General features: G+C 67.9%; 57 protein-coding genes, 6 tRNA genes and 2 pseudogenes (2 of these 65 cut by a window edge). 42 read left to right on the top strand and 23 right to left on the bottom strand.

Features of this window, described 5'->3' with window-relative positions; genetic code table 11:
- The 8 genes and pseudogenes from DI276_RS10415 to DI276_RS10385 all read left to right on the top strand — a co-directional run.
- On the top strand, window positions 1-540 hold the 3' portion of the coding sequence (locus DI276_RS10415; RefSeq protein WP_112263053.1) for a glutamate decarboxylase. The gene continues 492 nt to the left of window position 1, outside the view; the window shows 540 of its 1,032 coding nt (coding positions 493-1,032); its start codon lies beyond the left edge, outside the window; it ends in the stop codon at window positions 538-540.
- A gap of 4 nt (window positions 541-544) precedes the next feature.
- Window positions 545-1,366, top strand: coding sequence for a cytochrome P450 family protein (locus DI276_RS49840; protein ID WP_157984621.1), 822 nt, complete (start codon window positions 545-547; stop codon window positions 1,364-1,366).
- Complete coding sequence (locus DI276_RS10410; RefSeq protein ID WP_232836565.1) at window positions 1,363-1,767, top strand: cytochrome P450; 405 nt, start codon at window positions 1,363-1,365, stop codon at window positions 1,765-1,767. Before DI276_RS49840 ends, DI276_RS10410 begins: the two co-directional genes overlap by 4 nt.
- A complete protein-coding gene (locus tag DI276_RS10405; RefSeq protein ID WP_112263051.1) occupies window positions 1,692-2,849 on the top strand; it encodes a cytochrome P450 in 1,158 nt (385 codons plus the stop codon). The genes DI276_RS10410 and DI276_RS10405 overlap by 76 nt, the downstream gene beginning before the upstream one ends.
- Before the next feature lie 27 nt (window positions 2,850-2,876).
- Window positions 2,877-3,101 (top strand): tyrosine-type recombinase/integrase, encoded by a 225-nt coding sequence (locus tag DI276_RS10400; RefSeq protein WP_112263050.1) that lies wholly within the window; start codon window positions 2,877-2,879, stop codon window positions 3,099-3,101.
- 228 nt (window positions 3,102-3,329) lie between these two features.
- Window positions 3,330-4,455 (top strand): annotated as a pseudogene (locus DI276_RS10395) (IS30 family transposase).
- Between the two features lie 260 nt (window positions 4,456-4,715).
- Window positions 4,716-4,862, top strand: a complete 147-nt coding sequence (locus DI276_RS10390; protein WP_157984619.1) for a hypothetical protein — start codon at window positions 4,716-4,718, stop codon at window positions 4,860-4,862.
- 133 nt (window positions 4,863-4,995) lie between these two features.
- Window positions 4,996-5,244, top strand: coding sequence for a hypothetical protein (locus tag DI276_RS10385; RefSeq protein WP_157984618.1), 249 nt, complete (start codon window positions 4,996-4,998; stop codon window positions 5,242-5,244).
- A gap of 476 nt (window positions 5,245-5,720) precedes the next feature.
- Here the strand turns inward: DI276_RS10385 and DI276_RS10380 are convergent.
- From DI276_RS10380 to DI276_RS10365, 4 genes are all read right to left on the bottom strand, one after another.
- Window positions 5,721-5,792 (bottom strand) — tRNA-Val (locus DI276_RS10380).
- A gap of 56 nt (window positions 5,793-5,848) precedes the next feature.
- Entirely contained in the window at window positions 5,849-6,271 is a 423-nt protein-coding gene (locus tag DI276_RS10375; protein WP_112263047.1) for a TIGR02611 family protein, read from the bottom strand.
- A 22-nt stretch (window positions 6,272-6,293) separates the two neighbouring features.
- Window positions 6,294-7,076, bottom strand: coding sequence for an anti-sigma factor (locus DI276_RS10370; RefSeq protein WP_112263046.1), 783 nt, complete (start codon window positions 7,074-7,076; stop codon window positions 6,294-6,296).
- Window positions 7,073-7,720 (bottom strand): RNA polymerase sigma factor, encoded by a 648-nt coding sequence (locus DI276_RS10365; RefSeq protein WP_112263045.1) that lies wholly within the window; start codon window positions 7,718-7,720, stop codon window positions 7,073-7,075. The genes DI276_RS10370 and DI276_RS10365 overlap by 4 nt, the downstream gene beginning before the upstream one ends.
- A 231-nt stretch (window positions 7,721-7,951) precedes the next feature.
- Between DI276_RS10365 and DI276_RS10360 the strand changes: the two genes are divergently transcribed.
- From DI276_RS10360 to DI276_RS10345, 4 genes are all read left to right on the top strand, one after another.
- Window positions 7,952-8,377 (top strand): SsgA family sporulation/cell division regulator, encoded by a 426-nt coding sequence (locus tag DI276_RS10360; protein ID WP_030466274.1) that lies wholly within the window; start codon window positions 7,952-7,954, stop codon window positions 8,375-8,377.
- Window positions 8,378-8,484: 107 nt separating this feature from the next.
- A tRNA-Gly gene (locus DI276_RS10355) sits at window positions 8,485-8,557 on the top strand.
- 55 nt (window positions 8,558-8,612) lie between these two features.
- Window positions 8,613-8,684 (top strand) — tRNA-Cys (locus tag DI276_RS10350).
- Between the two features lies 1 nt (window position 8,685).
- Window positions 8,686-8,757 (top strand) — tRNA-Val (locus DI276_RS10345).
- A gap of 21 nt (window positions 8,758-8,778) precedes the next feature.
- Here the strand turns inward: DI276_RS10345 and DI276_RS10340 are convergent.
- Complete coding sequence (locus DI276_RS10340) at window positions 8,779-10,938, bottom strand: ATP-binding protein (RefSeq protein ID WP_232836564.1); 2,160 nt, start codon at window positions 10,936-10,938, stop codon at window positions 8,779-8,781.
- A 132-nt stretch (window positions 10,939-11,070) separates the two neighbouring features.
- Here DI276_RS10340 and DI276_RS10335 point away from each other — a divergent pair.
- From DI276_RS10335 to DI276_RS10310, 6 genes are all read left to right on the top strand, one after another.
- A tRNA-Gly gene (locus DI276_RS10335) sits at window positions 11,071-11,143 on the top strand.
- Between the two features lies 1 nt (window position 11,144).
- Window positions 11,145-11,216: transfer RNA gene (locus tag DI276_RS10330), tRNA-Val, on the top strand.
- 164 nt (window positions 11,217-11,380) lie between these two features.
- Window positions 11,381-11,989: a TIR domain-containing protein gene (locus DI276_RS10325; RefSeq protein WP_112263044.1), complete on the top strand. Its 609-nt coding sequence runs from the start codon at window positions 11,381-11,383 to the stop codon at window positions 11,987-11,989.
- Window positions 11,974-13,614 (top strand): KGGVGR-motif variant AAA ATPase, encoded by a 1,641-nt coding sequence (locus DI276_RS10320; RefSeq protein WP_112263043.1) that lies wholly within the window; start codon window positions 11,974-11,976, stop codon window positions 13,612-13,614. Before DI276_RS10325 ends, DI276_RS10320 begins: the two co-directional genes overlap by 16 nt.
- Before the next feature lie 11 nt (window positions 13,615-13,625).
- Entirely contained in the window at window positions 13,626-14,234 is a 609-nt protein-coding gene (locus tag DI276_RS10315; protein WP_112263042.1) for a hypothetical protein, read from the top strand.
- Window positions 14,231-17,329, top strand: a complete 3,099-nt coding sequence (locus DI276_RS10310; protein WP_112263041.1) for an ATP-binding protein — start codon at window positions 14,231-14,233, stop codon at window positions 17,327-17,329. The genes DI276_RS10315 and DI276_RS10310 overlap by 4 nt, the downstream gene beginning before the upstream one ends.
- Before the next feature lie 42 nt (window positions 17,330-17,371).
- Here DI276_RS10310 and DI276_RS10305 read toward each other — a convergent pair whose 3' ends face one another.
- A complete protein-coding gene (locus DI276_RS10305) occupies window positions 17,372-17,992 on the bottom strand; it encodes a hypothetical protein (RefSeq protein ID WP_112263040.1) in 621 nt (206 codons plus the stop codon).
- Between the two features lie 216 nt (window positions 17,993-18,208).
- On the opposite strand from DI276_RS10305, the gene DI276_RS49835 reads away from it, so the two are divergent.
- Complete coding sequence (locus DI276_RS49835; RefSeq protein ID WP_157984617.1) at window positions 18,209-18,382, top strand: hypothetical protein; 174 nt, start codon at window positions 18,209-18,211, stop codon at window positions 18,380-18,382.
- A gap of 103 nt (window positions 18,383-18,485) precedes the next feature.
- Window positions 18,486-19,670 carry a helix-turn-helix domain-containing protein gene (locus DI276_RS10300; protein ID WP_112263039.1) on the top strand — a complete coding sequence of 395 codons (1,185 nt, stop codon included), beginning with the start codon at window positions 18,486-18,488 and terminating at the stop codon, window positions 19,668-19,670.
- On the opposite strand, the gene DI276_RS10295 is transcribed toward DI276_RS10300, so the two are convergent.
- A complete protein-coding gene (locus DI276_RS10295; RefSeq protein WP_232836563.1) occupies window positions 19,634-22,564 on the bottom strand; it encodes an AfsR/SARP family transcriptional regulator in 2,931 nt (976 codons plus the stop codon). The genes DI276_RS10300 and DI276_RS10295 overlap by 37 nt on opposite strands.
- 151 nt (window positions 22,565-22,715) lie before the next feature.
- On the opposite strand from DI276_RS10295, the gene DI276_RS10290 reads away from it, so the two are divergent.
- Together DI276_RS10290 and DI276_RS10285 are read left to right on the top strand one after the other, a co-directional pair.
- On the top strand, window positions 22,716-23,288 hold the full coding sequence (locus DI276_RS10290; protein WP_112263037.1) for a vWA domain-containing protein: 573 nt from the start codon (window positions 22,716-22,718) through the stop codon (window positions 23,286-23,288).
- A gap of 88 nt (window positions 23,289-23,376) precedes the next feature.
- On the top strand, window positions 23,377-24,312 hold the full coding sequence (locus tag DI276_RS10285; RefSeq protein ID WP_112263036.1) for a hypothetical protein: 936 nt from the start codon (window positions 23,377-23,379) through the stop codon (window positions 24,310-24,312).
- On the opposite strand, the gene DI276_RS10280 is transcribed toward DI276_RS10285, so the two are convergent.
- The 3 genes from DI276_RS10280 to DI276_RS10270 all read right to left on the bottom strand — a co-directional run bounded on the left by DI276_RS10280 (window position 24,233) and on the right by DI276_RS10270 (window position 26,203).
- A complete protein-coding gene (locus DI276_RS10280) occupies window positions 24,233-24,709 on the bottom strand; it encodes a PPOX class F420-dependent oxidoreductase (RefSeq protein ID WP_112263035.1) in 477 nt (158 codons plus the stop codon). The genes DI276_RS10285 and DI276_RS10280 overlap by 80 nt on opposite strands.
- Before the next feature lie 33 nt (window positions 24,710-24,742).
- Window positions 24,743-25,579: a hypothetical protein gene (locus DI276_RS10275; RefSeq protein ID WP_157984616.1), complete on the bottom strand. Its 837-nt coding sequence runs from the start codon at window positions 25,577-25,579 to the stop codon at window positions 24,743-24,745.
- Between the two features lie 105 nt (window positions 25,580-25,684).
- The gene (locus DI276_RS10270) at window positions 25,685-26,203 is read right to left on the bottom strand and encodes a hypothetical protein (protein ID WP_112263033.1); all 519 of its coding nucleotides are present in this window, start codon (window positions 26,201-26,203) and stop codon (window positions 25,685-25,687) included.
- Between the two features lie 50 nt (window positions 26,204-26,253).
- Between DI276_RS10270 and DI276_RS10265 the strand changes: the two genes are divergently transcribed.
- The 8 genes from DI276_RS10265 to DI276_RS10230 all read left to right on the top strand — a co-directional run bounded on the left by DI276_RS10265 (window position 26,254) and on the right by DI276_RS10230 (window position 33,338).
- Complete coding sequence (locus DI276_RS10265) at window positions 26,254-26,742, top strand: HAD domain-containing protein (protein ID WP_112263032.1); 489 nt, start codon at window positions 26,254-26,256, stop codon at window positions 26,740-26,742.
- A gap of 89 nt (window positions 26,743-26,831) precedes the next feature.
- Window positions 26,832-27,953 carry an ABC transporter substrate-binding protein gene (locus DI276_RS10260; protein ID WP_232836562.1) on the top strand — a complete coding sequence of 374 codons (1,122 nt, stop codon included), beginning with the start codon at window positions 26,832-26,834 and terminating at the stop codon, window positions 27,951-27,953.
- A complete protein-coding gene (locus DI276_RS10255) occupies window positions 27,950-28,867 on the top strand; it encodes an ABC transporter permease (protein WP_232836561.1) in 918 nt (305 codons plus the stop codon). The genes DI276_RS10260 and DI276_RS10255 overlap by 4 nt, the downstream gene beginning before the upstream one ends.
- On the top strand, window positions 28,855-29,637 hold the full coding sequence (locus DI276_RS10250; protein WP_232836560.1) for an ABC transporter permease: 783 nt from the start codon (window positions 28,855-28,857) through the stop codon (window positions 29,635-29,637). Before DI276_RS10255 ends, DI276_RS10250 begins: the two co-directional genes overlap by 13 nt.
- Window positions 29,638-29,643: 6 nt before the next feature.
- Window positions 29,644-30,672, top strand: coding sequence for an ABC transporter ATP-binding protein (locus tag DI276_RS10245; RefSeq protein WP_112263030.1), 1,029 nt, complete (start codon window positions 29,644-29,646; stop codon window positions 30,670-30,672).
- Complete coding sequence (locus tag DI276_RS10240; protein WP_112263029.1) at window positions 30,669-31,778, top strand: low temperature requirement protein A; 1,110 nt, start codon at window positions 30,669-30,671, stop codon at window positions 31,776-31,778. The genes DI276_RS10245 and DI276_RS10240 overlap by 4 nt, the downstream gene beginning before the upstream one ends.
- Window positions 31,779-31,785: 7 nt before the next feature.
- Entirely contained in the window at window positions 31,786-32,181 is a 396-nt protein-coding gene (locus tag DI276_RS10235; protein ID WP_112263028.1) for a VOC family protein, read from the top strand.
- Window positions 32,178-33,338, top strand: coding sequence for an MFS transporter (locus DI276_RS10230; protein ID WP_198680546.1), 1,161 nt, complete (start codon window positions 32,178-32,180; stop codon window positions 33,336-33,338). Before DI276_RS10235 ends, DI276_RS10230 begins: the two co-directional genes overlap by 4 nt.
- Before the next feature lie 12 nt (window positions 33,339-33,350).
- Here the strand turns inward: DI276_RS10230 and DI276_RS10225 are convergent, their stop codons facing one another.
- Window positions 33,351-34,832: an LVIVD repeat-containing protein gene (locus DI276_RS10225; protein ID WP_408610518.1), complete on the bottom strand. Its 1,482-nt coding sequence runs from the start codon at window positions 34,830-34,832 to the stop codon at window positions 33,351-33,353.
- 93 nt (window positions 34,833-34,925) lie between these two features.
- Between DI276_RS10225 and DI276_RS10220 the strand changes: the two genes are divergently transcribed.
- The gene (locus DI276_RS10220; RefSeq protein ID WP_112263027.1) at window positions 34,926-35,525 is read left to right on the top strand and encodes a DUF305 domain-containing protein; all 600 of its coding nucleotides are present in this window, start codon (window positions 34,926-34,928) and stop codon (window positions 35,523-35,525) included.
- A 2-nt stretch (window positions 35,526-35,527) separates the two neighbouring features.
- On the opposite strand, the gene DI276_RS10215 is transcribed toward DI276_RS10220, so the two are convergent.
- Window positions 35,528-35,860 carry an antibiotic biosynthesis monooxygenase family protein gene (locus DI276_RS10215; RefSeq protein ID WP_112263026.1) on the bottom strand — a complete coding sequence of 111 codons (333 nt, stop codon included), beginning with the start codon at window positions 35,858-35,860 and terminating at the stop codon, window positions 35,528-35,530.
- Between the two features lie 80 nt (window positions 35,861-35,940).
- Here DI276_RS10215 and DI276_RS10210 point away from each other — a divergent pair, with 80 nt between their 5' ends.
- Window positions 35,941-36,528, top strand: a complete 588-nt coding sequence (locus DI276_RS10210; protein ID WP_112263025.1) for a TetR/AcrR family transcriptional regulator — start codon at window positions 35,941-35,943, stop codon at window positions 36,526-36,528.
- On the opposite strand, the gene DI276_RS10205 is transcribed toward DI276_RS10210, so the two are convergent.
- Window positions 36,476-37,333, bottom strand: coding sequence for an SDR family NAD(P)-dependent oxidoreductase (locus DI276_RS10205; protein ID WP_112263346.1), 858 nt, complete (start codon window positions 37,331-37,333; stop codon window positions 36,476-36,478). The two genes, DI276_RS10210 and DI276_RS10205, sit on opposite strands and share 53 nt — an antisense overlap.
- A gap of 71 nt (window positions 37,334-37,404) precedes the next feature.
- Between DI276_RS10205 and DI276_RS10200 the strand changes: the two genes are divergently transcribed.
- From DI276_RS10200 to DI276_RS10175, 6 genes are all read left to right on the top strand, one after another.
- Complete coding sequence (locus DI276_RS10200) at window positions 37,405-38,319, top strand: LysR family transcriptional regulator (protein ID WP_112263024.1); 915 nt, start codon at window positions 37,405-37,407, stop codon at window positions 38,317-38,319.
- 57 nt (window positions 38,320-38,376) lie between these two features.
- On the top strand, window positions 38,377-39,270 hold the full coding sequence (locus DI276_RS10195; RefSeq protein WP_112263023.1) for an ABC transporter ATP-binding protein: 894 nt from the start codon (window positions 38,377-38,379) through the stop codon (window positions 39,268-39,270).
- Window positions 39,254-39,979: an ABC transporter permease gene (locus tag DI276_RS10190; protein WP_112263022.1), complete on the top strand. Its 726-nt coding sequence runs from the start codon at window positions 39,254-39,256 to the stop codon at window positions 39,977-39,979. Before DI276_RS10195 ends, DI276_RS10190 begins: the two co-directional genes overlap by 17 nt.
- Before the next feature lie 9 nt (window positions 39,980-39,988).
- The gene (locus DI276_RS10185) at window positions 39,989-41,143 is read left to right on the top strand and encodes a sensor histidine kinase (RefSeq protein ID WP_112263345.1); all 1,155 of its coding nucleotides are present in this window, start codon (window positions 39,989-39,991) and stop codon (window positions 41,141-41,143) included.
- Window positions 41,144-41,368: 225 nt separating this feature from the next.
- On the top strand, window positions 41,369-41,992 hold the full coding sequence (locus DI276_RS10180) for a response regulator (RefSeq protein WP_112263021.1): 624 nt from the start codon (window positions 41,369-41,371) through the stop codon (window positions 41,990-41,992).
- Complete coding sequence (locus DI276_RS10175) at window positions 41,989-42,642, top strand: hypothetical protein (protein WP_112263020.1); 654 nt, start codon at window positions 41,989-41,991, stop codon at window positions 42,640-42,642. Before DI276_RS10180 ends, DI276_RS10175 begins: the two co-directional genes overlap by 4 nt.
- A 69-nt stretch (window positions 42,643-42,711) precedes the next feature.
- Here the strand turns inward: DI276_RS10175 and DI276_RS10170 are convergent, their stop codons facing one another.
- The 9 genes and pseudogenes from DI276_RS10170 to uraH form a co-directional block, all read right to left on the bottom strand.
- The gene (locus DI276_RS10170; RefSeq protein WP_408610517.1) at window positions 42,712-43,068 is read right to left on the bottom strand and encodes an allophanate hydrolase-related protein; all 357 of its coding nucleotides are present in this window, start codon (window positions 43,066-43,068) and stop codon (window positions 42,712-42,714) included.
- Between the two features lie 160 nt (window positions 43,069-43,228).
- Window positions 43,229-44,002: pseudogene (locus tag DI276_RS10165) on the bottom strand (XdhC family protein); the annotation flags it as partial.
- A 25-nt stretch (window positions 44,003-44,027) separates the two neighbouring features.
- Entirely contained in the window at window positions 44,028-45,434 is a 1,407-nt protein-coding gene (locus tag DI276_RS10160) for an NCS2 family permease (RefSeq protein ID WP_112263017.1), read from the bottom strand.
- Between the two features lie 96 nt (window positions 45,435-45,530).
- Window positions 45,531-45,992: a nucleoside deaminase gene (locus tag DI276_RS10155; RefSeq protein ID WP_198680545.1), complete on the bottom strand. Its 462-nt coding sequence runs from the start codon at window positions 45,990-45,992 to the stop codon at window positions 45,531-45,533.
- Window positions 45,993-46,012: 20 nt separating this feature from the next.
- Window positions 46,013-48,199, bottom strand: coding sequence for a molybdopterin cofactor-binding domain-containing protein (locus DI276_RS10150; protein ID WP_112263015.1), 2,187 nt, complete (start codon window positions 48,197-48,199; stop codon window positions 46,013-46,015).
- Entirely contained in the window at window positions 48,196-49,548 is a 1,353-nt protein-coding gene (locus DI276_RS10145) for an 8-oxoguanine deaminase (RefSeq protein ID WP_112263014.1), read from the bottom strand. Before DI276_RS10145 ends, DI276_RS10150 begins: the two co-directional genes overlap by 4 nt.
- Window positions 49,545-50,006: a (2Fe-2S)-binding protein gene (locus tag DI276_RS10140; protein WP_112263013.1), complete on the bottom strand. Its 462-nt coding sequence runs from the start codon at window positions 50,004-50,006 to the stop codon at window positions 49,545-49,547. The genes DI276_RS10145 and DI276_RS10140 overlap by 4 nt, the downstream gene beginning before the upstream one ends.
- Window positions 49,997-50,857: an FAD binding domain-containing protein gene (locus DI276_RS10135; protein ID WP_112263012.1), complete on the bottom strand. Its 861-nt coding sequence runs from the start codon at window positions 50,855-50,857 to the stop codon at window positions 49,997-49,999. Before DI276_RS10135 ends, DI276_RS10140 begins: the two co-directional genes overlap by 10 nt.
- Window positions 50,858-50,859: 2 nt before the next feature.
- Window positions 50,860-51,174, bottom strand: a complete 315-nt coding sequence (gene uraH / locus DI276_RS10130) for a hydroxyisourate hydrolase (RefSeq protein WP_112263011.1) — start codon at window positions 51,172-51,174, stop codon at window positions 50,860-50,862.
- A gap of 127 nt (window positions 51,175-51,301) precedes the next feature.
- Between uraH and DI276_RS10125 the strand changes: the two genes are divergently transcribed.
- From DI276_RS10125 to DI276_RS10110, 4 genes are all read left to right on the top strand, one after another.
- Complete coding sequence (locus DI276_RS10125; protein ID WP_112263010.1) at window positions 51,302-52,741, top strand: PucR family transcriptional regulator; 1,440 nt, start codon at window positions 51,302-51,304, stop codon at window positions 52,739-52,741.
- Between the two features lie 9 nt (window positions 52,742-52,750).
- Window positions 52,751-53,005: a hypothetical protein gene (locus DI276_RS10120; protein WP_112263009.1), complete on the top strand. Its 255-nt coding sequence runs from the start codon at window positions 52,751-52,753 to the stop codon at window positions 53,003-53,005.
- 65 nt (window positions 53,006-53,070) lie between these two features.
- The gene (locus DI276_RS10115) at window positions 53,071-53,391 is read left to right on the top strand and encodes a hypothetical protein (protein WP_157984615.1); all 321 of its coding nucleotides are present in this window, start codon (window positions 53,071-53,073) and stop codon (window positions 53,389-53,391) included.
- Between the two features lie 50 nt (window positions 53,392-53,441).
- Window positions 53,442-55,415, top strand: coding sequence for an ATP-binding protein (locus DI276_RS10110; RefSeq protein ID WP_112263007.1), 1,974 nt, complete (start codon window positions 53,442-53,444; stop codon window positions 55,413-55,415).
- A 73-nt stretch (window positions 55,416-55,488) separates the two neighbouring features.
- Here the strand turns inward: DI276_RS10110 and DI276_RS10105 are convergent, their stop codons facing one another.
- Window positions 55,489-55,579, bottom strand: partial view of a hypothetical protein gene (locus DI276_RS10105; protein WP_112263344.1) — the 3' portion only. The gene runs 971 nt beyond the window's last position; the window shows 91 of its 1,062 coding nt (coding positions 972-1,062); its start codon lies off the right edge, out of view — the gene reads right to left on this strand; it ends in the stop codon at window positions 55,489-55,491.

Raw genomic sequence — 55,579 nt, 5'->3', positions numbered from 1 at the left:
TCCGGCTGGTGCCTGTGGCGTGATCCCGAGTACCTGCCCGAGTCGCTCGTCTTCGACTGCAACGTGCTCGGCGGCCACCACCCCACGTTCACGCTCAACTTCTCGCGGCCCGCCTCGGGCGTGATCGCGCAGTACTACCAGTTTCTGCGCAACGGGCTGGCCGGCTACCAAATGATCGCGCAGCGGTGCCAGGAGGTCGCCCGTCAGGTCGCGAAGGGCGTCCAAGCCGTCGGGCCGTTCGAGATCGTCGGCGACGGCGAGGATCTGCCGGTGGTGGCCTTCCGCCTGCGCGACCCGGAAGCCGTGGGCTTCACCGTGTACCACCTGTCCGAGGCGCTCAAGAGCGACGGCTGGCACGTGCCCGCCTACAGCCTGCCGCCAGACCTGGAGCACGTCCACGTGCTCCGCGTCGTGTGTAGGCAAGGGTTCACGCTCGACCTCGCGGCGAAGTTCCTGGAAAGCCTCGCCAAGCACGCCGAACGGCTGGGGAGCCACCCGTTCCCCCTGCCCGAGGCGACCGCGCTGTCGTTCGCGGACTGACGCCGTGGTCACGATCTCGGAACAGGAGACCGACCCCTACCCCGCCTACGCCCGGCTGCGCCGGGAAGAGCCCGTCAGCTGGGTGCCGGAGGCCCGCCAGTGGCTGGTGACCGGCTGGCACGACGTCCACACCGTGCTGACCGACACCGAGCGGTTCACCACCGACCAGCCGGCGTCGCCGATGCACGGTGTGTGCGGTGGGACACCCATGTTGTTGAGGGAGGGCGAGTCGCACCAGGACGTGCGGGAGGCGTTCCGGCACGACTACGACGCCCACCGGGTGAACGACTACGTGGACACCATCGCCCGGCCGGTCGCGCACCGGGTCGCCGACGAGGTGTTCCCGGCGGGTTGCGCCGACCTGGCCGCCGACTACTTCGAGCCAGTCGCGGCTATCGCCGAGGCCACGCTGCTCGGCGTCGGTCCCGGTGGCGCGGACACGCTGCGCCGCTGGGGACAAGCGCTGACGAAGGTGGCGAACAACTTCGGGCGCGACCCAGCGGTGGACACTGAGGCGGCCGCCGTGATGGCCGACGACGCGGCGGTCACCGCCGCTGTCCAGCGGTTGCGGGAGCAGCCCGACGGATCGGTGATCTCCCACCTGTTGCACGCCAACCGGCGTGGAGAGGCCCAGGCGGACGCCGACGTGCTGCCGGTGCTCAAGCACATCGCGCTGAGCGTGATCGAGCCTGCCTGGCTGGACTCTGGTGGCGCTGTGGTCGGAGCCGGACCAGCTCGTCGCGATCCGCGCCGACCGGACACTGCTCGGCGCTGCGGTGGAGCGGTCCGGTCGGCGTGCTGGGCAGGCGCACGACACGGGACGTGACACTCGGCGGCCGGCAGATCCCGGCGGGCAGCATGATCGCGGCGGCCATCGCCTCGGCCAACTGGGACGAGGCGGAGTTCACCGAACCTGAGCGGTTCGACCGACACCGCGACGTCCGCATGCACCTCGGGTTCGGTGTCGGGCCGCACGACTGCCCGGCGCACCCGCTGGTCACCGCTGTGGCGCGCACCGCGCTGGACGTGTTGCTGGAGCGGATGCCAGACGTGCGGCCGGCACCTGGTTGGCAAGCGGCGCCGCACGACTGGAAGCTGCGGCTGCCGGGACCGATCGACGCGATGTGGGACGCGGCAGAGAGGAGGGCGTCATGGCCGGACCAACGACGCGGAGATCCCTGCTCGCGGAACTCGATGCCGACCCGTACCCGGTGTACGCGCGGCTGAGGGCGGGACAGCCCGTGTGCCTACTACCGGAGGTCAACCAGTGGCTGGCGACACGCTGGGACGACCCCGAGACGTTCACCACCGACATCCCGGCCGCGCCCGTGGTCCGGCTCTGCGGCGGACCACCGCTGATGAACCTGAACGGCCCCGCGCACCAGGACCTGCGGCAGGCGATCGAACCGACTACGCGCCGCACCGCGTCAACGATCACGCGGACGCCATCGTCCGGCCATGGGCGGAGAAGATCCTCTCCGACTTGGCCTCGGACGGGCAAGCAGAGCTGGTGTCGGCGTACTTCGAGCCCGTCGCCACGCTGCGGCATGCCCCAACTGTCCGGCGTGGACAACGCGGACGCCGACCGGCTGCGGTGGTGGGGTATCGCGCTCATCGACGCACTCACCAACTTCAGCCGCGACCCGGAGGAGGAGACTGCGGTGGCGGACGCGATGGCCGACCTGGACGACGTCCTCACACGCGCGCTGGTACGGGTGCGAGCCGCACCGGACCGTTCGGTGCTGTCACACGCGGTGCACGCCCACCGCCCCACCGGCCAACCCCGGCCGGAGTCGGATTTGCTGCCCGTGCTCAAGCAACTCGCGCAAGCTCAGCTACAGGCGGGTTGGGTCGGCGCGTGGACGCTGAGCGCGTTGCTCGCCGACCGCGAGGTCCTCGCCGAGGTGTCGGACAACAGGTGGCTCGTCGGCGCCGCCGTCAACGAAGCACTGCGGTGGACTCCGCCGCTGGGCAACGTGACAAGGCGGACCACCCGTGCGGTGGCCCTCGGCGGCGCCGACGTCCCAGCCGGGGCGACGCTCTCGGTGAGAGTGGCATCGGCGAACCGGGACGAGCGCGTGTTCGACGACCCGGACCGGTTCGACGTGCACCGCGACGTCCGGACGAACCTGGGTTTCGGCGCGGGGCCGCACGGGTGCCCGGCGTTCCAGTTCGTGATGGCGGTCGCGCGCACGTCGGTGGACGTGCTGCTGGACCGATTGCCGGGCCTGCGGCCCGCACCGGGTTGGCGGCCGGCCCCGCACGGATGGAAGCTGCGCCTCCCCGGCCCGCTGAACGTCGTCTGGTGACCACGACGATCCAGCCGGTTCAACCGGCTGGTGGACCGGGCCAAGGTGCCGCTCATCCGGCTGCACGATGTGAGGCACACCTACGCCACGATCTCGCTGCGATCAGGGGTGCACCCGAAGATCGTGAGTAGTCGGCTCGGTCACTCGAAGGTCGCGTTCACCCTCGACACCTACACCGAGGACATCCCAGACCGCGATGCGGAAGCCGCGGAGACCATCAGCGGTCTATTCCTGCCGAGGGAGACTGACTGACCTTGTAGAGCCCGTTTGTGTACGGCTTTGTGTCCCGCAGGCCGGTGCGGGGAGTTGTTGGTGTGTGCGAAAAACCGGAAGGCCCCTCATCTTGGGTTCTAGGGATCGTTGCAACACCTGAGTTGTTCACGGGTTGCAGTGTTCGAGATCCGCAAGGACCGGTCGCCGCAGGGATGTACGAAGCTGGTGGCCGAGCGCCGTCAATATCTTGATCTTGTGGCGAAGGGTATGGGCACGGCCGAGGCGTGCCGGGTGGTCGGGATCAACCGGCGGACCGGGCATCGCTGGCGGTACGGACGGAAGAGCCAGGCCGGACGGAAGGCGGATCGACCGCCGGCCGTCCGGCCTGCGCCGTCGAAAGGCCGGTTTCTCTCGATCGACGAGCGGATCGTGATCGCCGACGGGCTGCGCGCGGGGCGCTCGCAACGAGCGATCGCGGCAGAGCTGGGCCGCCCACCGTCCACGATCAGCCGGGAGATCAAGAACGACGCCCATCCCGGCTCGGGTGACTATCGGCCGTACGCCGCCCAGGACCGTGCCAACAAGCAGCGCCCGCGCCCGAAGACGCGCAAGATCACGGCCTGCCCCGAACTGCACGATCTGGTGCAGGGCATGCTGGAGGACCGGTGCAGTCCCGAACAGATCAGCCGCCGGCTGCGCCGCGATCATCCCGACCGGCCGGAGCTGCACGTGACCCACGAGACGATCTAGCAGACCCTCTACCTGCAAGGCCGCGGTGAACTGCGCCGCGAGCTGGCCCCGAGCGCTGCGCACCGGACGAACCATCCGCAAACCCCGCCGCACCGGCGAAGCCCGCCGGCCCCGCTTCACCCACCCGATGATCATGGTCAGCGAACGGCCCGCCGAGGCCGCCGACCGCGCGGTGCCAGAGCACTGGGAAGGCGATCTGATCATCGGCGGTGGCGGCACCTCCGCGATCGGCACGCTGGTCGAACGCGCCACCTGCTACGTCATGCTCGTGCACCTGCCCGCACGCCACGACGCCGAGACCGTCCGCGACGGCCTCATCCACACGATCTCCACCCTGCCCGCACATCTGCGCCAGTCACTGACCTGGGACCAAGGCTCGGAAATGGGCCGCCACCACGAGTTCATCATCGCCACCGGCATGCCCGTCTACTTCTGCGACCCCCACAGCCCCTGGCAAGGCGGCTCCAACGAGAACACCAACGGCCTGCTACGCCAGTACTTCCCCAAAGGCAGCGACCTCTCAGCCCACAGCGCCCAAGATCTCGCCGCCGTCGCCGCACAACTCAACCGCCGCCCACGCAAGACGCTCGGCTGGGACACCCCAGCCGAGCGCTTGACTAAATTCCTGGCCCAAGCCAGTTGATCAGTTGTGTTGCAACGACCCCTGGAATTCGCCCATCTGTGCAGATGAGGGGCCTTCCGGCTGAAATGGGCGATACTGGGATCGAACCAGTGAACTATGGCACCGAGACCGCGTTGACCTGCGGAAAACAAGACTCCTGCAGGTCGGCGCGGGTCCCTTCAAGTCCATTGAGGATCGAGACGGCCGGCCGCAGTCCTTATGTGCCGGGAAGCAAGCTCCTGATTTCCTGCGGGAGGGTCCACAACCAACAGGTCCACGAGATGCAGAGGTATGCGGCGATCATCAACGACCCCGACGCGCCTTTCACCGGTCTGCGGGTGGTCACGAACGAGGAGGCGTCGGCGGCGTACTTCGCCGGGCTTATGCAGCAATGCAATGTTCCCGGCGTCGTGCTCGTCCGACCGTAGGAGAGGTGTGGTGTGTGTCGTACCTGGTCGCGTTCGACAGCAAGACCTGGCACGTCGACGCGGGCGTTCTGCGCGCGCCGCACTGCGCGAGGCGTGGCCGGCTGCCGAGATGCAGCCGCCCACGCCGCACATCGTGAGCGAGGTTGGGGACGTGCACTGGTTCTACCGGGCCGGAGGCGACATTCTCGAGGCGTACACGGCCAAGGACGGCACCTGTCTCTACCTGAAGGGCGGCCTCGACCTGGTGGTGAAGTTCGCCATCTGGTACCGGCAGCTCGTGCCGGCGGACATCGACGTGATCTTCTGCGACGACGGCTACAGCTTCGACGGTGTGGTCACGTTGGACTCGACCGAGGAGGACCTGGTTGAGCTGGCCGGCTGAAACGTCCACGTGGCTTACACCGCTCTCCTGATCCTGAACTGAATGGAGATGCGGCCGCTTCACCCATTGCCGGTCATAGCCCCGCAAGCCCTGCTTGCTCGAGGCAATTCTGCGCGGCAGACGGGGCGCTCGGTCTCGGCTTGGGGTGGTGGCCCGCAGGGCAATTCAGTGCCGTTGACCTCCGCGTCTTGAACGGGGCGCTCCAGTTAGGGGGATAGGATCTTTGGTTCTGCTTGCAGCGGCAATTTCGCTGAGCGACGCTGCATGCCGTGAGCGCTTAGGTGGTGGCGAAGAGGTCACCGGCGATCCAGTGGGTCACGATTCGCTGACCTGCGGATTCGCGAATCTGGGTCACAAGACCGTCGCAGATCTCGCGAGTTTGGGGAGGACTTCTGCTCCCAATTTGCTCCCATGCAACGCAAAGGGCCTGTCGACGAAGATCGTCGACAGGCCCTTTGACCTGGCAAAACACACTGTGGGCGATACTGGGATCGAACCAGTGACCTCTTCGGTGTGAACGAAGCGCTCTCCCGCTGAGCTAAACGCCCGTGTTCTGTTGTCTTGCTGTCCCGCTCTCGCGGTGTGGCCATAGCCTACAACATCATCAACGAGAACCAAAAATCGGGCTCTGCAACCAGCTCCACTCCAGGCCGAACCAGCCGCCGACCAGGGCGAACACGTTGAGGAAGTAGCAGGTGACCAGCACGATGGCGCAGACGCCCGCCATCACCAGGCCGCGTACCCAGGACGGCTGGCGCTTCAGCCACTCGACCCAGCGGTCGTAGTAGCGCTTGGCGAACTTCAGGACGCGGCCCGCCCACTCGAACTCCGTGGCGAGGATGGCCAGGCCGGCGAAGACCACCAGCCAGCCCGGGCCGGGGTACGGGATCATGATGATGCCCGCGACCAGCACGAGGCCGCCGATCACGCCCACGCCGATGCGGTAGGCCAGGTTCAGCGCCGGGTTGCGGTGGAACCAGTGGCGCCAGCCCTTGTGTTCGTCGGGCTGCACGTCGGGCTTCGTCATGTGTCGATCATCCTGTTGGGACTCAGGCGGGTGCAACCTGGCCTCCTGCCAGCACCTGCGAGGGTGACGCTGGGAGTTGGCGACCAGATTCGAGCGATACCGCGAACGTCGTGTGCTTGTGCGCGTCGGCGGACCACGCCAGCAGTTGCGGGTCGGTCGAGCCTGCGCGCACGTCGAACATTGCCAACGCTACCGGCGCTTTCGTACTTGCACCCCAAACTACGTAAACGTGACCGGAATCGTTCGGCTTGAGGTTCAGCGGCAGCACCGCGCCGGACGCCGAGCTCGACAGGACGACGGCCACCTCGTCGCCGGAACCCGTGCGGAGGACCGCCCTGTTCGTCGACGGGTCTGCGGCCAGTGACAGTGCCTTGGCCAGGTCGTTTGACCGGGACTGAGCGGCTGTGACCTCGCTCGAGAGTTGGTTCACGCGGACGCCAAGATAGCCGCCGCCGGCGAGGACGGCCAGGGCTGCGGCTGCGGCCAGCAGCACGCGGCCGGTGCGGCGGCGGTGTTGCGGGCGCAGGGGAGTCGGGGCCGCGTGGCGCGGGCGGTGCTGGGCCGGCAGGTCCTGTGGGATGTGCTCGATCTGTTCCATCAGCCTCGCGCGCAGGCGGGGTGGTGGCTGTTCTTGGCGGACCGCGCCGCCGATGCCCGCGAGGACCTCCTGCGTCGACCGCACGGTGCGCTGGCACGTGGCGCAGGTCGGCAGGTGGTCGCGGACCACTGACTCTTCGTCCGGCTCCAAGGAGTGCATCGCCCAGCCGACGGCGAGCTCCTCGTGAGGGCACAACTCGCCGTTCACCGGTTTGCTCCTGTCGTTTCGCCGGTCTCGCCGGCCCACAAGTTCCCCAACGTGCCTCTGAGACGTCTGATCGCCGCGAACGTGCGCGATTTCACAGTTCCCAGTGGTACGCCGGTCAGTTTCGCCACTTCGCACTGCGTGTAGCCGCCCAGATAGGCCAGTGCGATCACTTGGCGCTGCTCTTCCGGCAAAGTCCGCAACGCGGCTCTGACCTCGGCACTCACCACACTCACCAACGCTTCGTGGTCGGAACCACCCTCTGTTGGTGGTGACACGTCGTCGGTGAGGGGAACAGTTCGACGACGTTGCGTGTTTTCCTTTCGTACGGCATCCACCGCGCGGTGGTGCACGAGAGTCATCAGCCAGGTGCCGAAACTTCCGCGCGTGGGGTCGAACCTGGCGGGGTGCCGCCAGAGCGCGAGGAAGGCTTCCTGGACGACGTCCTCGGCCAGGTCCGGGTCTACGCAGATGCGTCTGGCCAGTGAATATGCTGGTGTGCCGTACCTGTCGTACAGCTCACCGAAGGCCGACCGATCGCCCTGTGCGAGTCTTTGCACGAGCTCGAAGTCGGTCGGCCGGCCGTCGCGTGACGCAACGGGTGGACCGGGCGAGTCAGCCACCAGAGATGTCCTCACGTCCAACATTCGCGCAACAGCCGGTACCGGGTTCAGGTTAGACCCAGCAAGATGGGAGTCGCTGGACGCGGGCTAACGAGCGAGGAGGACACGGAGCGCGTGCAAACGGTCGCCGTGCGCAGTGAAGCTGACCCGATGGGGTGATCTGCGTCCGTTTGGCGAGCGTTCCTCGCCACATGCACGTCACAACTAAGGTGCTCGGTCGTTTGATGACCGGGAAGGGAGAAGAGGGTAACGACGATGCGCAACGACCACGTGACGCTCCGCTCGACAGCGGTCTTCGACCTGCTGGCGCCGAGGACCCCCGCGGTTCCGGTCCAGGTGGAGCTTCGATACGACACGAAGGACCCGTACGCGGTCGTGGCCGCGTTCCGCACCGGCCGTGCCGGTTGGGTCGAGTGGGTGTTCGCCCGCGATCTGCTCGCTGACGGCCTCATCGCCGACGCCGGTGACGGCGACGTCCGGATCCGGCCCGCCGCCGACGACCCCGAGGTCGTCGTGATCGAGCTGAGCTCGCCGTCCGGGCACGCCATGTTCGAGGCCTCCGCCCAGGAGCTCGCTGACTTCCTCGACCGGACCTACGACGTCGTCGTGCCGGGCAACGAGCACCTGTGGGTCAACGTCGACGAGGCGCTGACGCACCTCATCTCGAACGACCTGAGCTGAATAATCCGAGGTAGGGGGCCCGCGAAGGTGGTGCGGGTACCCCCGGTGAAACCCGCTTGAACCCCTCGTATAAGGTTTGTTTCAACATCACGAACGCAGTGATGTACGCGGATGTAGCGCAGTTGGTAGCGCATCACCTTGCCAAGGTGAGGGTCGCGAGTTCGAGTCTCGTCATCCGCTCTGTGGTTCCCCAGTAGGTGTCTCCAGCAGGTACCTTTAGTGGATCCATGCTCCTGGCGGAGTGGCCGAGTGGCTTAGGCAAGGGCCTGCAAAGCCCTGTACACGGGTTCGATTCCCGTCTCCGCCTCGGACGATTAGCTCAGCGGGAGAGCACTACCTTGACACGGTAGGGGTCACTGGTTCAATCCCAGTATCGTCCACTCTGGATCAAAGCCGGAAGCTCACGAGCTTCCGGCTTTTCCTGTTTCCAGGCCCTGCAGGCGCTCACGTAGATCGCCTGTCCGGTGGTCGCCGTACTCCTCGAAGATGGCCAGCGCCGCTCGCCAGTGAGCCGCAGCCCGGTCTGGATGACCGAGGCTGAGCGAAACGGCTCCCAGAGTGTCCAGCGTCGCCGCCATCTCGGGAGGATGCCCGAAGTCTCGCCCGATGTGCAGCGATTTCTCGCACAGCTCCGCAGCTTTCTCGTGATCGCCGATTCCCTGCCACGCCATGGCGGACTGGTGCAGTGCGAGCGCCTCGCCCGCTTGGTCCCCGCGTGACTGATGATGGGTCAGGCTGCGTTCGGCGTGAGCGACAGCCCGCTCGTAGTGGCCGAGCCCCGTGTTGCACAGACTGAGGTTGCCTTCGATGACGGCTTCGTGTCGCTTCACCTCCAGCGCTCGCGCGAAAGGCAGTCCCGCGTCGAGGTACTTCGCCGCTTCGGAGTACCTGTGCTGCTTCAGAAAACACCAGCCCAGAGCATTCAGCCCGTACGCCTGAATCTGCAGGTCGCCCAACTCCCGCGCGATGTGAATGCCCTGCCAGGCGTCTCCCGGCGCTTGCCGCCAGTTCGCAACGCAAGAATGTCGTTCGCTCCGCATGACCAGATTGCGCGCCTCCGAGGCGCGGTTTCCCGATCGGCGAGCGGCGGCGATCGCGATGTTGCAGATCCAGAGCAGGTCGTCCCAGTAGACGCGGTGGAAAAGGAACTCCCGCAGTCCGTCGGCGAGCCGCAGAGTTTCGTGCGGTTGCCCGTGGTCGGACGCGTGGCGTGTCGCGGCGAGGAGGTTGGCTCGCTCCAGATGGAGCCACCTGAGTGCCTCAGCGTGGGTGAACGGTGCGAGCTTCACCTTCGGCGGGGAACTGAGGTCGTGGTGCAGTGAGGAGTGGTCGGGGAACAGGATGTTGTCGGCAAGCGCGGCTGTGTAGGCGTACCAGTTGAGGAGGCGTTGCACTGCTCGCTTGCGGCTCGAAGGGGTGCTCTCCCGGCAGGCACGTTCGGCGGCGTAGGCCCGGAGCAGGTCGTGGAACCGGAAGCGCTCACGTGCGATCGGCTCGATGAGGTGAACTTCGGAGAGCTCTTCGAGCAGTGCGCGTGCCTGCTCCAGATCGAGGCCCCCTGCCGCCGCGGCTGCGTGCAGGCTGAACTCGGTCCCTGGATGGAGTCCGAGGTGCCGGAAAAGCTGCGCTTGGGCTGCGGTAAGGCGGTCGTACGACCAGTCGAACACGACCCGCACCGTGGTGGCGTCGTCAGCACAAGTGCTCAGCACTTCGAGGCGCTTGCGGTCGTCCTCGAGTTCGCTCACCACGTCCGCGACCGAAAGGTGCGGGCGTGCCGCCAGCCGGCTGGCGGCGATCCTCAGCGCCAACGGCAATCGCGCGCAGGCTTCCGTCAGCGCGACAACAGCACCTGGATCGGGTTCGGCGCGATCGCTGCCGATGATGCCGGTGACGAGCTCGATCGCTTCGTGTCGCGTCAGCAGGTCGAGGCACAGCCTGGTCGCGGACTGGCCCACCGCGAGCCCGGACAGGCTGGAACGACTGGTGATCAGTACGAGACAACCGGGGCTGCCCGGCAGCAGCGGACGCACCTGGTCGGCTGAGTTCGCGTTGTCGAGCACCACCAGCACCCGTCGCCCGGCGAGCAGCGACCGGTAGAGAGCCGCCTTCGCGTCCACCTCGACGGGAATGCGTTCGGGCTGCGTTCCCAGTGCGCGAAGAAACGCGTCGAGCACCTCTGCGGCCGTGGCGGGGTGTCCAGGCCCGTATCCGCGGAGGTTGACGTGCAGCGATCCGTCGGGAAACCGCGCCTGGACCCGGTGCGCCCAGTGCACCGCGAGCGTGGTCTTCCCGACTCCTGCTGTGCCGTGCAGTGCGGAGATCACCACAGCACCCGCCTCCGGACTGCCGTCCTCGTCCGGCAACAGGCCGTCCAACTCTCTCAGGTGCTCGGCCCGGCCGGTGAAGTCGCCGATGGCCATCGGCAGCTGGCGCGGAGTCGGGGTCGTTCCGTCCGGTGCGGCACCAGTGATCGACACCCGGTGGATCGTGCCCGCCTGCACGACCGAGCCCGTCACGACGCCGGCCGTGTTGCTCGTCGTCGCAGCGGGTAGATCGGTCATTCACCCAGTGTGTCGGCACAGGTGCCGCGACGGCTGCACGGACCACGCGAATGGCCCAAGATCAGCCGATTTGGAAGTTGCGGGGAGCGTCGGATAAAGTTCCACCCGCACCACGGGAAACCGGGGCGCAACGCGGATGTAGCGCAGTTGGTAGCGCATCACCTTGCCAAGGTGAGGGTCGCGAGTTCGAGTCTCGTCATCCGCTCGGACGATTAGCTCAGCGGGAGAGCACTACCTTGACACGGTAGGGGTCACTGGTTCAATCCCAGTATCGTCCACTCATCGCAGAAGCCCTCGATCGAACGTGATCGAGGGCTTCTTGCTGTTCGCAGTCACGAGCCGGTAGCCGCCCAGTTTTTGTCCAATTTTTGGTCGGAACGGCCGAAAATGCCCACTTTTTTGTCTTTTATCGACCCAGGTGGCGACTCTATTGTTGAGCGCTGTGTCCGGCTATCAGTTCGATTTCTTCATCAGCTACAGCCGTCAGGGCAGTGTCCAGAAATGGCTGTTGAACCATTTCTACAACAAGCTCAAGGACTGCCTCGCCGACGAGTGCGCGCCCACGCCGAAGATCTACATGGACCGCCACATGCCCAAGGCCGTGGAGTGGGCGCACAACCTGCAGACCTCACTACGGCACAGCAAGATCATGATCCAGGTCATGACGCCGCACTACTTCACGTCCGGATGGTGCATGGCGGAGCTGGACAGCATGCGAGCACGGGAGGAGATGCTCGGCTTCGCGAGCGCCAAGATCCCCCAGGGGTTGATCTACCCCATCCTCTACTCGGATTCGGAGAACTTCCCGGAGAAGGAACGGATGCGCAAATGGCACGACTTCAAGGAATACGCACATCCTGATCCGGTCTACCAGCAGACCGTCGACTACTTCCAGTTCCACAAGGAAATGAAGAAGCTGGCGCGAGACCTGGTCGAACTGGCGAACCAGGTCCCTGACTGGCAGGCCGACTGGCCGATCGTCGAGCGCCCCGACCCGATCGTCACTCCGCGCCCGCCCTTACCGAGGTTCAAGCCATGTCCGGAACCGTGATCACGTTCTACTCCTACAAAGGCGGCGTCGGGCGCAGCTTCACTTTGGCCAACACGGCGGTGTTGCTCGCACGCTGGGGTTACCGGGTGCTCGCCGTCGACTGGGACCTGGAAGCACCGGGTCTTCATCTCTACTTCCGCCCGCACCTCTCCCAGTCGCCCGAGAGCGGCGTGGTGGATCTCGCACACGACTTCATCCGGAAAGTCGAAATGCCTGGGCCGCACACGGTTCGGGTCGATGTCGAGGGTGGCGTGCTCGACCTGCTGGCCGCGGGCAAGGTCGTCGGGAACAAGCTCGACACCGACTACACGTACCGAATGCAGGAGATCGACTGGGCAGACCTGTACGAGCAGGGGTTCGCCCAGTTTCTCGAGGACCGCCGCGACGAGTGGACCGCCAAGTACGACTTCGTGCTGATCGACAGCCGCACCGGGGTCTCGGACATCGCCGGCATCTGCACAGCGCAGCTGCCGGACCGGTTGGTGGTGGTGTTCACCGCCAACGAGCAGAACCTCAACGAGGTGGTGGACATCGCCCACCTCGCGGACATGGCGAGGGACCGGCTGCCTTATGACCGGCCACGCCATCAGGTGATGCCGGTGTTGTCCCGGCTCGACAACCGCATGGAGTACCAGCGGGCCGAGGAGTGGCAGCAGAAGTGCATCGGGGTCGTCGAGCCTCTGTTCCGCAACTGGCTGGTCAAAGGCGTTACCCCGGAACAGATGGTGCGGCATCTGACGGTGCCGTACATCTCCTTCTGGAGCTTCGGCGAGCTACTTCCCGTGATGGCCGAGCGTCCTCCTGCGCCGGACCAGATCTCGTACGCGCTGGAGACCGTCGCCGCAGTGATCGCACACGAGTACGACCGGACCGATCTGCTGGCCGACAACCGCGACGCCTACGTGTCGGCTGCCCGCTCGCGCCGACGCAAGTTCGACCGGGATCTGCTCGTGTCCAGCCCCCGGACGCTGTGGCGCACCGGAACGGAGCTGATCACCGAGCTCCGGCTGCTCGGGGTCTCGGCGGACAGATCGGTGTCGGGCGACCCGGAGTTCCTCGACAGGACTGGTGACCCCGCCGAGCACCTGTGCCTCCTGGTCGACGGCGAGCTGAGCCGGTGGCAGCTGACCGAGGCGGAACAGTTCGTGCGCCGCACGCTCGGACCGGACGGTGCCCAGCGGCAGATGTTCTGCCTGCTGACCCGCGGCACGGACCGCGAGCTGCTGCCCGGCTTCCTGCGCAGCCTGCGGCACCTCGAGTTCGACCCGGCCAGACGGCCTGTGGGGGTGGCACGAGAGCTGCACGACCTCATCAAGGCGATGCCCGCACCGGAGACCGAACCGGACCTTGAGGCGATGCGGAGTGCTGAGGCGGCTCTGCGGGAGTTGCCCGGCCTGCTGCCGTACGCGGAGAGGGGCGCGCTCCTCGAGGAAACGGTGCGTGGCATGGCTGGAGCACTCGACGACGGGGACATGGACCTGCTGCGCGACCGGTCCGTCGACCTGCTGCAGCTCAGCAAGTCCCACCGCGACGGAGCAGGGGTGGCGGTGCCGGCACGTCTGCGGGCAGAGGTGAGTGCCCTCCTCACCCGAATCGATCGACGAATCAACGCGTTCACGGACTGAAAGGCGGCGTGATGCCGGAGATGTACAGCCCTCAGGCACGAGCGGCACTGATGCAGCTGATGCTGGAAGACCGCCCGATTCCGCACAAGGAGCTGGGCGAGCGGTTCAAGATCAAGCTCCCACCCAAGGTGCGTGGACCGCTGAACGACGGCGAGTTGATGTCCACCACGAAGGTGGGCAGCGGTCTGGTGCACGAGATCACCGACAAGGGTGTCGAGTGGTGCATGAAGGATCTCGTCGCTGGTGGGGCACCGACTCATGCGGGACCACTGTCTCGGGCGCACGCTGAGATGCTCCGCCGCGTCATCGGGTTCCTCCACCGGCGCGGACTGCTCGCCGAGGCGGTCCGTTCCGGCGACCTGGAGTCGTTGATCCGCGCCGCCTACCACGATCTGGCCGCCGCACCGGAGGACTGGATCCGCCTGGCCCGCATCCGTTCCCGGTTGAACGGCGCCGGCAAGAGCGAGGTGGACGACGTGCTCCTGGAGATGATGAAGACCGGGACCGTCCACCTGGCGCCGGACTCGAACACGAAGATGCTGACCGCCGAAGACCGTGCGGCGGCTGTCCGGATCGGTGGTGAGGACCTGCACCTCATTGCGATCGAGGAATCGTCATGACCGCCCAGTTGCGTGAAGCTTTGGCCGCACTGCGTTTCAACTCCGCCGAGACGCCGGACGACGTTTGGCAGACCTCACCCTCGCACGTCGACGGTCTGCACCCGAGGGCGGAGCACCGCATCAGGACAGGCATCGCGGATGCCAAGACGAGCACCGGACCGAGCCCGATCGGCCTCGCACTGCAGGGACGCAAGGGCATCGGCAAGACCCACCTGCTCGGCTCGGTGCGTCGCCTGGTGCAGCGGGAAGGCGGCTACTTCTTCCTGATCGAGCTCACGTCCGGCCAGATGTTCTGGGACGACGTCGCCGACGCGATGCGCAGCGAGCTGCTCAGGACCAACGACGACGGTGACTTCCAGCTGACGGTGTTGCTGAAGCAGCTGTGCCAACGGGCTGCCGCGTCGGATGAGGTCACTCGAGCGGTCCTGGGCGAAGCCGCGCTGATTCCCGATGACCTTCGTGCGTTGCTCAACGGGCTGCGTCACGTGGACGGCCGGATCGCGGTCGAATGCGGTGACACGATCAAAGCGCTGGTGCTGTACGCGTCCGAGTACGCGGACGTCGGTCGCGCATACCTGGAAGGACTCGACGAGTCGCAGGACGAGCGTCGTCATTGGGGCTTGCCGGTCAAGCCGAAGCGCCCGCAGACGCTCGTGCGGGACATCTCGCGCATCCTCGCGATGACGGGTCCGTGCGTGGTCGCAGTCGATCAGCTGGACACGCTGGTGAACAAGAGCCAGGACGCCTTCGACGACGACACGTCGAGCACTGAGCTGGCCCACGAGATCGCGCTCATCTCGGACGGGCTGATGCAGCTCCGTGAGACCACGAGGCGAACGCTGACGATCGTGGCATGCCTGCCGAACACCTGGGTGAGGCTCGGGTCGATCGCGAGCGACACCGTGGGCGACCGCTTCACCACGACCCCGATCCTCGTCGCGATCACGGACGCCGGGATCGCCCGCACGCTCGTGGAGAAGTGGGTGGGGGCGATCTACCAGCGCAAGGGGATCACGCCGCCACATCCGACCTGGCCCGTCGCTCCGGAAGCGTTCGACTCCTGGCAGCCGATGACTCCTCGGGAGCTGCTCAAGCGCATCCACGCGCACGCTGAAAGCTGTTTCCACGGTGAGATCAGGGAGCTGCGTTCGTTCGAGGAACAGCCTCCGCCCGTGGAGGAGGCGCCGAAAGCCTCTGCCACGCCTGCAGGGCCGGAGCCCGACGACCTCGCCGAGCTCGACGCCGAGTTCGCGAGACTGCGCGCGAAGGCCAGCCTGGCCGCCGCGGACGTCAAGCCGCACAACGAGGACGAGGTCATGCCGGCGTTGCTGCTGGCAGGCTTGAAGTCATGGGTCACCGAGATCGGCAACGACGATCTCACGTGGCATCCGGAACCCCAGTCCGCAGACAACAGCCTGCACGCGGGGCTGCGTCACACCGTGGACGAGGAGAATGACATCGAGGAACGCTGGTTGTTCCGGCTCATCGCCAGCAGTCACGGCAATCGCGTGTTGCGCAGGTTGCGGGACGCCCGCGCCGCGGCGGAGAACTTGCGAGGCCGCCATCTGATCCTGATTCGCAACGGCTCCAAGGGATGGACCGGGGCGAAGACCCGAGGTGAGGTCGCGGAGTTCGAACGGAGTGGTGGCAGGAGCATCGAAGTCTCCGATGACGACCTGCGCACGTTCGGCGCGCTCAAGGAGATGTGGTCGACGCAGAGCTACCAGCTGTTCGCTTGGCTCGCGGCACGAAAACCTGCCAGCAGCACCACGTTCCTGCGACAGATCCTGCCTGATCCAGCGCCACCCGCCAGCAGGAGCGGGCACCAGGAGACGCGCCCTCCGCCAGCACCGCGGACAGCTGAGAAACCTGCAGGGCCCGGTGAGATCGTGCTCGGGATGGACGGGGAGATCCGGATCGAGCTGGAGTCCTTGCGCAAGCACGCGATCGTGTTCGCCGGGTCCGGCAGCGGGAAGACGGTGTTGCTGCGCCGGATCGTCGAGGAATGTGCGTTGCGCGGGGTTTCGGCGATCGTGCTGGACCCCAACAACGACCTGGCGCGGCTTGGCGATGCTTGGCCTGAGCCGCCGGGGGAGTGGCGGCACGGGGACGAGGCGAAGGCCGCCGAGTACTTGGCCGGCGCTGAGGTTGTGGTGTGGACGCCGGGCCGGGCCGGCGGGCGGCCGCTGAGTTTTCATCCGCTGCCCGACTTCGCCGAAGTGCGGGGCGATGAGGACGAGTTCGCTGCCGCGGTGGAGGCTGCGGTGGCGCGGTTGGTGCCGCATGCGCGGATTGCCAACGAGACCAAGTTCGCCGTTCGCGGGCGAGCGGTGCTCCGGGAGGCGCTCAAGCGGTACGCGCGGGAGGATCGGCGGGATCTCAACGGGTTTGTGGATCTGCTGGCCGAGTTGCCGGAGGGCGTCAGCAAGTTGCACTCGGCGGCGACTACGGCGGCTGATCTCGCGGAGACGTTGCGGGCCGCGATGGTCAACGATCCGTTGCTTGGTGGGGCAGGGGAACCGACGGATCCCGCTGTGCTGCTCACACCTGCACCTGGCAAGCGTGCGCGGGTTTCGGTGATCAGCTTTGTCGGGTTGCCGTCGGACGAGCAGCGGCAGGGGTTCATCAGCCAGTTGCAGCTGGAGGTGTTCGCCTGGATCAAGCGAAATCCGGCGGTGGATCGGCCGCTCGGTGGGCTGATGGTGATGGACGAGGCGCAGACGATCGCGCCGTCAGGTGGAGCGACGGCTTGTACGCAGACCACGATTCTGTTGGCGTCTCAGGCTCGCAAGTACGGGTTGGGGTTGTTGCTGGCCACGCAGGCGCCCAAGGGCGTGCACAACCAGGTGACCGGCAACGCCACCACGCAGTTCTTCGGGCGGTTGAACAGTCCGGCGCAGATTGCCGCGGCCACGGACATGGCGCGGGCCAAGGGGAGTTCGATCGCGGACATCTCGCGGCTGGAACGCGGGCAGTTCTACGTCACCGGGGACACGTTCGGGTTCCGGCGGATGAGAGCGCCGCTGTGCCTGAGCTACCACCCACCCAGTCCGTTGCGCCTCGAAGACGTCATTGAGAGAGCTCGGCAGCAGTGAGACAAGGGCGGTGTCCCCAGCGGGGCACCGCCCTTTCGCAGCTCAGCGCAACATGTCCTCGATTCGTTGGCACAGCGTGGGGAACAGGTCCGTTGTGCCGCCGAGGACGACGAAGTTCACGGTGTCGTCGCCCTCTACCTGGAGCGCGTAAACCGTGTCGCCTGACCGTTCGACGCGCACGGCGACGGTGGTGTCGCCGAGGTGCACACTGCCGGACAGTCCGCGCTTGGTGAGCTCCGGCGAGGCGGCAGCGAACTGCTCGGCCAGTGCCCGCAGATCGGTGGTCTCGGCCTGTGGTGGTGCGGTCGGGGCCACCACGTCGGCGACGGACACCCGGTCCCTGCCTGCCGTTTCCGCCGCCTCGACCCTGCTCACCAGGGCGTCCACCAGGCCCTCGTCAGCACGCAGGTAGGCGACCTGCGGTGCCGGGTCGGGAATCTCGCCGGTCAGGACCGGCAGCACGTGCTCATCGCGGTGCTGCGCCACCAGCTCGTCCACAGTGGACACGAACGGCACGAGGAAGCGCACCTTCGCGTCCGGCTGGTCGTTGCCCTCCAGCACGGTCAGGCCGCGCTGCCGGCACGCTTCGACCACCTCGCCGGCCACGGCTCGCTGCTCCTCGGCGAACGACACGGCGATGTCGTAGGTCGCGGACTCGATCACTCCAACCTCCTCCTCGAAGGCCGGCCGGCGGCCGGCGTGCGTGCAGCATCCGCGCCGGGTGTTGACCAGAAGTGGATGAAGAGTGGACGTTGACCGCTCCGGCGGGCAACGGGAAACACCTGTTTTCACGGTTTTTGACGATGAATCCTCGAAGTAGCCCGCAGAACGTCGGGTGAAATCCCGGAATCAATTGCGATTTCCTTCGGAGGATTCGTCATGTCCAAAACCGTGTCCACTTTCGTCGCCGGTGCTGTCACGTTGGTGACCGCTCTCGCCGTCGCCGCCTCCGTTTCCGGTGGCGTCGCCGCCAACGCGGACGACACCGCGCCGCCACCTCCCACGACCACCACGGAAACCCCGGACGGCGGTGGGCACCCGTGGCACGACTGAGGTAGCCGTGAATGCGCCCCGGCCATTCGCGGTATGGCCGGGGCGATTGCATTGCAAGAGTCGGGATGATGTACTCGGTTGGCGCCGGAGCGGGGAGGCAGTCGTGGCCGAAACATTTGGTGAGCTGCTGCGGGAACGCCGCATTGCGGCAGGTCTGTCGATGGGGCAGCTGGCGAAGCTGATTCATTACAGCAAGGGTTATCTCAGCAAGATCGAGAACGACGTCAAACCTCCCACGCCGACGGTCGCGAGGCTGTGCGACGGCGTGCTGAACGCCGGCGGCAGGCTGGTCGAGGCCGCGCTGTACAGCCCTCCTGCCCTCGGCCGCCGCCAGGTGCTCCTGGCCGGCACGATGCTCGGCGTCGGTGCGCTCGCGGGCAGCGGGCCGAGGCCGGTGCCGGACGAGCAGGTGATCGCTGGGATGCGCACCTCGTTCGAGCATCTGCGCGGACTGGGCATGCGCACCAGTCCGATGGTGCTCCTCGAACCGCTGAAAGCCTTGCAGCACACGGTGCACGGGCTCGCCCGCGAGAACACCGGAGGAGTGGGCACGACGTTGCTGCGGCTCGCCGCGCGCATCGCCGAGTACACGGGCTGGATGAGTCAGGAGGCCGGCGACGAGCAGGGTGCGCTGTGGTGGACCAGGCAGGCGTCCGAACTGTCTCGTGCCGCAGGGGATCCGGACATCGCCAGCTACACGTTCGTCCGCGAGGCCGGGCTGGCGCTGTACCGGCAGGACGCCACGAGCACCATCAACCTCGCCCAGCAGGCGCAGTGGATCGGCCAGGCCGGGTCCCGCGTCCTCGCGCTGGCAGCACGACGTGAGGCGCAGGGCTACGCCCTCGCGGGAAACCGGAGCGCAGCCGAGCGAGCGTTCGACCGGGCCGCACAACCGCTGGACGCAACACAGGACGACAACCCGTACTCGGTGCTCGGTTCCAGCGCGCCCGACCCGCTGGAACTGGCGAGGGGGTGGTCGTTGTGCGACCTCGGCCTCACCGCCGAAGCCGCGGCCGTGCTGGACCGGCAGCTCTCCTTGCTACCGGTCACCTCCCGGCGCACCAGGGCTCGCTTCGGCACGCGGCTGTCGTTGGCCTACGCGTTGTCGGGCGAAATCGACCAGAGCTGCGGCACCCTCGCCGGCACGATCGACGACGCAGCGCACGTCGATTCCGCGACCGTCCGGACAGACCTGCGACAGCTGGCCAGAACCCTGGGGCGATGGCACAACCACGGCGCTGTGCGAGAGCTCTACCCCGACCTCAAACGACTTCTGGCTGACCGCTGACCGCACGCACAGGTCAACGCCGCACGCTCGGCCCGCACCTCCTCCACCTCGGGCTGGCCGAGCCCGGCGAACACGTCTTCGGCCGCTTCCCAGTGCGCGGCGGCGTCGGAATGCCTGCCCAGCGCGTGCATCGTCCGCGCCACACCGACTTCGCCGTGCGCCCGGTGCGTGCGGTTGCCGGTGCCGGTCGCGAGGTCCAGCAGTGACTCGTAGAGCCGCAGTGCCGCGACCTGGTCACCACCGTCACTCGAGGTGGCGGCTCTGACGCGGAACAGCCTTGCCTTCAGGTCCGCGTCGTCCACTCCGGCGGCTGCCTGGGCGGCCTGCTTCTGGTGATGTACCGCTTCAGCGAGCCTGCCGGCCAACCGGTGCGCGTCGGCGATGTTCGTCAGCGCGTAGGCGGCAGCGCAGGCGTCGTCCAGCTGCATCGCGACCTCATGAGCTTCCACGTGGTTCGCAATCGCCTCGTCCACCATGCCCAGGTGCTGCTGGATCCCGCCGAGGTTGTCCAACGAGTGCGCCAGCCCGCGCAGGTGCCCGATCTCCCGCTGGATCCGCACCGACTGCTCGTGCTGGTGCAACGCGACCTCGTACTGGTGGTGCTGCTCGTTCAGGTAGCCGAGCAAGCTCAGTGCATGCGCTTGGCCGCGAAGATCCCCGCACTGCTGGTACTTCTCCAACGCTGCCTCGAACTGCCGCATCGCCTCCTCGTGCGAGCCGAGCTGCATCGTGGAGATCGCGATCGTGCAGAGGGTTGCTGCCTCACCGTGCACGTCGCCGTGCTGCGTCCAGTGCGGCAGGGCTTGCCGAGCCAGGTCGAGCGCCTTGGTGTGCAGTCCGCGCCGGTCGTGCGCGATGGCGAGGCGCAGCAGCACATGCGCCTGGCCGTAGCTGTCGGTGGTCTCCCTGGCCAGCTCCAGGGCGGCGATCCAGTCCTCGAACCGGTTCGCCGTGTTGAAGTGCCGCCAGATCAGCACGGCCAGCTGCCACGCGTGAACGGGCAGCGCGTTCGTCGCGGCGTGGTGGATCGCGGCCACCACGTTGTCGAGCTCGGCGGTGATCCACGCCTGCGCTGCGCCTGCTTCGGCGAACTCCAGGCTCAACGGGCTCGCGCGGTCCACGGGCGGCTGGGCCGCGCGGTCGAACGGGTACGCGGTGCTCGCCGCGTTGGCCAGGGTGACGAGGTAGAAGTCCAGCAGGCGGGCCAAGGCGTGTTCGGGGACAGGCTCGAAGGCGGCGAACTCCTTGATCGAGTCGAGCATCTGGTAGCGGTCCGGCGCGATCTCTTCGAGCAGACAGACCTCGTGCAGGTCGTCGAGCAGCTTGCGGGTCTCCGCCACGTCCCTGCCCGCCAGCGCAGCGGCGGCGACGAGATCGACGTGGGGACCTGGCAGGTGCCCGAACAGCCGGAAGATCTCCTGCTGCCGTTCGTCGAGCAGCCGGTAGGAGGTGTGTACCGCGGCGGCGCCGTCTTCCCGCCACGGCCCGCTCTCATCCATCAGTCCGAGCAGGTGCTCCAGAGACCACCGGTCGTGCCTGCGCAGTGTCGCCGCCGCGACCGTGATCGGCATCGGCAGGTACCCGCAACGCTTCACCAGTCCGGCGATGTCCGCAGGCCTGCCGCCGCGGAACGGACCGGTCAGCCGCTGGAACAGCGCGGTGGCGTCGCTTGCTGGAAGCGGACCGAGCCGCACGTGCTCGCTGATGTCCGGCTCGCCCATCCTCCTGCTGGTCACCAGCGCGAAGCACTCCCGAGCCTCTGGCAGCAGCGGCCTGATCTGTTCGGGTGAGACAGCGTTGTCCAGCACCACCAGGGTTTTGGTGCCGTAGAGATGGGACTGGTAAAGCGTGACCTTGCGGCCCACGGTGTCCGGGATCTGTTCGGCGGGCACGCCCAGCTCGGTCAGCAGCTGCGTCAACGCGTCCGACACGGACATCGGTACGACGTTCGGCGTGAACCCGTTGAGCCGGAGCAGGATCTGGCCGTCCGGGAAACGGTGGCGCAGGCGGTGCGCGGCCTCGACGGCCAGACCTGTCTTGCCGACGCCGGGCGCGCCGCTGATCCACACCGCGCGCCGTTCGCCGCTGCCCGCGGCGGCCGCCTCGATCGTCGCCAGTTCGTCGGACCGGCCGGTGAACCCACCTGGGCGCGACGGCAGCGAGCTGACCGGATCACCTCGCCTCGCTCGTTCCGCGAGGTTGCGCAACACGGTTCCCGGTTCAAAACCGGCCCGGGTCAGGGCTTCGCAGGCGCTGTCGTAGATCCGGATCGCGCCGACCCGGTCGCCGCCCGCGATCAGCGCGCGCATGAGGAGCTCGGCGAACTTCTGGTGATCAGGTGCCGTTCGGAACGCGCGGCGCATCCGGTCGCGGGCCGACCGGTGGTCGCCGGAGATCAGCTCCAGTTCGGCCAGGTCACCGAGCGCGTCGTAGAAGCTCTCGTCCGGCAGGATCACCTCGGCACCGCCGACCCTGTCGATGTCGATGTCGTCCAGGAACCGCCCGCGCCACAGCGCCACCGCCTCGCGCAGCAGTTCGATGGCACGGCGCTGGTCGTTGTCCTGCAAGGCTTGTGCGGCCTGCGCGCGCAGCCGGTCGAAGCGCACGGTGTCGATGTGATCCTCGTCGACGCGCAGCAGGTACCCGGTCGCCGTTCGCTCGATCTCCGCGTCGGTGCCCTCGAACGCCTTGCGCAGCCTGTTGATGTAGGCGCGCACCAGCGTCTTGCGCTCCGGCTGGTCACCCCACACGATCTCGGTGATCCGTTCGGGTGACAGGGGCTTGTTCGCGTGCAGGAGAAGCACCACGAGGATGAAGCGTTGCTGCAGGTCACCCAACGACACCGAGGTGCGCCCGTGCCATGCCTCCAGCGGCCCCAGCATCCGGAAATCCACGCTGTCCTCCTCGGTGTCCGAGCCTCCATCCGGGAGGAATGTCGCGCAAGGGCCCGTTGATGTGTCAGCGAATCATCTTTTTGTCCACGTTTGATCAACACGATCCGGTAACCGTTTCTCCTTGTCACGCCTTGTGGTGAGGGGGAGACGGATGGTGCTCGAAGTGTTGCCCTGCTACGTGGTCTGCGACGTGTCGTTCTCGATGACCGACCACATCGCCGAGGTCAACGCCGGCATGCGCGAGTTCCGCGGCGTGGTGCACGCGGAACGGCAGGCCGCCGCCCAGATTCGGCTCTGCGTGGTGGTTTTCGCGGAGAGGGCGCTGGTGGTGCAGCCGCTGCGAGCCGCGCTCGACCCGCCGGAACCTATTACACCGCGCCAGGAATCGGGCTCCGACTTCGGATCCGCGTTCACCCTGCTGCGCAAGATCATCGAGCGCGATGTGCAAATCCTGAAGGCACAACGGATCCAGGTGCGCAGGCCGATGCTGTTCTTCGTCTCCGACGGCAGGGCCACTGATCACGACTGGCCTGCAGCGCTGGCACAGCTCACCGCCACCGCGGCGGGCCCGGAGATGATCGCCTTCGGACTCGGCGCCGTCGATCCGCCGGCGCTGGACCGCATCGGCACCTCGCGAGTCTTCCTCGGCCGCGACGGTGTCCGGATCGGCATCGCGCTGGCGTCTTCGGTGGCGCGGACAGTCCTGAGACCAGACCACGTGTGACCGATCCACGGTGTGTCCACTTCTCGTCCACACACCCGACGCAATCTGCCTCCGCCGCACGTGAGCAGGCAAGGGGAGGAGAGCGGAGATGACGACGACGCACGCGAGGCTGGTCCGTGAGCTGAAGACCCTGCGAAAGGGAAGGGGAGTGCACGGACGGATCGGGGACCGGATCGGCGCTGACCTGGCCGCCGCCTGCGGGATCACCACGGCCGACGGGCCGTCCGCCGCCAGGCAGAAGCTGGTCACCAGGCTGACCGACCTGGTCGAGCAGCTTCCCGACGATCTCCAGCTCGCGGCACGCGCGGCGTTCGGTCTCATCCCGGAGGTCCGCCACCCGCTCTACCAGGACCGGGTCAACTGGGTGGCCGCTACGATCGACCGCGACGGCCGCACCGTGCGCCGCCGTGTCGACGAGGCCGTCGACCAACTGGCAGAGCTGGCCGCTACGACCACGCGGCGCGACGCCGGTGGCTGGCACACCGCCGAGCTGGCCGTGGCCGTGGCGCTTGATCAGGGGCAGCCCGAGGTGCTGGAGCGCTACCAGGTCGTCGTCGACCAGGACGGCCTGGACCAGCTGGAGTTCGTCCCCGCGTTCCCGGTGCGCAGGCGGGACGTCGACGTCCACCTGCTCTACGGCGGCACGCTGCAGGACCGCTCGGCCACCGATCGCCCCGGTTTCACCCTCGTGCCGGCCGACCCGCTGGCGCGCGGCGAAACTCACGACTTCGCGGTCCGGTACCGCCTGCTGAGCCGCGATGTGATGCACCCGTGTGTGCTACTTGTGCCCGAACGCCCGTGCGAGGTGTTCGACCTGCGGGTGCGGTTCGAGCACGACCGCAAACGGCTTGTGCGGACGTTCGACGGCGTCCTGCAGCGTGTTGAGGCCGAGCAGGACGGGAGCCGGCACGCCGTGGACCGGGCAGGGGAGATCCACCTGACGTTCAGGCGTCTGCTCCCGGGGCTCCTGTACGGCGCTCGTTGGGGCGCGACAGCAGCGTGCTCGGCCCTCCGTGCGTCCTGATCCGGCGCGGTTCGTACCACGTCTCGCCCGCCGGCTCGCCCGCCATGTTCCACGCCCACGCCTCGGTGGGCGTGATGCGGCAGTAGATGCCGGGGCCCACCAGGCCCACGCGGTCGGCCGGGTCGTCCGCGATGCCGTAGACGCGGATCGCGCGGGCGATGAAGGGGTCGAAGGACACCAGGTCGTCGATCACCAGTGACACCTTGCGGCGGCCTGCGGTGATGTTGCGGAACTTGCGGGTGTGCAAGACCTGCGCGCCCGCGCCGCCCACCCAGAAGTGGGTGCCGTCGTACTCGAAGGACAGCGGGACCACGTCGGGTTGGTCGTCCTCGTTCAGCGTCGCCAGGCGGGCCAGGGGCTGGGAGCGCAGGTAGGCGAGCTCTTCGTCGGTGAACATGCCCCTTATACGAACAGGGGGCGGCGGTTTCGACTACTTGGCGTCGTTGTTGAACGTGAAGAGGCACCAGCCGTCGGACTCCTTCTTCAGGAACCCGCCTGCCTTGGTCTCCGCGCCGTTCAGCGTGTACCACATGCGGACCTGGCCGGAATCTTCCGCTTTTGTGGTGGTCACCTTGTCGTGCAGGCGCAGTTTGCCGCCCGCGGCGATGGCTTTCTCCGCCCACGTGTTGACGGCGCGGGCGGTGGCGCACATGTAGCGGCGGGCGGCGGCGATGTCTTTGTCGTTCACCGCTTTCGCGAACGCCTGCATGCGGCCGGTCGGGCTGTTCGGGTCCGGGTCCGGTGGTGGTTCCTGGGTGTCGGCTACCGGGATGAAGCCCATTTCGCAGACGACGTACTTGTTGTCCTCCTGGAACATGGCCAGCACGCCGCGCTGTTTGGAGAGACCGCTGTCCTTCGGGTACTCGACGGACATGATCGCTGCGGTCGCGTCCTTGTTCCCGTCGTTGTAGATCGCGTCGCTGGGCTTGATCTTGCGGACCTCGTCCACCTTGAAGGTGGGCTGGACGTCGCTCTTGGTCTTGGGGTTGAACGGCTTGATGTCGCGGTAGAGGATCTCCTCGGCCTGCGTGATGTCCTTGTTCTTGGCCTTGGTGCGGCCGTCCTTGCACACCAGGACGTTCACGAACTGGTCGACGTCGCTGCGGTTCAACGCGTCCTCGACGGCCTTCGCGGTGCTCTCCGGGGTGGACTGGTCGACGGGAGCCGAGCTCACGGACTTCATCCAGCCAGGCCAGAGCAAACCCGTGCCGAGGACGCCGGCCGCGCCGAGCAGCAGAACCACGACGGCGATCACGATGAAGATCACCGGCGACTTCTTCGGAGGTGGGGGAGGTGGAACCGGATAGGGCTGGCCCCACGGCTGCTGCGGTGGTCCGTATTGGTACGGCGGCTGCGTCACGGTGGTCGAGTCCTATGCGGCGGGCGGTCCGGCCGGCGGCCAGTTCGGTGGTGGCGGCGGGTAGTACGGCGGCTGCTGCGCCTTGCGGCGGCGCGAGCGGCGGACCAGGACCACGACGAGGATGATCACGCCGACGATGAGCAGCAGGAATACGACTACGCCGACGATCAGCCATGTGACGATGGACTTCATGACGTCGGTGTCGTCGTCTGGCTTCTCGGTCACGGCGCGGTCGCCGAACGCGTCGCGCAACTGAGCCTCGGAGTAGACCTCCTGGTTGCCGTTGAGCGTGATCGCCACCTGGTCGACGTGCTCCGGGTAGGTGTCCCAGACGATCTCGGCGATCTTGTCGGGAGAAGAGCCGGACGCGGTGATCTCCACGATGTCGGTGCCGTTGTTGGAACGGTGGTACAGCGAGACGTTCGTGTAGCCGGCGTCCTGGATGCGGGTTTGCAGCGCGGCCAGGTCGGCGATCGCGCCGCAGCCGGCCAGCGCGGCGCACAGGAGGACGAACAGGGCGAAACGTCTCATGGTCAGGAGATTAGGGGTGACGGGCTCGCCGCGCCCGGGAAACTGGACAGGTGAAGCCACTCGTCGTGATCGACGTCGACGGCCCGCTCAACCCGTGGGCGGCCAGGACGAAGCCCGCGAACTACCGGCCGTTCGACATCAAGGTCGGCTGGTGGCGCAAGCTCCGCGTCTGGCTGGATCCGGAGCACGGCGGCCAATTGAGACAGTTGGCGGAAGAAACCGGCGCCGAGCTCGCGTGGGCGACGACGTGGGGCCACCGGGCGAACGTCGAGATAGGGCCACGCCTCGGATTGCCGCAGCTCAAAGTGATCGAGTTCCACGACGAGCACGGCTGGAAGTACCCCGCGGTGGCCAGGTACGCCTACGAACGGCCGCTGGTCTGGTTCGACGACGACTTCGGGCTGCACCGGGACAGGAACCGGGATTTCGTCCACAAACGACGGCACCTGACCACCGCTCTCGTCCACGTCGACCCGGCGACCGGGATCACCGCGGAGCATCTGGCCGAGGCTCGGAAAGCATTCAGCGGCAACCCGTAGGGCGCCAAGAATTCACCGTTGGAGTCGAGAAGGTCTCAACCGGCGCGGCTGGCTTGACAACGAAAGCTGTCCGCGCGAATCCTCCGCCTGTGCTGAAGCGAGGGAACGTCACCACGAAACTGATTGGTGTTGGCGCGTTGGTGCTGGCGATGGCTGCCTGTGGCGCCCCGCCCGCCAAGGAGACGCCGGCCGGAGCCGCCGGGACCGCCAAGTCGGCGAGTGAGCTCGGTGGCATGGACAAGCTGGTCGAGGCCGCCAAGAAGGAAGGCAAGCTCAACGTCATCGCGCTGCCCCCGGACTGGGCGAACTACGGCGAGATCATCAAGGCGTTCGAGGCCAAGTACGGCATCAAGATCGACTCCGCGCAGCCGGACGCCTCCAGCCAGGAGGAGATCAACGCCGCCAAGCAGCTCAAGGGCAACGACCGCGCGCCGGACGTGTTCGACCTCGGGCTGAACGTGGCGCTCGCGAACAAGGACCTGTTCGCGCCCTACAAGGTCAGCACCTGGGACGACATCCCCGCTGAGCTCAAGGACGCCGACGGCCTCTACTACGGCGACTACGGCGGCTTCATGTCGATCGGCTACGACGCCGCCAAGGTGCCGGCGCCGACGAGCGTCAAGGACCTGCTCAAGCCCGAGTACAAGGGCAAGGTCGCGCTCAACGGCGACCCGACGCAGGCCGGTGCCGCGTTCGCCGGCGTCGTGATGGCGGCGCTCGGCAACGGTGGCAGCGCCGACGACATCGCGCCGGGTGTCGAGTTCTTCAAGCAGCTCAAGCAGGCCGGCAACTTCCAGCCGGTCGACCCGTCGCCCGCGACGATCGAGTCCGGGCAGACGCCCGTCGTGATCGACTGGGACTACACCAACGCCGCCCAGACCGACAAGCTCAAGGGCAAGATGGACTGGAAGGTCGTCGTGCCGGCCGAGGCGCAGATCGGCGGCTACTACAACCAGGCCATCAGCAAGGACGCGCCGCACCCCGCGGCCGCGCGCCTGTGGCAGGAGTTCCTCTACTCCGACGAGGGCCAGAACCTCTACCTGAAGGGCATGTCCCGCCCGGTGCGCCTGGACAAGATGGGTGACAAGGCGGACAAGGCCGCGAAGGAGAAGCTGCCCAAGACCGACGGCAAGCAGGTGTTCCAGACGCAGGCGCAGGCCGACAAGGCCAAGGCCGTGCTCACGGCGACCTGGGCGCAGGCCATCGGATGACCTCAGTCGCTCCCGTAGCGACGACGCCCGGCGGCTCCACCAAGAACAAGGGTGGGGCCGCCGGTCGGCCATCTGCGGCCGCTTGGCTCGTCGCGGTGCCGTTCCTCGCGTTCGTCGGCATCTTCCTCGTCTACCCCACGGTTCTCGTGCTCGCGGGCTCCTTCCAGGACTCCAACGGCGCGTTCACGCTGGACAACCTCTCGACGTTGTTCAAGGGCGTGTACTTCGACGCGTTCGTGCGCAGCATCGAGCTGTCCGCGCTCACGGCGGTCATCGGCGCGATCTTCGGCGCGCTGCTCACGTGGGCGGTCGCGGTCGGCAACCCCGACGGCATGCTGCGCAGGGTCGTCGTCGCCGCGTCCGGTGTGCTCGCCCAGTTCGGTGGCGTGCCGCTGGCCTTCGCGTTCCTCGCGACGGTCGGCTTCGAGGGTCTCGTCACGAAGTACTTGCGTGACAACGTTGGCATCGACCTGTTCGCCGGCAGCGCGTGGCTGTTCGAGCTGCCGGGCCTGACGCTGGTCTACACGTTCTTCCAGATCCCGTTGATGGTCATCGTGTTCCTGCCGGCGCTGGACGGCCTCCGTCCACAGTGGCGTGAGGCGAACGCGAGCCTCGGCGGCACCAGCTGGACCTACTGGCGGCACGTCGGTGGCCCGATCCTGACGCCGCCGTTCCTCGGCGCGCTGCTCCTGTTGTTCGCCAACGCCTTCAGCGCCTACGCCACGGCCGCCGCGCTCGTCTCGCAGGGCAGCCCGATCGTGCCGCTGCAGATCCGCGGCTTCCTCACCGGTGAGGTCGTGCTCGGCCAGGAGAACCTGGGCAAGGCGCTGGGCCTCGGCATGGTGATCGTCGTCAGCATCGCGATGGGCGTGAACGTGCTGCTGCAGAGGAGGGTCGCCAAGTGGGTTCGGTAGTGAAGCAGCGCGTCCTGCGCACGATCATCCTGCTGGTCCTCGGCGTCTACTTCATCCTGCCGCTGATCGCGATGGCGGAGTTCTCGACGCGTGGCAGGAACAACACCCGTAGCCTCGAGTCGTGGACTTCCATCGTCGACGACGAAGGGTTGATGGAAGCGCTCGTCAACTCGCTGCTGCTGTCGGTCACCAGCGCGGTGCTGATGCTGGTGCTGCTCGTGCCGACGATGGCGTGGATCCGGCTCCGGTTGCCCCAGCTGCAGCGGCTCGTGGAGTTCCTGTGCCTGCTGCCGCTCGCGATCCCGGCGATCGTGCTGGTGGTCGGCATGGCGCCGCTCTACGCGTGGGTGAACTACTTCTTCGGAGACTCACCGCTGACGTTGACGTTCGCCTACACGATCTTGGTGCTGCCGTTCGCCTACCGCGCGATCGACGCCGGTCTCGCCGCGATCGACCTGAAGACGCTGGCAGAAGCCGCCCGCAGCCTCGGCGCGTCGTGGTTCACGGTGCTGTGGAAGGTCGTCGTGCCGAACATCCGCGTCGCGCTGATCGGTGCGTCGCTGCTGTCGGTCGCTTTGGTGCTCGGTGAGTTCACCATCGCGTCGCTGCTCAACTTCGACACGCTGCAGGTGCAGGTCAACCTGCTCGGCAAGCGCAACGCGGGTGTGTCCATCGCGGTGTCGCTGCTGAGCCTGCTCTTCGCGTTCGTCCTTCTGTTCGCACTTTCTTATGTCGGCCAGCGGCGCCGTCAGACCGTGGTCGAGGAGTAATCAGACATGGGTCACCTGGAACTCAAGGGACTGCGCAAGTCCTTCGGCGGCAACGTCGCACTGGACGGCCTCGACCTCGACCTGGCCGAGGGCGAGCTGGTGAGCTTGCTGGGGCCGTCGGGCTGCGGCAAGACGACGGCGCTGCGCATCGTCGCGGGCTTCGAGACGGCGGACTCCGGCACGGTCACGGTGGGCGGCAAGGACATCACGAAGGTCCCGGCCAACAAGCGGGACATGGGCATGGTCTTCCAGGCCTACAGCCTCTTCCCGAACATGACCGCGGCGCAGAACGTCGCGTTCGGCCTGAAGATGCGCAAGGCCGACACCAAGCGCACCGGCGAGCTGCTGGAACTGGTGGGGCTCAGCCACCTCGGTGGCCGGTACCCGCACCAGATGTCCGGTGGTCAGCAGCAACGCGTCGCGCTCGCCCGCGCACTCGCGATCCAGCCGCGCGTGCTGCTGCTGGACGAACCGCTGTCCGCATTGGACGCCAAGGTCCGCGTGAACCTGCGGGACGAGATCCGGCGCATCCAGACGGAGCTCGGCATGACGACGCTGTTCGTCACGCACGACCAGGAGGAGGCGCTTGCCGTCTCCGACCGGGTCGGCGTCATGTCGCACGGCCGGCTGGAGCAGCTGGACACGCCGTCCGTGGTGTACCGCGAGCCGAAGACGGCGTTCGTGGCGCAGTTCGTCGGCGTCACGAACTCGGTGGAGGCCAAGGCCGAGGGGCAGACCGTCGTGATCAACGGGGTGACCGTCCCCGCGACGCACGACCAACCGTCCGGAAGCGACGTTCGCATCATCGTGCGGCCCGAGGACATCGGAGTGTCGACTCACGACGGAACGCAGGGCAAGATCGTCGGCGATGTGCTGACTCAGTCGTTTCTCGGGCCTGTCACGCGGATCTCTGTCAAAGTGGGCGAGCAGATCCTGCGGGTCGACCAGCCGTCCAACACGGCGGCCGCCTACCAGCCCGGCACGCAGGTAGCACTGGACCTCAGCGAGTCACGGATCATGGTGGTGCCTGGATGATCAGAAAGCTCCTCGCGCGCGACACGGCGGAGGCCCACCGGGTCGCGACGCCGTTGGAGCTGTTGTTCGACCTGAGCTTCGTGGTGGCGGTCGCCCAGGCCGCCGCCGGGCTCCACCACGCCGTCAGTGAGAACCACGCGGGGGCCGGACTGCTGGCCTTCTGCATGGCGTTCTTCGCGTTGTGGCTGCCGTGGCTCAACTTCACCTGGTTCGCCAGCGCGTTCGACAACGACGACACGCTGTACCGGATCATCACGATGATCCAGATCGCCGGAGTGCTCGTCATCGCGGCGGGCATCCCGGCGGTGTTCGAGCGGCAGGACTACCGGATCGTCGTCGGTGGTTACGTCGTCATCCGGCTCGCCATGGTCGCGCACTGGCTGCGCGCGTCACTGGACAACCCGACGCACAAGCGCTGCACCCGCCGCTACGCCGCCGGTATCGCCGGCATGCAGGTGCTCTGGGTGCTGTGGGTCGTCCTCGCGCCGCCGAGCCTGCAGCTGCCGCTGTGGGTGCTCGGCATGATCGGTGAGCTGCTGGTGCCGGTGTGGGCGGAGCGGGCGGCGACCACGACCTGGCACCCGCACCACATCGCCGAACGGCACGGGCTCTTCACCCTGATCGTGCTCGGCGAGTCGATCCTGGCGGCCACGCTGGCGTTCCAGAAGGGCTTCGACAGCGGCGTCAACCTGGTCTCGCTCGCCGCGGCATCGCTGATCATCGTGTTCTCGGCGTGGTGGATCTACTTCGAGGCGCCGACCCATCTGCACAACCTGAAGAAGGCGTTCCTCTGGGGCTATGCGCACCTCTTCATCCTCGGCTCGATCGCGGCGATCGGTGCGGGTCTGGCGGCCAGCGTCGACTACGACCTGCACATCGCGCACGCGCCCGGCACGACGGTCGCCGCGTTCACGACGGTGCCGCTGGCGATCTTCTTCCTGTGCGTCTGGTACGTGCAGGACTGCCCCGGCCAGGCCGGGCTGCGCAAGTACCTGTTGCCGCTCGGCTCCGCCGCTGTGCTCGCTGCGACGTTCGGACCAGCCCCGATCCACGTGACGGCAGGGATCGCCGTGGTTGTCGTGGTCCTCACACGGCTGGTGCGATGATCAGCGCATGACCGGTGTTCGTGAACTCCGCCTAGTCGTCACCGCCGCCGACTACGACGAGGCCCTGCACTTCTACCGCGATGTGCTGGGCCTCGAGCAACGGGCGGCGTTCGCGTCCGACGGCGGGCGGGTCACGATCCTGGAGGCCGGCCGGGCCACGCTGGAGATCACCGATCCGCCGCACGCCGAGTTCATCGACCAGGTCGAGGTGGGCTCGCGCGTCGCGGGACACATCCGGGTGGCGTTCGAGGTCGCAGACTCCGCTCAGACCACTCGTGACCTTGAGGCCGCAGGTGCTGAGGTGGTCGCGGAACCCACGCGCACACCGTGGAACTCGCTGAACGCCAGACTGAAAGCCCCTGCCGGGTTGCAGCTGACGTTGTTCCAGGAGCTGAGCGAGTGACGATCTCCGCTGCCGGTTACCGCGATCTCGCGAACCGGGACGTGCTCGCGTGCGCCGTGGTCACGGTCGCCGCGAAGTTACCCATGTCGATGACGCCGCTGATGATGGTGTTCCTGACCAAGGACCTGTCCGGCGGTTACGTGCTCGCGGCGTCGCTCACCGCCGTGTACGTGCTGGGGGAGCTCCTCGGCGCTGGGCTCCTGGGCTTGCTGCTCGACCCGTCCCGGATGCGCGGCCAGCTCGCGGCCGGGCTGGTCGTGGGGGCCGGGGCGTTCACGACGCTGGCGTTGACGACCAACGTGACGCTGCTGGTGATCGCGGCGTTCATCGCGGGCGCCGGGCCGTCGACGACACCGGGTGGGCTGCGCGCGATGCTGCTCGGGCTGGTGCCGGACGCGTTGGTGCCCAAGGCGATGGGTTTCGACGCCATGATCACGCAGGTGGTGTGGGCGGTGGCGCCCGCGCTCGTCACCGTGCTGGCGTTGAGCGTCGACCGGCGGGCACCTGTCGTGGTGTCGGTCAGCTTGATCGTCGTCGCGGCCTGGCTGGTGTTCATCCTGCCGCGCGGACACGTGACCACTCGCGCGAGCTCGGCGAAACCCCGTGTCGTCGCGTCGGCGTGGCCGATCTACCTGGTGAGCGCGGCGGCGCTGGCGCAGCTGGCGGTCGCGGAACTGGTGTTGCCGGCATTGCTGGAGCACCGGGGGATCGCGATCGGCTGGATCGGGCCGCTGCTCATGGGCTTCGCGGCGTGCAGTGCTTTGGGCGCGGTGCTCTACGGGTTGCGGCCGTGGCCGGGATCGTTGCGCACACAGGGACTCGTGCTGCTGGTGATCACCGCGACCTGTGTCGGCGCGGTCGCGTTGTTCCCGAACCTGCCGGGCATCGCGGGTGCGTTGCTGGCGGCCGGGTTGTTCCAGTCCGGTGTGCTCGTGACGCGGAGCTTGGCGCTGCGCGAACGGCTTCCGGTCGGTGCGCACGCGGCCGGGTTCTCGATGATGTACGCGGTGACCGGCGCCGGATACGGCCTGACCGCGGTCGTTGCCGCGTGGGCGATGGACGTCGGCTCGCCGATCTGGGCGGTTTTCGGTGGTGTCGCGGTGACTCTGGTCCTGACAGCGATCAGCGCGGCTGCCGAGAAACGACAGCCGCGCTGATTCGGACAGCTGCTACCCGCGGTAGAAGTTGCCCTGGGTCTGCACGTTGAGCTCGTTCGTGCGGAAGAACTTCGCCGCGAACGTGCGCGGGTCGCGCATGTCGATCACGTCGAAGCCGCGGCCCATCTCCGAGGAGTAGATGTAGCCGTTGTACCAGTACGTGGACCACGTACCGCCGCCCGCCGCGTTCGGCATCGGGCCGCGCTCGAAGAAGCCGATCTCACGCGGCTTGCTCGAGTTCGTGAAGTCCCACACCGAGACGCCGCCCTGGTACCAGGACTGGACCATGATGTCCTTGCCGGGCACCGGGATCAGCGAACCGTTGTGCGCGACGCAGTTCTCCGAGTCGGCCTGCATGCGCGGGATCTTGAAGTAGGACTTGAAGACCAGCTTGCGGTCCTTGCCCTTGCCCACGATGTCGTAGATGCCGTTGGCACCGCGGTTCGGGCCGATCTTCTCGTTGCAGGTCGCGGCGCCACCGCCACCGAGCTCGTCGGTGAAGACGACCTTGGTGCCGCTGTTGTTGAAGGTGGCCGAGTGCCAGAACGCGAAGTGCTTGTCGTCCTGAACCCGGTGGATCTCCTTCAGGTTCTCCCGGTCCGACATGTCCCAGAGGACACCGTCACCCATGCAGGCGCCGGCCGCGAGGTCGAGCTGCGGGTAGACGGTGATGTCGTGGCAACCCGAGGTGGCCGAGGTGTAGCCAGTCTCGATGTTGCCCGGAACACCGGGGTTCGCGCCGTCCGGGAAGAGCACCGGCGCCTTGAGCAGGGACGCCTGGGCCGGAGCCTTCAGCGGCACCTTGACGATCGAGATCTTGTCGTGCGGCGGCTGGCAGTCCGGGAACGTGGCGTTGGGCGAGTAGGACGAGACGTAGAGGTACACGTCCTTCTTGTTCTTGCCCGGCACCAGCGTGTGGGTGTGCGAACCGCAGTCGGTCTCGACGGCAGCGACGTACTTCGGTGCCTTCTTGTCGCTGATGTCGAAGACCTTGATGCCCTCCCACGACGACTTCTCGGTCGCCGGCTTGGACACGCTGCTGCAGGAGTTGTCGCTGCGCGACGAGTCGGTCGACAGGAACAGCAGGTTCCCGTACACCGAGACGTCGTTCTGCGAGCCGGGGCACAGGACCTGGCTCTTGATCTTCGGCTTCTTCGGGTTCTGGATGTCGTAGATGACGAAGCCGTCGTAGTTGCCGACGAACGCGTAGTTGCCCTGGAACGCGATGTCGGTCTGCGTCGAGCTCAGCGGGGCCTGCTTGTCCAGGTGGGAGACCAGGACCATGTTGCGGCTGCGGCTGATCTCGTTCTCACCCGGAATGCCGCTGACGCCTTCGGCCTGGGCTTCGAGCTGGGTCTCGCTCAGTCCCGCGCCGTCGGACGGCAGGTCGGGCTCGGCGTACGCGGGCGCCGTCAACGTGGACAGCGTCAGCGCGAGCACCCCCAGAACCGCGAAAGGCGTTCTGCGCCGCCGGGCCGTTTCGCGTGAAGTCACAGCTGTACCCCCTCAGTACGGGTTGGTGAGGGGGAGTATGACCCTTTCGCCTTGCTAAGGGCCAGCGCCTTTCGGAGGGTATTGTCGCTAACCATGCGTACTGGGGTTGCGGTGATCGCGCTGGTAGTGGCGTTGGCGGGTTGTACGGCGGAACCTGAGTCGGCGCCGCTCATCGCGCCGGACACGCCTGGGGGCTCTGCGCCGACGATCGCAGCGTCGGAGGCGTCCGGCGCAGGCCAGACTCCGCCGAACGACGCTGATCGCCAGTACGTGGCGATGATGATCGTCCACCACGAGCAGGCGCTCGCGATGACCCGGTTCGCCCCGGAGCGCGCGCAGAACGAGACGGTGAAAGGCCTGGCAGACCGCATCCGGTACAGCCAGGAGCCGGAGATCGGCGCCATGAAGCAGTGGCAGCGGACGTTCAACATCGTTGGCGGGCACGAGAGCCACGGTTCGATGCCCGGCATGGCCACGCAGGACCAGCTGAACGCGCTGGGAGCCGCGCGCGGCAAGGACTTCGACCGGATGTTCCTGGAGCTGATGATCAAGCATCACGAGGGTGCGATCAAGATGGCCACCGACGTGCGCGGGGCAGGGGCCAACGTCCAGGTCGAGGAGATGGCGGACGACGTGGTGGCCACGCAGTCCGACGAGATCAACCGGATGAAGGCCCTGCTTCCCACTCTCTGAGATCAGGACGCCTCGGTGCGCTGCTGGGGCAGCACCATGTCCTCGGCGTGCTGGAAGGTCTCGACGGCGTTGCCCGTGACGTGGCGGGCGATGCCGCGGTTGCGCTTGTGCGCCTCGCGGAACGAGTCGGAGGCGACCCAGGCGCGGAAGTGCTCCTCGGACTCGAACTCGTTGACCGACACGTAGGGCTGGTCTTCCTTCGTCGGCTTGAGCAACGTGCTGCGCAGCAGGCCGGGCACGCCGGGCAGGAACGTGCGCATGTTGCTGCGGAAGTGGGCCTCGAACTCCTCTGCGCGCTCGGCGGGCACGAACAGGCGGTTCGTCGCGATGAACATGGGCCCCTCCTTGATTCCGACGCTCTGTCGGGAACTATTCCAACTCCCCGTCGGGAAATCAAGCGCGATACGATCCCGCTGTGCCGAGGATCAGCGCAGACACCGTGGCCGAGCACCGCGCCAACAGGTTGCGCGCCCTGCTGGACGCCGGGCGCGAGATCGTGGCGACCGAGGGGGCGGAGGCGCTGACGCTCGCGTCGCTCGCGAGACGTGTCGGGCTGTCGCGGCCGAGCCTCTACGAGTACTTCCGGTCGCGTGAGGAGCTGGTCGCGGCCATCGTGTCGGACGCGCTGCCGGAGTGGGCGGACAAGCTGGAGGACGCGGTCAACGGCGCCGCGTCCGTGCCGGCCAAGATCGAGGCGTACCTGCGCACCGAGCTGGCGATCATCACCGACGGCAGCCACGGGGCGGTGGTCGCCCTGTCCGCGCACACGTTGCCGGACTCGTCGCGCGAGCAGATCCGGGCCGAGCACGAACGGTTGCTGGCGCCGTTGGTCGGTGTCTTCAAGACGGCCGGGGTGCAGCGCGCTCAGCTGCGGGCGATGCTCGTGCACGCGATGGTCGAGGCGACGTCCCGGATGATCACGCCGGGGCGCACCGAGCACAACGAGGCGGTCATCCAGACGTTGCTCGACCAGGTCGTGCACGGGTTGGATCAGCGGATCTGAACGGGATCGGGTTTCCGTCGCGGACCAGTTCGCCGAAGTGCTCCGGTTTGACGGGGGCTTGAGCGAGGTCCAGCAGCTTTGCCGCGGCCTGGGCCGGTGTTGGTGCGGTGCTGACGTCCCACCACAGCGCGGACGTCGGTGTGTTGATCATTCCCGGGCACACCGCGGCGATCAGGATGCCGCGGTCGAGGTCGCCGCGGCGTTCTTCGGCGAGCACGCGGACCGCGGCCACCTGGCCGATCTTCGACGGGATGTTGATGAAGGCGGGCCAGGCGCTGACGCGGCCTGCTTTGGTGGTGTCGCGCCATTCTGCGATCTGCTGGTCGATCTCGTCCAAAGAGGACGCTTCGGTGAACCGCTGGTGCAGCACCGGTGCCAGGTGGTGGAGCGTGCCGAGCGAGCTGGCGACGATCAGCAGCCGGCCGTTGTCGTTGATCAGTGGCGCGAACGCTCTGAGCAGCCTTGTGGTGCCGAAGTTGTTGACCTGGGTGTAGGTGTCGATGATCTCGCGCGGGTTGTCGTCGGGGCCGATGCGCATGACGGCGTTGCCGAAGACGATGTCGATGCCGCCGTGGCGTTCCTTGATCCGTTGGGCGAGTCGTTGTGCTGCTTGGGGATCCGCCACGTCGAACAGTTCGCCGCGGACCTCGGCGCCGCTGTTCGGGATCGCCTGGACGGCGGTCTTGACTTTGTCCGGGTCGCGGCCGGTGAGGTAGACGGTGTCGGTGGGACCCAGGCGTTGCGCGAGTCCTGCTGCGAGGGCCAGTCCCAGGCCCTGGGTCGCGCCGGTGACGAGTGCTATCACGTCGTTGACGGTAGGGCTGTTCCGGACATGCGAGTAGCGCAAGAACCTCAACCGGGGTATGCGTAGACGTCATGACCTTCACCGATGCGTCGCTGGTCGCTTTGCGGGTGTTCCGGGAGGTGGCTGAGCAGGGGACGCTCACTGCGGCGGCTGGTGCGCTGGGGTACACGCAGTCGGCTGTCTCGCGGCAGATCGCGGCGTTGGAGCGGGCGGCGGGGGTGCCGTTGCTGGAGCGGCGGTATGACGGTGTGCGGCTCACTTCGGCGGGGCGGCTCGTGTTGCGGCATGCGGCCGTTGTGGTCGATCAGGTTGATGCTGCTGCGCGAGAGCTCGCGGGACTGCCGGAGGAGGACGCGAGCACTGTGCGGCTCGGCTGGTTCGCCACGGCTGGAGCGTGGTTGGTGCCTCGGGCGTTGGTGGCGTTGGCTCGCACTCATCCGTCCATCACGGTCGTTACGCGTGAGGGCAGCACACCGGCGTTGGTGCGCGCGCTGCGGGCGGGCACGTTGGACGTCGCGCTGATCGCGTCGTCGCCGCCGTTTCGGGCGCCTGACGACGAGTCGCCTGCGCTGGAGGTCGAGGTGCTGGTCGAACGGAGTCTGCGGGTGGCCGTGCCTGATTTGCATCCGTTGGCGCGCAATGATTTTGTCGATGTGGATGATCTGGTGGGGCAACGGTGGATCGCTGGGCCCGGCGACCCGTTGGTGATGGGGGTGTGGCCTGGGCTGTCCGCGCGGCCTGTCGTTGCTCACACGGCGCGGGACTGGTTGGCGAAGCTGCAGCTGGTCGCGGCCGGGCTGGGGATCACGACGGTTCCTGCCGCGCTGGTGGTGCCGGCCGGGGTGCGGGTGCTGCCGGTGCGGGGTGGGCCTGCCGAGCGGCGGCAGATCCTGCTCGCGCGGTTGCCCGGTGTGGTGCCGGAGCCGGTGGCGCGGTTGGCTGCCGCGTTGCGCGCGGTCGTACTGGAGCATCAACCGATCGGTTGATTCTGGTCTCGCTGCTCGTTCGATGATCTCTGGCTCGAGTTCTTCGAAGCTTGGGTCATGGCAATCATCGAAGTGCGGGATCTCGGCAAGAGATACGGGCCTCGGGTCGCGGTGGACTCGGTGTCGTTCTCGGTGGCCGAGGGGGAGATCTTCGGCATTCTCGGGCCGAACGGGGCGGGCAAGACGACGACCGTCGAGTGCGTGTCAGGGCTGCGGACGCCGGACCGGGGGAGCGTGTCCGTGCTGGGGCAGGCTCCTGCCGACGTGCGGTCGGCGATCGGGGTGCAGCTGCAGTCGTCGGAGCTGCCGGAGCGGATCCGGGTGGGTGAGGCGCTGTCGTTGTTCTCGTCGTTCTACCCGTCTCCTGCCGACTGGTCTTCGCGGCTGGGGCTGTCGTCGCATCTGCGGGCCGAGTTCGGGCAGCTGTCCGGCGGGTTGAAGCAGCGGCTGTCGATCGCGCTGGCGTTGATCGGGTCGCCGCAGGTCGCGATCCTGGACGAGCTGACGACCGGACTGGATCCGCAGGCGCGGCGGGACACGTGGTCGGTGATCGAGGAGGTGCGGTCGGCCGGGGTGACGATCCTGCTGGTCACGCACTTCATGGAGGAGGCCGCGCGGCTGTGCGACCGGGTGGCGGTGTTCCGCGACGGGCGGATCGTCGCGCTGGACTCGCCTGCCGGGCTGGTGTCGCGTGTGGACGGTTCGTGCCGGGTCCGGTTCGTGCCGTCGGTTGCTCTGGACGTTGCTCTGCTGGAGGCGTTGCCGGAGGTTTCCGCGGTTTCTGCGGTGGGGGAGCAGGTTGTGGTCTCCGGGTCGGAGGAGTTGCTGCACGCCGTGACATCTTTGTTGGCGCGCAAGCAGATCGTGGCGCGGCAACTCCGGGTCGACCAGGTTTCGCTGGACGACGCCTACGTCGAGCTCACTGGGGGTTCTGATGCTGCGGATCATTGAGATCGAGGCGCGGCTGTTCGTTCGCGATCGGCTGAACTCGTTGTTCTCGCTGTTGTTCCCGTGCCTGTTGCTCTTGGTGCTGGGGGCTGTTCCGGCGTTGCGGACGCCTGCGCCGGAGTTCGGTGGGCTTCGGTTCATCGACTCGTACATGTCGTCGTTGGTCGTGCTCACGTTGGTGTTCATCGGGTTGCAACGCCTGCCGGCGGTCGTGGCGACGTACCGCGAGAAGGGTGTGCTGCGCCGACTGGCCACGACGCCCATGCACCCGGCGCGGTTGCTGCTGGGCCAGCTGGTGGTCAACTTCTGCGCGGCGATCTTGTCGGTGCTGCTCACTATCCTGGTGGGGTACGTCGTGTTCGGCGTCGATCTGCCTCACCATCCACTCGGTCTGGCGTGTGCCGTGGTGCTGGGAGGCGGTGGGACGTTCGCGCTGGGCCTGGTGATCGCCGCACTGGCCCCGAACGCGCGGGCGGCCGGTGGCTGGGCGACGGTGGTGTTCATGCTGCTGATGTTCTTCGGCGGCGTGTACCTGCCGCGGTTCATGCTGCCCTCGGTGATTCAGACGATCGGCTCGTACACGCCTCCCGGTGTGGAGGCGCTGCAACAGGCGTGGCTCGGCAGCACGCCGGACTGGAGGCATCTTGCGATCATGGGGCTGGTGAGCCTCGTGGCGGGTACCGTCGCGGCCAGGACGTTCCGCTGGGAGTAGCTCGTGGACATGGCTGCGTTGGACACGTGGGAGCGTCGGCTCGCTGCTGTCGCACACGTGATCCCGTACTTCGTGCTGACCGTGACGACGGTGATGTACTCGATCTTCACCGCGCACTCGACCTCGGAGCGCTGGATCACCTACGGCGTGGTGGCGTTCGGCTGCGCGTGGATGGCGTGGTGGTTCACGCTGCACCCGGCGTGGCGTTCACGCGCGGGCCTGATGGGTGTGTTCGTCGCCGGCATGGTCGTGTTCTACGGCGTGCTGGGTCTGCGCGAGCACTGGTTCGGCGCCGTGTCGTTCGCGGTGTACATCTACGCGAGCGAGGTGCTGCGCGGCCGCTGGATGTTCCTCGCGGTGGCGCTGACCGCGGTGCTGGCGACCCTGTCGCTGTTCGGTGGCTACCCGTCCGCGGAGGCGCGGCCGGCCTTCTGGTTGCTGCTGCTCGTTTTCGTGGTGACGGCGTGCACCTTCACGTTCGTCGGCCACGTGACAACCGAACAAGCCCGGCGGCGCAAGTTGTTGCTGGAGGAGAACGAGGGCCTCCACGCCCAGTTGCTCGTGCAGGCGCACGAGGCAGGCGTGCAGGACGAGCGCCACCGCATGGCCGGCGAGATCCACGACACGCTGGCGCAGGGCCTGGCGGGCATCATCACGCAGCTGTCGGCGGCCTCGGAATCCGACTGGGAACGCCGCGTGTCGGTGGCTGCTTCGCTGGCGCGCGCAAACCTGGCCGAGGCCCGCCGCTCGGTGCACGCGCTGCGCCCGCCCGCGCTGGACACGGCGGCCCTGCCCGAGGCGCTGGACGAGGTGGCGTCGGGCTGGTCCACGGTCTACGGCGTGCCGGTGTCGGTCACGTTGACCGGTGCCGTGCGGGTGATGCACCCGGAGGTGGAGATCGCCTTGCTGCGCACCGCCCAGGAAGCGCTGTCGAACGTGGCGAAGCACGCCTCGGCTTCCCGTGTTGGGCTGACTTTGTCGTACATGGAGGACGTGGTGACGCTGGACGTGCGCGATGACGGTGTGGGCTTCGACCTGGCGGCGCCGTCGTCGGGGTTCGGGCTGTCCGCGATGAGGCATCGGGTGCATCGGCTGTCCGGGGCGTTGTTCGTGGAGTCGGAGCCTGGGGCGGGGACGGCGATCTCGGCGCGGGTGCCGGCGTGAGCGGTGAGTGGGCCTGGGTGAGTGGCGGCCGTGGGGGTGGGGCGTGCCGGCGTGAGCGAGGGGACACGGGGTTGGGTGCGATTGCGGTGGGGTGGGGAGTGCCGACGTGTGCGGGGGACGCGGGTTTGGGTGTGGTGACGGTCGCGGGGTCGGGAGCGCCGGCGTGAACTCAGCGGAAGTGCGGGCGTGGGTGCCCGCAGGTTCGGGAGTGGCGGAGGTGGTCGGGTGATCCGTTTGGTGATCGTCGACGACCACCCCGTGGTCCGCGACGGCTTGCGCGGGATGCTCGCGTCCGACGACTTCGAGGTGGTGGGCGAGGCGGCGTCCGGGGACGAGGCGGTGGCGGTCGTCAGCGCGATGTCGCCCGACGTCGTCCTGATGGACCTGCGCATGCCGGGGTCCGACGGTCTGTCCGCGATCGAGCGTTTGCGCGCGCACCCGTGCCGGGTTCTGGTGCTCACGACCTACGACACGGATCGGGACGTGTTGCCTGCGATCAAGGCCGGCGCCACCGGATACCTGCTCAAGGACACGCCGCGCGACGAGTTGCACCGGGCGATCCGTGCTGCCCACGCGGGGGAGGCGGTGCTGTCGCCCGCGGTGGCGACGCGGCTGCTGGGGCAGGTGCGGGAGCCCGCGCTGGAGCCGTTGTCCGCGCGGGAGCTGGAGGTGCTGGCGTTGGTCGCCAAGGGGTCGACCAACCGCGCGGTGGCGGCGGCGTTGTTCATCAGCGAGGCGACGGTGAAGACTCATCTCCTGCACGTCTACGCGAAGCTCGGGGTGAGTGACCGGGCGGCGGCCGTGGCGGTGGCGTACGAGCGTGGGCTGTTGAAAGGGCGTGGGCGTTGATTCCGGGCTATGAGGCCTATCCGCTGGTGGAGGGCGACGAGTACCTGGAGCGGCCGCTGTTCTGGCTGTGCCATCTGAGTTCGTGGCTGCTCGGCGAGAAGGCGCAGGAGCTGGCGTTCGGCGCGGACTGGGACGCGGCCGAAGAGCTGGTCGACGAGCTGTGTTCGGTCGAGCGCTGGCCGGTGTTCACCGTGCCCGTTGGCAACGGGTGCGTGATCCGGGTCGTGTACCGCAACTTCGACGGCGACAAGGGCATCGACTACCACCTCCAGGATCAGCAGGAGGCGTTGGTGCTGGCCAGTGACGGCTCGTTCATGGGGCCTGGCCTGTCGTGGCGTGAGCTGGACGCCGTGGCCACCGACGCGCGGACGTTGCTGCTGCTTCTGCCGATGCTCGGCGACGCCGACGTGCCCGCGGAGGCGATCACCAGGGTCGCGGCAGCGCTGGAAGAGCTGACCTGGGTCGAGGAACCGGAGACGGTGGCCGGGCTGATGCTCGACGGACAGGGCCAGTGGGAGCCGGCGAACTGGCGTGAGCGGGACGGCGTCTGGATCTGCGACGGCGCCTACAGCTTCCGGTGTCCGCACAACGCGATCTCGTTCAGCCCGGAGCAGCTCGCGAAGGTGAGTGCGGCGCTCAACGAAGGCTGAGAGGGTCCCCCGCGGCGGGGCCACTTCGGTTGGCCCCGCCGCTCGCGGCAACTCCCCCTTGCCACTCCCTCACCCCTCGCGATGTAGGAACTCCCGCCAGTCGCCCAGATACGAGATGTCCCGAATGTCACCCGATTGGAGCAACGGCTCGACCACAGCGTCGCGGAGCACGGTGGCCAGGGCGGCGCTGCCGTCCTCGAGCTCGATGACGCCGATCTCCAGCTCCGGGGGCTCGGCGGGGACGAGGTGGTCGCGCAGGACCTTCAGCGGCAGGTCGTAGAGCTCACCGACGACCGAGGCCGAGCCCGACTCGTGCATCGCGGGGAACTTGTCCCGCACCGAGAAGTACCGGTACTTGGCCGCACTGCGGGCTCGGCACACCATCGGGGTGCCCTGGAGCTGGGAGTGCAGCGGTCCGCCCTGCATGCCGCCGCCGTTGAGAAAGATCAGTGCCATGACTCTCCTGGTGGATCGGGGTGGACAAGGTCGACAGCGGCAGGCCCGTGCCGCCGTGCCGCAACGCCACGAGCTCGGCCGCGATCGACACGGCGGTCTCGGCGGGGGTGCGGCCGCCGAGGTCGAGGCCGATCGGGGACCGCAGCCGGGCCAAAGCAGCAGAAGGCACGCCGGCCTCGCGGAGGCGCTCAAGACGCTCAGCGTGCGTGCGTCGGGAACCCAGGGCGCCCACGAACGCCAAAGGCATCACGAGAGCCGACGACAGCACCGGGATGTCGAACTTCGGGTCGTGCGTCAGCACCACGACCGCCGTGGACGAGTCGGTGTGGGTGCCAGCCAGGTAGCGGTGCGGCCAGTCGACGACGACCTCGTGCGCCGCGGGGAAACGTTCCGCAGTAGCGAAAAGAGGCCGCGCGTCGCACACCGTCACGTGGTAGCCCAGGAAACGGCCGATCTCGGCAACGGCCGCCGCGTGGTCGATCGCGCCGAACACCAGCAGGCGCGGCGGAGGCAGCCACGACTCGGTGAACACGTGATCCTCCAAGGCAAAACGAACTGACACCGGGTGTCCGTCCAAAGAGGCCTGAAGGGCCGCGCGCAACCCAGGACTGTCGCGCTGCACCAGGACGTCCAGCGAACCGCCGCAGGTCAGGCCGACCGCGAACGCCGTGTCGTCGGAGTAGCCGAACGTGGCCAGCGCCGGCTGAGACGTCGCCAGCACCGTGCACGCGAGGTCGTAGACCTCGGCTTCCACACAGCCGCCGGACACGCTGCCGATCACCTCGCCCGAGGGGCCGACCGCCATCGCCGCGCCCACCGAGCGGGGTGCGCTGCCGCGCACCGCCACCACCGAGGCGACCGCGAAACGGTCCCAGGCCAGCAACGTCTCAGCCAGGTCACGCATGAAGAACCTCCTCGTGGGGACGTGATCAGTGGCCGCTGATCAGGTCCACGCCGAAGTACACGGCGAACATCAGGGCGAGGCCCGTCATCAACCAGCCCGGCCACCGGCCCTTGCAGATGCGCAGCACCACGTAGGACACGAGGCCGGCACCGATGCCGTTGGTGATCGAGTAGGTGAACGGGATGATCGCCACGGTCAGGAACACCGGGATCGTGAAGTCGGTGTCCTGCCACGGGATGCGGCGGATCTGCGTCATCATCAGACCGCCGATCACCACCAGGGCCGGTGCCGCCGCCTGGGCGGGCACGATGGCCGCCAGCGGGGTGAAGAGCAGTGCCACCAGGAACAGGCCGCCGGTGACCACCGACGCGAGACCGGTGCGGGCGCCTTCGCCAACGCCCGCTGCCGACTCGAGGAACACGGTGTTCGGGGCGGAACCCGTCACGCCACCGGCGACCGCACCGGCGCCGTCGACCATCAGGATCTTGCCCATGCCCTCGACGCGGCCGTCCCTGGTCAGGCCCGCCTCGTCGGACACCGACGTGATCGTGCCCATGGCGTCGAAGAAGCCCGACAACACCAACGTGAACAGGAAGATCGTCGCGGCGATCACGCCGGCCGAGACGAAACCGCCGAACAGGTCCACCCGGCCGAACAACCCGAAGTCCGGTGAGCCGACCACCGACGACGGCAGCTTGGGCTCGACCAGTCCCCAGCCCTTGACCGCGAACGCGGAGTTCACGATCACGGCGACCACCGTGGCGACGACGATGCTGATCAGGACCGCGCCCGGCACGCCGCGCGCCATCAGGACGATCATCAGCAGCAGGCCCAGGCAGAAGATCACGATCGGCCAGCCGCTCAGGTGGCCGTCAATGCCCATCCGCACGGGAACGGTGGAGCCCACCGCGTCCGGCGTGCGGGTCACGAAACCCGCGGAGACCAGGCCCACCAACGCGATGTAGAGGCCGATGCCCACCGTGATCGCGATCTTCAACGGTTCGGGGATCGCGTTGATGATCCGCTCACGGACGCCGGAGGCGGCCATGATCACGATGCACACGCCTTCCAGCACCACCAACCCGAAGGCCTGCGCCCACGTCATGGTCGGCGCCATCTGGAACGCCACCACGCCGTTGACGCCCAGACCGGCGGCGATCGCCAGCGGTGCGTTGCCGACCAGTCCCATGAGGACGGTCATCACACCCGCGGCCAACGCCGTCGCCGTGGTGATTTCAGCGATGGTGAGCTTGGCGCCGGTGATGTCGGCGGACGCACCGAGGATCAACGGGTTCAGCAGCACGATGTACGACATCGCGACGAAAGTCGTGATACCGCCCCGCACTTCGCGGCCCAGAGAGCTGCCACGTTCGGTGATGCGGAAGAACTGGTCGAGCACCGACGTCGATTGTCGGCTCCGTAACTGAGTCATTGGCAGACGGCCTTTCCCATGCCGGTGGGCGCGTTCCTACGCCGGAACGCGTTTAAGCAAATGCAAGCTCCGGTCAGCTAGACAGGCTTGTGGCCGTCAGTAATCGATACGGGTGGCGAGCGACATCCACGCGGTGAACGGGGCGTTGTCCTCGCCTGTGGAGATCTGGTGCACGGGCAGGTCCCACTCGGAACGGGACTTGCTGAACAACTCGTAGAACTCGCGGTCGTCGAACCCGGCTGCGGCCGCGTCGTGGCGGTCGGCGGCGTAGACGACCCTGTCCACCCGCGCCCAGAGCGCGGCGGACAGGCACAGGGGACACGGCTCGCACGACGAGATCAGCGTGCAGCCGGTCAACTTGAAGTCACCTAGCGCCTGGCAGGCCGCGCGGATGGCGACCACTTCGGCGTGCGCGGTGGGGTCGAGCGTCGGCGTCACTTGGTTGACGCCGGTGGCGATGACCGCCCCATCACGGACGATCATCGCGCCGAACGGACCGCCGCCAGAAGCCACGTTGCGGGTGGCCAGGTCGATGGTGGCGAGCAGATGTGCGTTCACAGCAGGAGACTCCAAAACGATCAGGTACCGGTGAGGTGTTCCGGGCGGACCGGGACGCGGGTGAGCGCCAGGCCGGTCGCCGCGCGGATCGCCGCCACGATCGCCGGGGTCGACGAGATGGTGGGCGGTTCGCCGACGCCGCGAATGCCGTACGGGGCATGGGGATCGGCGAGCTCGAGCACGTCGATGCTCATCGGCGGCATGTCGAGCACGGTGGGAATCAGGTAGTCGGTGAAGGACGGGTTGCGCACCTTGCCGCCGGAGGTCTGGATCTCCTCCATCACCGCGAGGCCGAGGCCCTGGGCGGACCCGCCCTGGATTTGGCCCAGCACGGCCTGCGGGTTCAGCGCACGGCCCACGTCCTGCGCGCAGTCCAACGCCACCACGCGCACAAGGCCGAGATCAACGTCCACGTCGACCACCGCACGGTGCGCGGCGAAGCCGTACTGGACGTGCGCATTGCCTTGTCCGGTCTCGGGATCGAGCGCCTCGGTTGCGCGGTGCCGCCACTCGGTGGTCTCGTCGATCACCTCGTCGCCGATGTCGGTGCGGCCGGCCAACTTGTCGCGCACCAACGCACAGGCGGCCTTCACGGCGCCACCGGTGACATAGGTCTGGCGCGATGCCGAGGTGGAACCGCCGTTGCCGATCGTCGTGTCCATCGGCAGCACGGTCACCCGCTCGATGCCCAGCTCGGTCCGCACGATCTGCTGCATGATCGTCACCAGGCCCTGGCCGACCTCGCACGCGGCGGTGTGCACGGCAGCTGCCAACTCGTTCTGCACCATCGAGACCCGCACGCGAGCGGTCGAGTAGTCGTCGTAGCCCTCGGAGAAGCAGATGTTCTTGATGCCGACGGCGTAACCGACGCCGCGCACCACACCCTCGCCGTGCGTCGTGTTGGACACGCCGCCGGGCAGCTCACGGATGTCGGTCGACGTACCGGCCGGCAACGGCTTGTCCTGCACCAGCTTCAGCAGCTGGGCGACGGGCGCGGCCGAGTCGACCACCTGACCCGTTGGCATGACAGAACCCTCGGTCATCGCGTTGCGCACCCGCACGTCGACCGGAGACATCCCGAGAGCCTCGGCCAGCTTGTCCATTTGGGACTCGTAGGCGAAACCTGCCTGCACCGCACCGAATCCGCGCATCGCACCGCACGGCGGGTTGTTCGTGTAGACGCCGTAAGCATCGACGGTCACGTTGTCGACCTCGTACGGCCCAACGCCCAGAGTCGCCGCGTTGGCCACGACAGCCGGCGTCGAGGAGGCGTAGGCACCGCCGTCCAGGTACATCCGCGTGCGGACGTAGACCAGCTTGCCGGTGTGGTCGGCGCCGTGCTCGTAGTAGAGCACCGCCGGGTGCCGGTGCACGTGCCCGTAGAACGACTCTTCCCGGTTGTAGACCATCTTCACGGGCTTGCCGGTGTGCAGAGCCAGCAGGCACGCGTGCACCTGCATCGACAGGTCTTCCCGGCCACCGAACGCACCGCCGACGCCGGACAGCGTCAGCCGCACTTTCTCGACCGGCAACCCCAGCGCGGAAGCCACCTGGTCGCGGTCGACGTGCAGCCACTGCGTCGCGATGTAGAGATCGACCGAACCGTCGGTGGCCGGCACCGCCAGGCCGGACTCCGGACCGAGGAACGCCTGGTCCTGCATGCCGACCTCGTACCGGCCGGTGACCACGACGTCGGCCGTGATGTCCTGCGAACCACGGCGGATCGGGACGTGCCGCACCAGATTCCCGCCGGGGTGCAAAGGGGTGTCGTCCACCGCGGTTTCCATGTCCACGACTGGTTCCAGCACGTCGTAGACCACGGCGATCTTCTTCATCGCCCGCAGCGCGGTCTCCGGGTGGTCGGCACCGACCAGCGCGATCGGCTCGCCCTGGTAGCGCACGACGTCCACGGCGAGCACCGGCTGGTCCTTGTGCTCCAACCCGTACAGGTTGCGACCGGGTACGTCCGAGTGCGTCAGCACCGCGTACACACCAGGAACCTTCAGCGCCTCGGTCAGGTCGACCGACACGATCCGCGCATACGGGTGCGGTGAGCGCAAAGTAGCGCCCCAGATCATGTCCTCGTGCCACAGGTCGGACGCGTAAGCGAACTCGCCGCGCACCTTCAGGTTGCCGTCTGGGCGCTGCGGCGACGTCCCGATGCCACCCGACACCGCGGAGGTGAGTTCGGCGGGAGTGAGGGTCATCGCGCTGCCTCCTGAAGCTTCGCGCTGGCGGACGAGAGGTCACGCGCCAGCTCGTCGGTCGACGCCGTCTGCAGAACCCCGTCCCGCACGACGACCTGACCGCCCACGACCAAAAGTTTCAACGGCGGCGGCGTGCCCAGAACCAATGCCGCCACCGGGTCCGCGATACCCGCGTAGTCCATTCCGGACAGATCCCACACGGCCAGGTCCGCGACCTTGCCCGGCTCGATCGAGCCCAGCGAGTCGTCCCGGCCCAGGCACCGCGCGCCACCCATCGTGGCCATCCACAACGCCTGCCGGACGTCCAACGCTCGCGGCCCGCCCCGCTGCCGCGCCTGGTGCAACGCCGCACGCAGCTCGACGACCAGTCCACCGTCCTCATTGGACGCGGCACCGTCGACGCCGAGCCCGACCGGCGCACCGGCGTCCAGCAGGTCGCGCACGGGCGCGATCCCGGTGCCCAGCCGCCCGTTGGACGTCGGGCAGTGCGCGGAACCGGTGGAGGTCGCCCCGAGCCGCTTCACGGCGTCAGAAGACAGGTGGACGGTGTGTGCGAGCCACACGTCCGAACCCAGCCAGCCGAGCTGCTCGGCGTACTCGGTCGGCGTGCAACCGTTCTCCGCCAGGCACTGCTCTTCCTCGTCCAGCGTCTCGGCCAGATGCGTGTGCAGCCGAACGCCATGACGGCGCGCCAAAGACGCAGCCCCGGTCATCAGCTCGCGCGACACCGAGAACGGCGAACAAGGCCCAACGGCGACGCGCACGAGCGCGTCATCAGCCGTCGAGTGGTAGTCACCGATCGCCTGCTCGGTCGCGATCAACGCGGCCTCGGTGTCCTCGACCAGGTTGTCCGGCGGCAGCCCGCCCTGCGACTCGCCGCGGTCCATCGACCCGCGGATCGCCTCCAGCCGGATCCCGATCCGGCGCCCGGCCGACACCAGCGCGTTGAACACGTCGCCGCCACCAGACGGGAAGACGTAGTGGTGATCCGCAGCCAACGTGCAGCCCGTCAAGGCCAGCTTGGCCAGCCCGGCGGACGCCGCCGCGTGCGTGACCGTGTCGTCGAGCCCGCGCCACACCGGGTAAAGCGTGGTCAGCCACTCGAACAGGGTCGCGTCCTGTGCCAGCCCCCGCGTCGCCCACTGGTACAGGTGGTGGTGGGTGTTGATCAGGCCGGGCGTGACCAGGCACGACGACGCGTCGACGTAGGTGTGCGACTCGTACGGCCGAGGCGCCGGACCCGAGCCGACGGACTGAATCCGGCCATCAGCGACGACAACGTGACCGGACGCGTGCTCGGTCCCGGCCGAATCTACAGTGGACACCGCACAGCGGTCGAGAACGATCATCGGCGCGCCGCCGCCAATCGCACGGCGTCCAGGATCTTCTCGTAACCCGTGCAGCGGCACAGGTTTCCGGCGAGCGCCTCGCGGATCTCCGGGTCGGACGGCGACGGCACGCGGTCCAGCAGGTCGTGCGCCGCGACCACGAGACCGGGCGTGCAGAACCCGCACTGCACCGCGCCCGCCTCGACGAACGCTTCCTGCACCGGATCGAGCTGATCGCCCTGAGCCAGCCCTTCGACCGTCCGCACGGAACGGTCCTGCGCCTGACCGGCCGCGACCAGGCACGCGCACACCGGCACGTCGTCCAGGTAGACCGTGCAGGAGCCGCACTCGCCCTGCTCGCAGGCGTTCTTCGAGCCGGGCAGCCCGAGCCGCTCGCGCAGCATGAACAGCAGCGACTCGCCTTCCCACACGTCGTCAGCCTGGCGCTGCTCGCCGTTGACCGTCACGTTCACGCGCATTGCTGCTCCCCATCCAGAAGTTCCTGCCAGGCCCAGCCGAGCGTCCTGCGAGCCATCACTGCCAAGGCGTGCTTGCGATACGCCGCCGATCCGCGCACGTCGTCGATCGGCGAGGCGGCGAGCGAGACCAGCTCGCCGAACTCGCGCTTCACCGAGTCCAGCAACGGCTTCGGCGACGAGAAGTCCAGCTCAGAAGCCAGGAACTGCTCGGCCTCGTGAGCGCGCCGGGGAGTCGGCGCGGCGGACCCGACGGCCGCGCCCACCCGCTTCTCCGCCGGGAACAGCGAGATCGCGAACGAGCACACCGCGATCACCATCGCGTTGCGCGTGCCGACCTTCGAGAACTGTTGTGGCCCCTTGGCAGGCGCCAGGTGCACCGCCACGATCAGTTCGTCCGGCTCCAGGGCGTTCCGCTTCACGCCGACGTAGAACTCAGCAGCCGGGATCATCCTGGTCCCGCGCACGGAGGCCACCTCGATGACCGCGTCGGACGCCAGCAGCACCGGGTGCGTGTCTCCCGCGGGGGAGGCCGCGCCGAGGTTGCCGCCGACCGTGCCGCGGTTGCGGATCTGCGGCGACCCGACCGTGCGCGAGGCCATGGCCAGGCCCGGCAGCTGGGCACCCAGCTCGTCGATGATCCGCACGTACGGCACACCCGCGCCGATCCGCAGCCCGTCGGACCACTCACCCAGTTCAGGGATCCGGGTGAGGTCCAGCAACGCGGCCGGGCGGCGGTGGTCGTAGTTGAGCTCCACCATCACGTCCGTGCCGCCGGCGATCGGCACGGCGTCCGGCCGGGAGGCCTTCAGCTCCAACGCCTCCGCAAGCGTTTCCGGTCGAAGGAAGTCCATCGTCAGCTACCTCGGTAGGTGGAGTAGGCGAACGGCGAGAGCAACAGCGGCACGTGGTAGTGCTGCGCCGGATCGGAGTAGTCGAACGTGAGCACGACCTCGGGGAAGAACGGCGCCGCCTCCGACGTGTCGAACACGAGCCGGTACACCCCGGCTTCCAGACCATCACCCCATCCGGTGATCCGGCCATCGGCGTTCGTCTCAGCGGAACTCACCTCGGTCCCGTCGCGGCGCTGCAGCGACACGGTGATGCCCGCGAACGGCCTGCCGCGTGCCGCGTCCAGCACGTGCGTGGAGATCGTCACTCGCCCTCCCATCTGGTTGTGAGCCAGTACACATAGCCACAGGTCCGTACCTCTACGGCGGGACGCATGAATCAGCAGGCTCCTACACGTAACGAATTTGTGCTTTCCTACAAACACGAATGGACGAAAGTGACCTGTCATGTTGCTGTTGCGGACGTTGCTGCAGATGCCGGAACTGCGCCTGAGCCTGCACACCGGTGAGGACCAGCTCGACCGCACGGTCACCCGTGTGTACGGAACGGAGCTGCCCGACCCCAGCCGGTATCTCTCCGGCGGGGAGCTCGTGCTGTCCGGCCTGCTCTGGCACCACGGCCCGCAGGACTCGGAGACGTTCGTCCGCTCGCTGGCCTCGGCCCGCGTCGCCGGGCTGGCCGCCTCCGAGACCGAGAACCACGCGCTGCCGACTGACCTCGTCGACGCCTGCGAGCGCCACCACGTGCCGCTGCTGGAGGTGCCGGTCGACCTGTCGTTCGCGACGATCACCGAGCGCGTCTCGATGGAACTGGTGGGGCTGTCCAGACACCGGCGGCTGCTCAACGTCGTCGCCGAGGGCGCCGGGCTGCCCGCGTTGTTGCTCGCGGGCGGGCACGAGCTGAGCGCGCCGTGCTGGGTGCTGTCGACGACCGGCCGCGTCGTGGCCGGCGGCGAGCTGCCCGACCGGGTGTCGCTCGTGAAGGAGTTCCTGCAGGCCGACCGGCTGCCCCGCACCGTCCGGGGGATGACCCTCGTGCCCGTGTCCGAACGCGGCGGCAACCGGCTCACCAGCTGGATCCTCGTCGTGGGCGGGGATCCGCAGCAAGAGGCCGCTGCCGAGCTGGCGTCACTCGTGGCGTTGGAACGGCTCCGGCAGGCACAGGGCAGGCAGATCGAGAACCGGACCGCCGCGCCGTTGGTGGCCGCGGTGTTGAGCGGGTCCGCCGACGTGGAGTCGCGGCTGGCGGCGGCAGGGCTGGAGAACGCGCGGCTCCGGGTGATCAGCGCGGTCACCTCCGACCAGCGGACCGATCTGGCGGCCGCGGTGCTCGAGGAGACGCTGCCCCACGCTTTGGTGACGCCCGTCGGCGACACCGTGTACGCGGTCGCCCGGTCCGACGACTCGGTGCCGGACGACGTGCGCGAGGCGATCCGGGTGATGGAGCCGGGCCTCGGCTCGGCGCGGGTGCTGGTCGGCATCAGCTCGCCGGTCGAGTGGCGCGGACTGCGTGGCGCTGCGGAGGAGGCCGCACACGCGCGCAGGCTTGGCGAACGGCGTGGTGGCCGCACGTGTGTGGTGGCAGGCGAGGAGATCGCGCTGCACCAGCTGCTGCTCGCGGGTGTGCCGGAGGAGCTGCGGACGTCGTTGCGACGACGGTTGCTCGGCCCGGTGCTCGACTACGACGCCGAGCACGGTTCGGATCTCGTGGGGACGTTGAAGGTGTTCCTGGACTGCTCCGGGTCGTGGACGGCGGCGGCTCAGAAGCTGCACGTCCACGTGAACACGTTGCGGTACCGGGTGGGCCGGGTGGAGGAGCTGCTCGGCGTGGACCTCGCCGAGTTCGAGGCGCGCGTGGACCTCTTCCTGGCGTTGCAGGCGGGGTAGCTTGGACGCGTGTCCGAGCGTCGGCCGATCGAACGCATCGCGGCCGACCTTCGTCGTGTGCGCCGGACGCTGGCGGGCTTCGAGCCCGGCACGTCGGCCGTCAAGAAGATCGCGGCTCGGCAGGCCTACGACGCGCTGCTCGTGCAGGCCTGTGCGGCGTTGGAGGTCGAGCACCGGCTGTCCGTGCTGCCCCAGGGCATGGACCGGGACCTCGAACGGCTGCGGCTGGAAGAGTGCTTGCGCGAGCGCGGGTTGTCATTCTGACGGCTGATCCTTCTCGAGCCTTCAGGCTGATGTCCCGGCATCGCACCGCTTCTACCGTCTCGGCCATGAAGATCGCCTTATTGACGGGCCTGCTGCTCGTCGGAAGCACCGGCTGCGCGGCAGTGCCCGACATCCGCGTCGTGGTCGAGGGAACGGGTACGACGGATCGGCTGACCTACTCGTTTCCAGGTGAGGACGAACGAACCCTGCGCAACCCGGACGTGCCGTTCCAACGCATGGGCGTGCGCGAGGGACGGGTGGCGATCCGGCTCGAAGGGGTGCAGGGCGAGCTCACCTGCAAGATCATCGTCAACGGGCGCGAGGTGAAGTCGGCGACCTCCGCCACGGGTGCCGCACTCGCGTGCGATCACTCGATGGCCGTCTGACGCAAGACGGCGAAAGCCCGTAACTTCGACTGTTCGGGGAGGTACGGGTGATGAAGAACGTGATGAGCGGCAGTGCGGGGAACGTCGTCCAGGCGGGGGCCGTGCGGGACGTGCACTTCCACTCACCGCGGCGGGAGGTGCTCGCACCGTTTCAGCTACCGCCCGTGCCTCGGTGCTTCGTCAGCAGGAAGGCCGAGCTCGCCGCACTTCGGCCCGGCGAACTGGTGGTGCTGAGCGGGCCAGGAGGGGTCGGCAAGACCTCGCTCGCCCTGAGGTGGCTCCAAGATCGGCGCGCCGCCTTTCCGGACGGTCAGCTGTACGTCGATCTCGGTGCGCACACGCCGACCGGACCGGTTGCGCCCGAGGAGGCGTTGGAGGGATTCCTGCACGCACTCGGTGTCATCGACATTCCGCCGCAACTGTCCCGGCGTGCCGCGTTGTTCAGGTCTGTCACGGCGCGGCGACAGCTGTCCGTGCTCCTCGACAACGCCGTGAGCGCCGCTCAGGTTCGTCCGTTGCTGCCCACGTCCGGCACGATCGTCGTCACGAGCCGGTGGCGGCTGAGTTCGCTCGGCCTCGACGGCGCGCGGTTCGTGGACGTCGCGCCGATGGGCGTCGAGGAGTCCGTCGAGCTGCTGGACAGCGTTGTCGGGCAAGGGCGGCTTGCGCGCGAACCCGATGCGGCGCAGGAGGTCGCGCGGTTGTGCGGCGGTCTGCCGATCGCACTTTCGGTGGTGGGCGCGCGGTTGTCCACGCGGCCGCGGCGGACCTTTTCGCGTGAGGTGGTCGAGTTGCAGGACGACAGGTTGCCCGCGCTGGACGAGTCGGCCTCGGTCAGGTCGGTCCTCGATTTGTCCTATGTGGAGCTTCCGGCTCGGCAGGCGCGGCTGTACCGGTTGTGCGCCTGGCTTCCCGGCAGCACGTTCGACGTGTCGGTGGCTGCGGCGATGATCGAGGAGCCGGAGTACGACGTCGAGGACGCGCTCGAGGACCTCGTCGAGAAGTCCTTGCTGAGCGAAGCCGGTGACGACCGGTTCCGGTTCCACGACCTGTTGCGGGTGCATGCGCGCGGCAAGGCCGATCCCGACCGCGCGGCTGCGGTGCGCAGGGCAGTGGAGTGGTACCTGGCCAGGGCGGTCGAGGCGGATCTCGTGCTGGCGCCGGACAGATACCGGTCGAGCTCGGCGTACGCACTGGCACGCAGGGACGCCTACTCGTCGGCGGCGGAGGCGATGGGATGGATGGTCCACGAGCGGGAAAATCTCGTGCGCGCCGTCGAGATCGCTCCTGCCGACCTGCGGTGGCAGCTGTGCGAACCGTTGTGGGCGCTGTTCAAGCACTACCGCCTGCACACCGACTGGATTTCGACTTACCGGCTGGGTGTCGCGGCGGCGGGCGAGTGCGGAGAACCTGTCGCCCAGGCGCGGTTGCGGACCCGTCTCGCCCTGGCGTTGATCAACACGGGCGCCGTGGACGAGGCCGTCGCCGAGCTGGAAGCGGTGCTGCCGCTGAACGATCCGCTCGTCGTGTCCACCGCGCTGACCCTGCTCGGCCGGGTGAGCGAGCCCGAACGGGCGTTGGCGCTGTACCGCGAAGCGCTCGAGTTGCGGACCCGCGACCGGGGCCGCGGGCACGCGCGGCGCCACATCGGTGAGGTGCTGGTGGAGCTCGGCCGGCACGCGGAGGCGATCGCGGAACTGGAGCTGGCGGAGTCGCTGCTGAGCGATCCTGCCGAACAGGCCCGTGCGCGGACGTTCCTCGCCAGGGCGTGCCGGTTGGCCGGTGATCCAGGGCGGGCGCGAGCGCTGCTCGACTCCGCGCTGGAGGGGTTGAGCCACTCACCGGTGCACCTCGCCGACGTCCACCTCGAACTCGCCGAGCTGGCTGACGACCCGCGCCCGCACCGGCTGGCCGCGCTCGCGTGCTACCACGACCAGAACGATCCACAGGCCGTGCACATCCAGGCGTTGCTCGACGAGGACGGCGGCGCAGCCGGGGTGATCCCGCAGCGCCGCGAACGGTGAGGTGCCCGCGGGGCAGATCAGCACGTCGGCCACGGAGGCCAGCCGAGAGCCCGCGCGAGCGACCAGCAGCCGGTCAGACATGGTGCACCGGCACAGGTTCGGCGTGAGCGGGGTGGGCCGGTTCCGGCAACCGCAGCAGCCGGTACATCGTGGCGCGCAAGATC

This window comes from Lentzea terrae, assembly GCF_003265345.1.
GTDB lineage: Bacteria > Actinomycetota > Actinomycetes > Mycobacteriales > Pseudonocardiaceae > Lentzea > Lentzea terrae.
The sequence above is the reverse complement of the archived record's forward strand: the minus strand, read 5'-3'. Positions and strand labels throughout refer to the sequence as shown.

Coding starts and splice junctions, on each gene's coding strand:
- DI276_RS10405 (WP_112263051.1), top strand. CDS start 1,692: ATGGCCGGACCAACGACGCGGAGATCCCTGCTCGCGGAACTCGATGCC.
- DI276_RS10390 (WP_157984619.1), top strand. CDS start 4,716: ATGCAGAGGTATGCGGCGATCATCAACGACCCCGACGCGCCTTTCACC.
- DI276_RS10375 (WP_112263047.1), bottom strand. CDS start 6,271: ATGACGAAGCCCGACGTGCAGCCCGACGAACACAAGGGCTGGCGCCAC.
- DI276_RS10365 (WP_112263045.1), bottom strand. CDS start 7,720: ATGTTGGACGTGAGGACATCTCTGGTGGCTGACTCGCCCGGTCCACCC.
- DI276_RS10360 (WP_030466274.1), top strand. CDS start 7,952: ATGCGCAACGACCACGTGACGCTCCGCTCGACAGCGGTCTTCGACCTG.
- DI276_RS10340 (WP_232836564.1), bottom strand. CDS start 10,938: ATGACCGATCTACCCGCTGCGACGACGAGCAACACGGCCGGCGTCGTG.
- DI276_RS10320 (WP_112263043.1), top strand. CDS start 11,974: ATGTCCGGAACCGTGATCACGTTCTACTCCTACAAAGGCGGCGTCGGG.
- DI276_RS10315 (WP_112263042.1), top strand. CDS start 13,626: ATGCCGGAGATGTACAGCCCTCAGGCACGAGCGGCACTGATGCAGCTG.
- DI276_RS10310 (WP_112263041.1), top strand. CDS start 14,231: ATGACCGCCCAGTTGCGTGAAGCTTTGGCCGCACTGCGTTTCAACTCC.
- DI276_RS49835 (WP_157984617.1), top strand. CDS start 18,209: ATGTCCAAAACCGTGTCCACTTTCGTCGCCGGTGCTGTCACGTTGGTG.
- DI276_RS10290 (WP_112263037.1), top strand. CDS start 22,716: ATGGTGCTCGAAGTGTTGCCCTGCTACGTGGTCTGCGACGTGTCGTTC.
- DI276_RS10285 (WP_112263036.1), top strand. CDS start 23,377: ATGACGACGACGCACGCGAGGCTGGTCCGTGAGCTGAAGACCCTGCGA.
- DI276_RS10280 (WP_112263035.1), bottom strand. CDS start 24,709: ATGTTCACCGACGAAGAGCTCGCCTACCTGCGCTCCCAGCCCCTGGCC.
- DI276_RS10270 (WP_112263033.1), bottom strand. CDS start 26,203: ATGAGACGTTTCGCCCTGTTCGTCCTCCTGTGCGCCGCGCTGGCCGGC.
- DI276_RS10255 (WP_232836561.1), top strand. CDS start 27,950: ATGACCTCAGTCGCTCCCGTAGCGACGACGCCCGGCGGCTCCACCAAG.
- DI276_RS10245 (WP_112263030.1), top strand. CDS start 29,644: ATGGGTCACCTGGAACTCAAGGGACTGCGCAAGTCCTTCGGCGGCAAC.
- DI276_RS10240 (WP_112263029.1), top strand. CDS start 30,669: ATGATCAGAAAGCTCCTCGCGCGCGACACGGCGGAGGCCCACCGGGTC.
- DI276_RS10235 (WP_112263028.1), top strand. CDS start 31,786: ATGACCGGTGTTCGTGAACTCCGCCTAGTCGTCACCGCCGCCGACTAC.
- DI276_RS10220 (WP_112263027.1), top strand. CDS start 34,926: ATGCGTACTGGGGTTGCGGTGATCGCGCTGGTAGTGGCGTTGGCGGGT.
- DI276_RS10215 (WP_112263026.1), bottom strand. CDS start 35,860: ATGTTCATCGCGACGAACCGCCTGTTCGTGCCCGCCGAGCGCGCAGAG.
- DI276_RS10200 (WP_112263024.1), top strand. CDS start 37,405: ATGACCTTCACCGATGCGTCGCTGGTCGCTTTGCGGGTGTTCCGGGAG.
- DI276_RS10195 (WP_112263023.1), top strand. CDS start 38,377: ATGGCAATCATCGAAGTGCGGGATCTCGGCAAGAGATACGGGCCTCGG.
- DI276_RS10190 (WP_112263022.1), top strand. CDS start 39,254: ATGCTGCGGATCATTGAGATCGAGGCGCGGCTGTTCGTTCGCGATCGG.
- DI276_RS10185 (WP_112263345.1), top strand. CDS start 39,989: ATGGCTGCGTTGGACACGTGGGAGCGTCGGCTCGCTGCTGTCGCACAC.
- DI276_RS10170 (WP_408610517.1), bottom strand. CDS start 43,068: ATGCAGGGCGGACCGCTGCACTCCCAGCTCCAGGGCACCCCGATGGTG.
- DI276_RS10160 (WP_112263017.1), bottom strand. CDS start 45,434: ATGACTCAGTTACGGAGCCGACAATCGACGTCGGTGCTCGACCAGTTC.
- DI276_RS10150 (WP_112263015.1), bottom strand. CDS start 48,199: ATGACCCTCACTCCCGCCGAACTCACCTCCGCGGTGTCGGGTGGCATC.
- DI276_RS10145 (WP_112263014.1), bottom strand. CDS start 49,548: ATGATCGTTCTCGACCGCTGTGCGGTGTCCACTGTAGATTCGGCCGGG.
- DI276_RS10140 (WP_112263013.1), bottom strand. CDS start 50,006: ATGCGCGTGAACGTGACGGTCAACGGCGAGCAGCGCCAGGCTGACGAC.
- DI276_RS10135 (WP_112263012.1), bottom strand. CDS start 50,857: ATGGACTTCCTTCGACCGGAAACGCTTGCGGAGGCGTTGGAGCTGAAG.
- uraH (WP_112263011.1), bottom strand. CDS start 51,174: ATGGGAGGGCGAGTGACGATCTCCACGCACGTGCTGGACGCGGCACGC.
- DI276_RS10125 (WP_112263010.1), top strand. CDS start 51,302: ATGTTGCTGTTGCGGACGTTGCTGCAGATGCCGGAACTGCGCCTGAGC.
- DI276_RS10115 (WP_157984615.1), top strand. CDS start 53,071: ATGAAGATCGCCTTATTGACGGGCCTGCTGCTCGTCGGAAGCACCGGC.
- DI276_RS10110 (WP_112263007.1), top strand. CDS start 53,442: ATGAAGAACGTGATGAGCGGCAGTGCGGGGAACGTCGTCCAGGCGGGG.